The organism is Flavobacterium sp. Arc2 (assembly GCF_041431385.1).
Classification (GTDB): domain Bacteria; phylum Bacteroidota; class Bacteroidia; order Flavobacteriales; family Flavobacteriaceae; genus Flavobacterium.
Genome location: NZ_JASMRH010000033.1, coordinates 1 through 43,051 on the forward strand (window position 1 = coordinate 1; position 43,051 = coordinate 43,051).

The window sequence follows — 43,051 nt, forward strand, 5'->3', positions numbered from 1 at the left end:
CGAGAAAAAGATTTAATTTTGAAACACCAAATTATATGTTTAACCAAAAAGTTGCATTAGTAACTTGAATCCAGCTTATAAAATGTGACTGAGAATAATTTCTCTGTTCATTTACCCGGGTAAGCAGAACCTTTATTTAGCACGATGCTAAATTTTTCGCTTTTGAATTCGAAGCAAATCTATATGCTCTAAAGTACCCGCACAACACTATAGTGGTGGGTTTTCACGATAATAACTATGGATTTTCACGAAATCCATACAGTTTTTTTGAACCAATAAGACACTATTTATCAGTAGATTATAGTATTTTTGAAATACCCTTTGTGGAAAAGATTCCAGTACCTATATCTTGATACACAAGGAGTGTTTCGCAACTACCCCAAATTTAATTGATGTGTTTATGAAGCCATTTTTTATACTAATGTTATTTGTGCCACTGTGGATACAATCTCAGAATACCTCGTTCAAAGTTCCAGACTCAATTCAAAATAAAGATTTTGGTTATTTGGAAGACCGAATAGATCAGTTTAAAAATGACAGTACAAGAGCTGCCATATACTTATTTACTTATATCAAAAAAGCGAAAAGGGAACACAACTGGCAGGAACTTAAAAACGGTTATCAAAACTTAATGCACCTATCCCCTTCTTCGATGCGGATAATTTACGCTGACAGCATGGTATATGCAGCAAAAAAGACGAAAGATAATGCTGCAATAGGTAGTGCGTTCTTAACCAAAGGAATAGTTTTGTTTTCCAATAAGAAACACGAAGAGGCATTAGATGACTATCTTATTGCTAACGCATATATATCCAAGACAAATGATCAATACCTCATTTATAAAGTTAAATACAACATTGCACAGCTGAAGAACAACATGGGATTTTATGACGAAGCCATTTCTTTATTGAGAGAATGTATAAACTACTATAAAAAAAATCATGACAGACCTTATCTCAATTCACTCCATTCTCTGGGGCTGTCTTATAATAAAGTGGGCAACTACGGCTTGTGTAGCCAAACTAACGAGGAAGGAATCAAAGAAAGCGCAAAGCGCGCTTGTCCAGAAATGACCGCTTATTTTCAGCACTCGGAAGGTGTGAATCAATATTTTCTTAATAATTACCAAAAGGCTATTGATATTTTAAAAAGTACAATGTCTGAAATAGAAAGAAACAGCGATTTTGCCAATGAGGCTGTAGGGAATTTTTACATTGGGAAAAGCTATTGGGAACTTAAAAAACATGAAACTGCCATCCCTTATTTTAAAAAAGTGGACCAGATTCTAAACAGTAAACAATTTATAAGACGGGATTTGTTACAAACTTATGTATTATTAATCAACTACTACAAAACAAAAAAAGAGGATAAGCTACATTTGTATTATGTAGACCAATTACTTAAAGCAGACCAATTGCTGCGTGAAACTAACAGTTATCTAGTCGCCAAAGTAAATAAGGAGTATGATAATAAAAACATTATTATTGAAAACCAAAAATTAGAGCAACAAGTAAATGGACGAAATTCCAACAAATTGATCTTCATAACTCTGGGGACACTAATATTCTTAACTCTTCTTTTCGTTAGCTATCGCAACTTTAAAATGAAAAGTACATACAAAAAAAATTATGAAGCACTGATGAATAAAATCGTGCAGCCTATTAAAGAAATTACCGCAATACAACATGCTGGAATCGATGATATTAATACCGCAGCAGTTACTGAATTAATTAAGCAATTAGAAAAGTGGGAACAGGGTAAGAAATTCCTAGAAAAAGAAATCACCTTGGTAAAACTAGCCGCTACTTTTAACTCCAATACTAAGTATCTTTCTCTTATTATTTACCATCACCGCCATAAGAAGTTTGTTACCTACGTTAATGACCTAAAAATAGATTACCTTATAACCGCAATTAAAGAAAGCAAAATTCTGCAACAGTACAAAAATGAAGCACTGGCTGAAGAAGTTGGCTTTAGTTCTACCCAACGATTTGCGAATGCTTTTAAAGCAAGAGCCAATATGCCCGTAGCTTTTTATATAGCACAACTTAATAAAGAAAAAAAGAAAGTAGTAACGTAAACAAGAGAACAACTCAAATTTTACACTCTAAGTATTCTAACGACAGCATAAATTACTATTTTTACCTCTTAAATTTATAAAAAAGACATCATGAAAGATTTAATCGAAAAAATCAACGCAGAATTTGAAACATTTAAAACCGAATCTGAATCACTAACTAAAAAAGGTGTTAAAGCAGCTGGAGCAAGAGCTCGTAAAGCAACACTAGAGCTAGAGAAACTATTAAAAGAGTTTAGAAAAGTCACTGTACAAGAATCAAAAAAATAATATTTCCCTAAAAAAACCTCGTTTAAATCTTTTTAATCGAGGTTTTTAGGTTTATCATGCCAATTAAATTTTTAAAGTCCTAGTTCAAAAACTACCAGCAGCACTTTTTTATATTTTTGTGGTACATAATACTATATAGAAAGCTTATCCTTTCATCAATTGTTTTAAACGTCCTTGGTAAGACTGCCAATAATTTCTTTTCGTAGCATCGTTAAGGAAAGAAGCAGCTACCATTTTTTCTACCAGTTCTGACTGTGATAACATTAACGCCATGATATCATTAAAGTTTTTTTCACTGATCCCTATCTGCTCAGCAAGGACAAAGAATTGTTGCCTTATCTTTCCTTGAGCTAAATTTTTAGGCAATAGTCCATCATCCAACGCAAATTCTTTATCTTCAATGTGAATACGGCTATTCAACAGGTCATAAGCTGGACTTAGCCTATAATCTCCCATAGCGGTTTCCAGTAAAGAAAAGTTTTTAAAATGAGCATCTCCATTTGAAAACAGGTAATTGAATACCAATATTTTTAATAGCTTTGGTGCTTCCAGTTTATATGCAGGTAAATATTGCTTCATTAATTGAAATAACTCTAAATAGCTTCCTAAATACTTATAATGGGCTCCGTAGGTTTGTGGTGTCCTACCTGCCAAAGAGGCAAAATCATCTTGAGCCAGTTTAGTACCGTCCTCTTTAACATCAAACCGTTTGGTTATGTAAGCAGGAGAACCATTCTTAAAAAATATTAATGCATTTTCGGCTGTTTCTATTCCATAGACCTGACGGGCAATTTGCATAGTTAAATGCTCATTAGCGGGCATTTGGTCTAGTTTTTTACCCGCACCGGGAATGGGTTTCAGAATATAAGTACCCGGTTCTCCTTCATTAATAAGCCTTATCTTGTTCTTTTCAAGCACTACAGAAAATTTTTCCTGCACTCCTGAAATTGACATACGCTTGCGGTTTTCTTCAAAAAGCGCAGCTGCTTCAGGATTTGATGCCGGAGAATCGTAAGGCAATACGTGATTTACCTTTTTACCATGAAACACTCTGTTCAAACAGGTTCTACTATATGTATCAAAACCTTCAGCTAATGTACCCGGACAATATTTTATTTCAGGTAGACTCATAACTCTTCTATTTTAATAACACGAACAGCACCGATGCTGTCGTTTTTTGCAGTAATCATCAGTAGTCCAAAATAATCGTCTCGGTCAATTCGATTGTATTTACACACAACTTGTTTGTTAGGCCCCTCTGGTAACATATTATAAAAAAATGGAAATAAGAATTCTGAATTAAACTCTTGTTCCTTTTTAGGCAAAGTAAGACTGATTCCTCGCTTACTAGGGTCTGCTATCCAAGAATCATTATAGCGGAATGTAAATGATCGATTACCGTGTTGTGTCAATACACCCGCTTCTTCGTCCTTAAATAGTATTTTTGCTTTTCTCATTCGTTACGGAATAGATTTTTAACTTGAAGACGAACCTCCATACCTAGGACATCTGCTAACTTTGATAAAGTAAGTAGTGTAGGATTTCCTTTCCCACTTTCAAACTGTTTTAGCGTTCTTAAGCCAACACCAGATAGTTCTGCCAGGGTTTCCTGAGTGACCTGGAGTTCCTCCCTCCGTTCTTTTATAGACTTTATAATTTTCTCGAAGTGCATTATACGGCTCTTTTTTATACAAATATATAACAAATAACACTAATTGCACAAAAAAGAGCATTATAAAGCACTAATTTGTGTTTTTTATAATTTTTAGCATTAAAATTCATCGTATAGTGCATTTAAAAGCACTATTTAACTAACTGCATTTTAAAATTGTTTTTGTTTTGTACCTTATTCCTACCTTATTGTATCAATCCTAAAAACTGCTAAGCTCTTCCTTTCACCCCTATCTAACATATAACAGTGTTTTAAATCCTGATTTTTCATGTCCTTTTGTATTTCATGCCATCTAAATACCTTGCAAACAGTAGAAAGTTTCATATCACAGCATACTAACTGAAAAATTATTTCATTGCGACTCAACTTTTTAATGAATCATCAGTATAACCATAAAGCAAATAGTTATGATAACAATTACAACACAAATTTTTATTTTTATTCCAGCGATGATTATCCTATTTTGGATCATGCTTGATAAAAAAATCAAAGTAAACTTTGGAGAAATTAGAAAAACACTTCAGATATTACCCATCTCTAAGATAGCTCAAGCCATAATCAGTTGGTCAAAAAAGAAAAGTGATCCTTAAAATACAATATTCCCTGAAGCAGCAGCATATAAATCCATCAACATAAAAGAAGTAATTAATCCTGTAAATAAATTGAGAACTTAATTTACACATGTGAAGCTGGGAAGCTACTTATAACTAAAGTATTTTCATCGTTTTTTTTGAACAACTATATTTTTTACATATTGCATATTGCGATCTGCGATATACATAGGTAATTATTTGTATATTAAATTAATAATATCTAATATTGCATATCGCAATATGCGTTTTACCGATCAATATGACACAATTAAAATATACTTTAAAGCCACAAGATATCGTTATACTTCTCAAAATAATAGCTTTGGGAGATACCTCCTGGTATCATCATACTATAGCGCAAGATTTAAATATGAGCCAATCTGAAGTAAGCCAATCACTTAATCGTTCAAAATATGCAGGACTAATAGACAGTACAAAGAAAAAAGTCAACAAACTAGCCTTTACAGAGCTGTTGCTTAATGGTATTTCTTACGTATTTCCACAGCAACCTGGTCCAATAGTAAGAGGGCTTCTAACTGCGCATTCGGCCCAACCATTAAATAAAATAATAAATTCCAACGAAAATTATGTCTGGCCCTATGCCAAAGGACTTGATAGAGGACAGGCAATAGAGCCACTATACAGCACTGCCGTCCAAGCCTCTTTAAAAGATCAGAACCTTTATGAGCTATTGACTTTGGTCGATGCAATACGAGTGGGTAGAACACGTGAAAAAGAGTTGGCAAAAACAGAACTTAAAAAAAGACTCCTTCATGTATAATAAAATAATAAATCTAGACTTAGTGGCACAAGTAGCAGAAGGACTACAGGAACTACGTGAGAGAATGGTTTTTATTGGGGGTGCTGTAATAAGCTTATATACCGATGATCCAGCCGCCGAAGAAATACGACCAACCAAGGATATCGATATGACAATTAACTTGGGTGACAACTATGCCGAATTTGCGAAAATGCAAGAAAGGTTGGCTGAACTGCATTTTTACCCAGATCCTCAAGGACAGTCCATTTGTAGTTATAAATACAAAGATATTGCTATCGATATTATGCCTGCAGAAGATACAGCAATTGGCATCTCTAACACTTGGTACAAACCAGGGTTTGATCATTTACAGCAAATAACACTGGATAACAACCTAGAAATAAACATACTACCCGCCCCCTACTTCCTTGCTACTAAAATTGAAGCATTTAAAGACCGGGGAAATAATGATTTTTATGGAAGTCATGATTATGAAGATATAATATACGTTTTAGACAATAGGACAACTATAGTCGAAGAAATTTTGGCATCAAACGCTGAAGTAAAAAATTATCTAAAACAGGAATTATCTTTAATTGCAGGACATCCGCAAGCAAATGAAATTTTAGCAATGCACATACATCCGTTAGTTGTAGAAGAACGATTTCCTATATTACTGGAAAAGATAAAATTGATTATACAATAGAATAATTAGTCGTTTACCGACCTCTACTGAGACTGGAATTAATATACGAGACCAACTATCAACGACTGAAAAAAAGACAACCTGATCATGCAAGAGCAAATGATATGTGGAAATAGCCTAAAGATTGAAGAGTTCTTATAAATTATCACTCCATTCTGCCGGGTAAGTTTATAGAATAACCCAAATATGATAGTACAACTGGTTATTGAGGTTAAAAAGGATTGCTATAATCGTAGTTTTAGGGTGGCTGTTTATAAATGACATGTACCACACGAAAGGATTCGTGCGGTAGCGGGGGATAATTATATCGTGGCTTGCAGGAATATTAGAACATTTTTTTATTGATTTGCGATCACATAATAGCACTCCAATTATCAGGATCGTAAACGCCCGATTCTTTTTCTGCCTTTATTGTTTGATGGACTAAAATCCATATGCTTTCATTATTATCATCGTTTGTAAGTATACTATTAATTAAGGCTTTTCTAGTGAAAGTTAAAAACTCCTCTACTTTTGTAGTATCACTCAAAACTCTTTGTATTTCAGTAATAAATAGGTTTTCGGCAAGTTTATCATCAAGAATAGAATCTTCAAATTCTTCGATAAAACCGTCGAAGTTGTCATTTATTTCGTAGCTATAATTAGTGTCTGTTTGTGTGTTTTTTTCTTTAAAAATAGTTTTAAGTTCTCTAAAAATATCTGGTTGATCAAGAACGGGTTGTTTTTCAACCCAATCCCATATGATATCAGGTTCTTCCTCATTTTCTAAAAAGCACAATAGTTGTTCTCTATATTTAGCGATTTTATTCATGATTTTTCTCGTTTAAAACTTTTTTAAAAGTTAAATTTAAACATTTATTCTGAATTTAAGCAGGAAGGATTATATAAATGTAATTACTTCTTCTGCATTTCCGTTAAAATGAATGTAAGGATTTATTTGTGCCATATTTTTATTTTGAAATGCTATTTATACTTAGGAATACCACGTGAAGAAATAGATTTGCCAGTAATGGTCTAATTACTCCTCCTTCTAGCGTGCCTGATAGTGTGGTGCACCAGCTTGATATCTTGGTGGTAGCCAAAACTCTCCCGATATCGGAACAGTGATAGTTAATTTTATGGCTAAGGCAACTTATGTTTTATTGTGATGGAAAACACATTAAAACCACCCGAAAAACTACTCCAAAAAAAAGAGGCGTAATGGCCTCTTGAAATTCTTTTTACACATTTATCGAAAAACCCATAGTTCCTGCTAGTGACCGGCTCCGTTCAACCGGAGTTTCATTACTTCATCCGTTCGCTACGCTCGGGTGTTCGTGCTACGCACGCAACGAAACTATAGCTGTTGGTTGCTGGTGTTTATTAAGTGTTTCGTAAAATTAACAAAGTTTTGTTAGGCTATATTTATAAAATGTATTAATATTGCACTTAACTAATAGGTTAAGTTTGGATTGTTTTATACAAATATATAAATGCGATATCGAAAAATACAGGGTTTATTTGAACTCGAGTAATGCGGAGGTGTTTAAAAAATTTAATGAAATTAGTAGAAGCCAAAAAACTGTAAATAAGTTTGTCCTTGTAATTGAAGCTGTTAAATTACGAATAGACAATAAAACTCAATTTAATTGGGAAGGGAAGTGTGATTATGGAGATATTTATGCTATTAAAGTTGATAATCATAGATTTTACACAATCATATATAATCACGATGGATGCCGTAATTTATATATATGTAGATACGGAAGAAAACAATCAAACTCAAATGATAAGACACTAACAGGTACAATCGATTCAATCTCAAAAATTGAAATCCAAATTTTTTTTAGCAATGAATAAATTACAGATTAATTTAAAAAATCAATTATCAAGTTATGTCGATAATAATAGAGAAAAACTTGATGTCGCATTATTAAGTCTAAGAATTATAAAGCAAATAGATACTTTTTTAGATAGTAAAAAGCTTAATCAGAAAGATTTGGCTACTAATTTAGAGGTTTCTGAAGCTTTTATTAGTCAATTAATGTCAGGTTCCAAAAAAATAAACGTTCAATTTATTAATAAGTTCGAAAAAAAATTCGACGTTGAATTTGACTTTAAATTAAGAGATAAAAAATCAATGGCTACTTTTTTTGAAATAACAAATAGTTCAATTGAATTAAAATCCAATAAAGCAGAATTTACTACAATTAAAGCGTTCTCATTTAAAAACAACTCTAATTCGAATTATTTGCTTGAAGAAGAATATGTATAAATGGTAATAAATAAATGATATGAATAAAATAGAAGAAATAATTTTCAATTTAAAGATCTTAGAAATAAAAGTTATTAGATACTCTCAATTTGAACTTTTAGAGAGTTTTGATAAAAGTAAATTCCCTTTGGTAGAGTTTCAAACAAGTTTTGATTTTAAAGTAATTGAAGAAGAAGATAAGATAAATTCTATTATTACAATTAAAATAAAAGTAATAGAAACGAATGAATATTTTGCTGAATTAATTGTGCAAACTTCATTTTTTGTATCTCCAATTAAATCAATTGTTACAAAAGCACAAAATGGTAATTATGATGTGAAAGGTGTTGTTTTATATAACATTGCTACTGTTTCTTTATCTACAATTAGAGGTATTTTGTTTGAAAGACTAAAAGGTTCGGACATACAAAAAGAAGTTTACCCTTTAGCTGATTTATCAAAAATATTTTTGCATTAAGAAAATACAACTTTTTATTTTTAAATTATAGTTTTTAGTTAAATTCTTGTATTTTCCCATTCTGCTGTACACTTGCCATCAACTAGCATATAACATCAAGAAGTAACACTTTTTTAAAGTTTTACCATATAGTTCAAGCAATATTTCTATGGCTGTAAATAAAAGCTTTTAAAATTATTAATACTATACCCACTTTTAGTGATATTTGGGTTGAATTATATAGCTTTCTCCAGATTTTTTATGTCCTTAAACAAAAAAAAGAAACCTCATCAGTATTTTTTTCAACCTCTCCCCTATCCTTTTTATGATAAATCTTCCCTCTCGAGTAAAAACCTAAAAACCAAGCCACAATAAACCCTATGATTTCATACTATTCCATTTATCAAAAATAGAACAGAACTATTAGAGTGTTCGTGTTCCTAAACCATTTGCTCTCATTTGGATAAGTACTAATCCCGAATAGACAAGTATAAAAAAAGAGGCACAATAGCCTCTTGAAATTCTTCTTCCACACTTATCGAAAAACCCATAAGGGATGTATGTAGAGCGGTTCCGTTCAACCGGAGTTTCAATGTTCGTGCTACGCACGCAAACAAAACTTCCCTGTTGGTGGTAGTTTTTATTCTTCTTTTTTCTGTTTTTTTATTTTCTGTTCTTTTAAAAATTCCGATCGAAATTGAGAAAACTTAACTGTATCAATTATAGAAAACCAAGTTGCAATCATACCATATAAGAAGCAAAATTGTAGTAATAAAAGTAGCCTATAATCTTGAAGCCAAGTTTCATTATGATTTGTTTCAATCCAATACGAAGTTCCCGAATATAAAAGTATAGACAAGATTAAACTTAAAAATAAAACGAATAATGTGAACTTGAATGACCAAAGTAGCTCTGTAAATGTATTTTTTTCTTCTAAAAATTCAATGAAATCATTGTCAGAAGATGACATTATTATAGCCATAGCTGTAAAAAACAAAGAGAAAATTATTGAAAGAACTGTCATTGCTACATTATAAAATGAAAGAGCAAAATTCATATTGATATATTCAGGTAATACTAAATATGTTGTGAAAACACTTAAAAGCGTAATCCCAAAATCCCAACTAAGAATTATTGCTTTAAATCTTCTCATTCTTGATGATTTGTTCGACTTTTAATTCTTTCAAAAGTACGACTAAGATAATTAATTATTTCTTGAAAACTTCCTCGTTCAATATTTTCTGGTAAAACCTGTGTTATTTCCTGTCTTTTTGATGTTGTTGTAATAGTCATTGGATTTCCTTCTTCGTCTTTTCCTTGGGCTGTTGCAACACCATAACCGTCCTCAGACATAGCCATTTTTGCAATAGTTTCTTCATCAATAATAATTCCTTCATTAGTTGAAGATTCTTGGACTTCTTTATATTTGGTGATTCTGTTTTCTTGCATTCTTTCATCAGTATCTCTCCATAAATCAGCATTATTCGGATTAGATGGTACTAACATTATTGAAACACGATTAATGTTGTGTAAATTTCTAACTTTCTCAATGAAAGAATATTTTTCACTAATTGTACTAATAAAAAATTCAAATGCTTTGCCTTGATGATTAATTTTAAATAGGTTTATGAACATTCTTTCAAACATTGTTTTTGAAATTAGATTTTTAATCTCTTCAAAAGCAATAATCATTTCAGCGGTGTTAATTATGAAAAATGCTTTTCCTACAATATTATTAACCGTACCACCTCGTTTAACTGTTCCTGTAATTTCGTCAAGTACTTCGCCACGTCCATATGGGTCATACTTAATCAAATACCCTTTTATGTAATTTTCATATGTAGTTACATCGACTATTTTATAAGAATAGTCATTAAATCCTGCTGATGCTTCACTTCGAATTCCATCTATTATAAAAACATCTTTACGTTGATTTTCGGTAACATTTAGATGCAACCTATTGAAATGCATTTTTGGCATAAGTATTTAATTTGTATGCTTTTATATTTTTATATTCTCATTTTTATGGTAAAATTGCCCCCAACTTGTATATAACATCCACAAGTAACGTTTTTTTTTTTAAGTTATAACCTGCTTTACACCATTTCTCTTCGTTTGTAAATAAAAGCTTAATAAGTTGCATTCACAATACCCATTTTTAGTGATATTACTAAAATTGCAGGACGTAAAAGTATTCTGTAAATTTTTTAATTCGTAATGGGTTTTCACGGAAACAAAACTCATAAAAAAAACACCTCATCAGCATTTTCTAACCCTTCCTCCTACTCTTCCAACTATCATTTTTATCATAATCCCTCCTAAACTCATATATTCTCCCTCTCAGGTAAATTCCTAAAAATGAAAACACTATTAGCCCAATAATTTCATATTTTGAATCCTTATATTATGATCAAAATACACTCTTAAATTTTAAATGTAATATGGAATTATAATTTGCAATATCGGTGTATTTCTAGTAAATAAAAAAAGATGCCTTAGCATCTTTTTTTATATTATATATCAACTTACTCAAATAACATTCTAATATCTACTTTTAAAGCTGTAGCAATTTTCATAAGAGTTTTAACTGTTGGATTACTTTCTCCTCTCTCTATTCTACCAACTTGATTCTCTGACAAACCAATTTCTATAGCTAACTTGCTTTGAGAAAAATCTGTTGTTTCTTCTCTAATCCTTCTTATGGTAGCACCAAGGGCAACCAGCACCTTATATTGTTCATCTTTTATCACTGCATAAAATTCCGTCATAAAAAAATATTAATCCCACACATATATGTGTGTTTGTTATATTTTTTTATTATATTTGCTAATGAATACATAGATTTGCGTTTCTTCAATTAAAATATTTGAAGCATTCGCTTTGAATTTCGTCTTAGAAAACTGGTAATTTTAAAAGGAACGAAATGATAAGTAAGATGCTCACGTCCCATGGCGTGGGCTCACTTATTGTTCCCGGGTATACCAGTACCTCTAAGGCAGTAAGCTGAGTTCCATGCCATTTTTTATGCCTAATATTTAGGCACTACTCAACTTCCATTCTTAGCACTGCCTCATCCTTTAACAGTCTCGCATTGATCCTTACTGTTTAACCGTATAAACTTTCGCTTGCCTATGATTTAAAAAAAGAATTCTATTAAATGTCTGTGCTGTATTCTTCATTATTTTGAATTAGTAAAAATCCAGTACTGGCTATTAAAGCAAAAAAATGGCCCTCTAACTCTTCTTGGCGGCTGACTAGAGGACCATTGCTAACAAAACTAACGTTTCTATTAACTAACCCAATATTATGAAAAATAATTCATTTTACAAGGGGAGATTGGCTTTTTGGTACCTGATTGTTTTCGGGTTCCTAATCTCCTACACCCCTGCTTTATCAAAAACGGCACTGCCGTCCATGCCCTCTTTACCACAACAAAACCAAATAAGCGGCAGCATCACTGATGGTAAAGGACCTTTAGCTGGTGTGACCATAACTATAAAAGGGCAACAAAAAGTAGCTATCTCTGACTTTGATGGGGAATTTACTATCACTGCATCGCCCAACGATATGCTTATTTTTAGTTTTATGGGTTACAAAACCCTAACTATTCCTGTGGCTGGACGTTCTGTCTTAACTATTCGTATGCAAGAAGATGCGACTTCACTACAGGAGGTCAAAATTAATGCGGGCTACTATTCCGTCAAAGAAAGCGAACGCACGGGAAGTATTGCAAAAATCACGGCAAAGGATATCGAAAAACAACCCGTGACTAATCCGTTAGCCGCCATGCAAGGACGTATGTCTGGCGTGAACATTACCCAAGCCACAGGTGTGCCGGGTGGGGGATTTGATATTCAAATTAGGGGAATTAATAGCATCCGTACCGAGGGAAATTCACCCCTATACATCGTGGATGGTGTACCTTACAGCTCGCAATCGCTGGGTTTCAGCTCCGCTTCTTCAGGTATACTTGCGGGTACTACTAGTCCATTAAACGGTATTAATCCAACTGACTTAGAAAGTATAGAAGTACTCAAAGATGCAGATGCAACCGCAATTTATGGATCTCGTGGGGCTAATGGTGTGGTCCTGATCACTACCAAAAAAGGCAAAGCAGGAAAAACAAAGTTTAACTTAAATGCTTACAGTAGCTTTGGAACACTAACCCGTACCCTAGACTTAATGCATACGGACCAATACTTGTCTATGCGCCGTGAAGCTTTCTCAAATGATGGGATCACAACTTATCCAAGTTATGCCTATGATGTCAATGGAAAATGGGATCAAACAAGGTATACCAATTGGCAAAAAGAACTAATTGGGAGGACTGCTACAACCAATAATCTACAGGCTAGCTTATCTGGAGGCAGTTCTGGAACCCAATACTTAATAAGCGGTACTATGCACAAGGAAACCACCGTTTTTCCAGGAGATGCCAAGTACGGTAAAGGGGCGGTACATACCAGCCTGACTCACAGTACTGAAGACGGTCGTTTCAAAATAAACTTTTCAGCAAATTATACTGCTGATAAAAACATACTTCCCCCATCTGACTTTACCTACAAGGCAGCGGTTCTGGCTCCTAATGCACCCGCTTTGTATGATGCAAACGGAAATCTCAACTGGGAAAAGAATTCCTGGACCAACCCTCTAGCTACCTTAAATGGAAGATATACTGCTACTACCGCTGCGCTGATTGCCAATACATTGCTGTCCTATCAAATTTTAGAGGGTTTAGAATTAAAAACGAGCCTGAGTTACACGGATAACCGAGTAGAGGAAAGTCGCATCAATCCTTCCACAATGTATAACCCTGCGTTTGGAATTGGTAGTGAACGTTCTACTTTATACCTCAACAATGCATCAAGCCATTCATGGACAATGGAACCACAACTAAATTGGCTTAAAAAAATAGGTAAAAGCGAGATCAATATCCTTGCAGGAGCTACTTTTCAGGATCAAAAATCCAGTCAGTTAGCACAAACAGGCTCGGGGTTTCCCAGTAACGGTTTGATTTATAATCTTGCAGCTGCATCGCGCTTAAACATTTCAAGCAACTCCTTTTCTGAATACAAGTACCAAGCTTTTTTTGGTCGAATTAATTTCAATTATAAAAGCAAATACATCCTAAATGCAACGGGCAGACGCGATGGTTCCAGCCGATTTGGACCTGGTAATCGCTTTGCTAATTTTGCCGCTGTTGGTGCCGCTTGGGTATTCTCAAAAGAATCCTTCCTTGATACTAGTCCCTTTCTTAGCTTTGGAAAACTTAGAGCTAGCTATGGAACCTCTGGAAACGATCAAATTGGCGATTACCAGTTCTTAGACACCTATGATGTTACAGGAAACAATTACAATGGTGTCATCGGACTCCAGCCTTCAAGACTATACAATTCTGATTTTGCTTGGGAAACGAATAAAAAATTAGAAATTGCTATAGAATTAGGTTTTGTCAACGATCGTGTTTTTTTAAGTACAGCGTATTATCGCAACCGATCTTCTAACCAATTAGTAGGAATCCCATTAGCGGGTACTACAGGGTTTTCTTCTTTACAAGCCAATCTAAATGCAACAGTTCAAAATTCGGGATTAGAACTGGAATTACGAGTCGAACCATTCCGATCTAAAAAATTTAATTGGACTTCGAATTTCAATCTGAGTCTTCCCAAAAACAAGTTGTTAGAATTTCCTAATCTAGAAAGTTCCCCCTATGCTAATAGATACCTCATTGGGCAATCTATAAGTATTCAAAAAGTATATCACTATACAGGAATCAATCCACAAACCGGACTGTATTCTTTCGAAGATTATAATAGTGATGCACAAATTAGTAGCCCCAACGACCAGCAATGGATTGAAGACACTGCTCCCAAATGGTTTGGAGGTTTTGCAAATCAATTAAGCTATAAAAATTGGTCCATGGATTTCTTATTCCAATTTGTAAAACAAAAAGCAAGAAATTATTTTTACAACACTTCTTGGGCTGGAGATATGGTCAATCAACCTACAGCTATAGGAAACCATTGGCCAGTAAATGCGGAGAACGCTCAAACGCAATTGTATACTACTGGCGAAAACGGAGAAGCGCTCGATGCTTGGTCTTCTTATAGCAATAGTAGTGCAACAATCAGTGATGCCTCTTACATCCGTTTAAAAAGTGTTAGTCTATCGTACACAATCCCTACCAAAGGATCGGCTATCAGTACGGCTAGAGTCTATTTACAGGCACAAAATCTACTGACTTTTACGAACTACAAAGGAGCAGATCCTGAAAATCAATCTTCTTTTTTCATAGCGCCCTTGCGTCAGATCTCATTGGGTGTACAACTGGGTTTATAACATAAAAATTAACAAGATGAAATATTACAGACAAATACAAGTTGCATTAATGGCTGCTTTAATAGTTATTACATGCCTTTGGCTTTTTAGTTGCGATAGTTTTACTGAAACGGATCTCCCGAAGACGCAACTAATCAAAACTGCCGTTTTTCAAGATGTAAAAACGGCTACAGCAGCTCTTTCCGACTGCTATGCTCAAATGCGAGATTACAGCATGATAACGGGAAATTCTGATGGACTTTCCAGTCTGTTAGGAAATTATGCAGATGAATTAACCTACTATGGAGTTAGTGACTCTCCCTTGCAAAACTTTTATAATCATACACTGCTACCTTCCAATAGTGGGGTTTCCGTTTTATGGAATTCTAGCTACAATCAAATTTACGCTGCAAACGCTATAGTAGAAGGTGTAGATAATTCAACAGCCATTACAGGAGATGATCGAAACCGCTTGAAGGGAGAAGCGCTGTTTATCCGTGCTTTTATACACTTTAATTTGGTGAACTTGTTTGGAGATATTCCCTATATCACCAATACCGATTATAAAACAAACACTATGATTTCAAAGCAGACCCAAGCAGACGTCTACAAGCAAATTATAGCAGACTTACTAGAAGCAAAAGAGCTATTACCCGAAACGTATACTTCCGCTCAACGAATCCGCCCCAATAAATACACCGTTTCGGCCTTACTTGCAAGGGTGTATTTATATACGGAAAACTGGCAGTTAGCTGAAAATGAATCGAGTGTTATTATCAATAAAACAGCCCTTTACCAATGGCAGGATAATTTGGATTTAGTTTTCTTGAAAGACAGCCCTTCCACAATTTGGCAATTGCATCCTGGTGTTGCAGGCTTAAATACAATAGAAGGTCGAACTTTTATTTTTACTAGTGCGCCCCCAAATATTGAAGCTATAAGTCCAGAATTACTCCATGCCTTTGAAACTGGAGATCAAAGAAAAAATCAGTGGTTGGGTAGTGTGAATGATGGAACGGACACGTATTATTTCCCTTTTAAATACAAGCTTGATACGAATTCAGGAACATCTCAGGAGTACTCCATCATTTTTAGATTAGACGAGCAATACTTAATTCGAGCTGAAGCTAGAATACATCTAGGAAAACTAGCTGAAGCAAAAAATGATATCAATAAGATAAGACAAAGAGCAACTTTGCCAAATACGGCTGCTGGTACTTCAGAGGAACTATCACAAGCTGTCTTACAAGAACGAAGAATAGAATTGTTTACTGAATTCGGGCACCGTTGGCTCGACTTAAAACGTACTGGAAAAACAGGTACTGTTTTGAGTGTAATTAAACCAGCATGGAAAGATAGAGATAATTTACTTCCACTTCCTGCGTCTGAACTGCTAGCAAATAGTCATTTATTACCTCAAAATCAAGGATACTAAATTATGAAAGACACTATCTTATTAATAAAAAAACATACAATCTTACTTCTTTTTTTATTGGGATCCGTAACTATATGGGGACAGATATCAGTAAAAAGAAACGTTTCTCCTGCTGATTACAGCCAATGGAGTACGCTGTCCGGAGAGAAATTGACCGCTGATGGCAAATGGGTAAGCTATAAGTTGGCCTATGATTCAGGCAAGGATACTGTTTTTGTACAGCAAACAATGGGCAGTAAAAAACACATTTTTCCTTCAGCAACAGATGAAAATTTCAGTCGAGATGGAAAATGGTGGGCCGCAATAGTACCCGAAAAAGGACTTGGTATATTGAGTTTAAAAACCGGGAAATGTCAATGGACGGAGGATGTGATTTCCTATGAATTTCTGGGAAATGGTGCATATGTGGCTTTTCTTAAAAAAACAGGACTGGAACAAGAACTCTGTATTTTGAATTTGGTAAACGGACAAAAATATAGTGTAAAAGATATTGCGGAATATAGTTTTAATGCCAGTGGTAAAATCGCGGCATTTATAACAAAGCAAGAAAACGCCGTAAAATTAATTTGGCTTGATGATCACTTCCGCACTTCGGAAATCATGCAACCTTCCGACAATCGGTTTAAAAACCTGATTTGGAATAAAGATGCAAATTCACTGGTTTTTTTACAGGAAATCCAGCAGGATGAGTACCAAGGAACCAATCACAAACTGTATTTTGTGAATCATATGGATACCACTCCCAAACTGCATATACTAGATCCTTTACTTGCTGAAGATATCCTTAAGGGGCTACGAATTGTAACGCCACCGGCCAGAAAGTCCATTGAAATGGCAACGGATGGCAAAAAGGTTTTCTTTTATACAACCACTCCAAAATTACAGACCAAGGAGAAGGAAATCGTACAGGTATGGGACGGTGCAACACCATGGACCTACCCTAGCCAAAAGGATTCAGAAAGCTGGCAATACAATTCCAAAATGATAGTGTGGTGGCCCGAGGAAAACAAGTTGTTTAAGATAGGAACCGATGAGTTTCCAAAAACGCAGCTATTAGCAGATGGAAATTATGCTTTAAACCATAATCCGCTGCAATATGAACCACAGTATGAATTTGCCAGCCCTGTTGATTACATACTAACAGATGTGCGTACTGGGGAAAGTAAAAAAATACTGGAAAAACAGATTCGAAAATATGATTTTATCAAGGGATCTGGTTCCGGAAATTTTATCAACTATTTTAAAGAAAAGCATTGGTGGGTTTACAATAGTAAGGAGGATGGCCATATCAACCTGACATTGCCTTTGGGAATCCCCATAGATGAGGTGGATTATGATTGTGGAGGCACTGCCCCGCCTTACGGAAGTCCGGGATGGTCAGTGGATGAAAAATACCTGATTGTTTATGATCAATATGATATTTGGTTATTGTCTGCCGATGGAAAATCACAAAAAAGAATAACACACGGTCGTGAAAAACACATTCGATACCGGATTGCTGAGGACAGCTATACGGATTCACAACTGTTTGGAAATGCAGAATTGCCAGGTAATAAATTTGATCTCTCTAAAGGAGTATTGATCGAAGCATTTGGCGATGACAAATCTTCAGGCTATTATTATTGGCATCCAGAAAGAAACATAAAAAAAATGGTGTATAAAGACCGAATGATAGATCACTTGATAAAGGCAGAACAATCCTCAAGCTATATATACAGAGAACAGTCTTTTAAACTATCCCCAAGATTGATGTTTAAGACTGAGAAAGAGAAACAGCCAAAAATTTTGATACAAACCAACCTACAGCAGAACCATTTTGATTGGGGGCATAACGAACTGATTTCTTATACCGATTCCAGAGGGACTCCACTGCAGGGAGTATTGTACTATCCGTCCAATTTTCAAAAAGGAAAAAAGTATCCCATGATTGTACATATTTACGAAAAGCAATCACACATACTACATCATTATTTCAATCCAGCAGAAAATGCAACGGATGCTTTTCCTCGGACGAATTACACTTTGGATGGTTATCTCGTCTTATATCCTGATATAGCGTATGAAGTAGGTGAACCTGGTAAATCAGCAACGGATTGTGTGATAGCAGCAGTAAAAGTAGTGACAGCAAAAGGAATCGTAGAAGAGCAACACATCGGATTGACGGGGGCTTCATTTGGTGGTTATGAAACAGGCTATATTGTGTCGCAAACCAATATTTTTGCGGCAGCGGTAGCAGGTTGCCCACTTACCGACTTTGTAAGCCAATACCTTAGTCTGGATGATAACTGGGGACTTCCAAGGATGTGGAGATACGAATCGCAGCAACAACGCATGGGAGTATCCCTTTTTGAAGATTATCAGGGATACATTGAGAACTCAACTGTAGCACAAGCTGTAAAAATTAACACCCCTTTATTAATATGGTCTGGCCTGGAGGATACAATGGTAAGTTGGACGCAAGGACTCGAACTGCATTTAGCCTTGCGTAGGCTGCAAAAGCCAAACCAATTTTTAGTATACCCAGGAGAAAACCACTCCTTTTTAAAACGGGAGACAAAAAATGACTTGACACAGCGTACCAAAGAATGGTTCGATCATTATCTTAAGGAGAAACCTTTTAGAGATAATTTGAGTAGTAATTAAAAACAACAATGCTGGATTTTAAAAAAATCCAGCATTGTATTACCAATAAATATTGGCTTAAGAACGGTTACTAAATTTTTTTAAATAGCACATCCGGACAATCAGTTCCAGCAGCATTCAGACGATAAAGCTGCTGACCACTAGAGGTACACATTTGCGGATTTTGAACTGTGGAACACTTTACATTTGTTGCCTCGCAGGAAACAGGGAGATGTCCATTCACCTCAATAGCACTGTTCAAATTAGAACTTGAAACATTGTTAGCGAAAGCTCCCGCAATCGCAAAAACAACTACTGCAATGGGAAATCCCATTTTTGAAAAATTTGTTTTCATGATACTAAAATTAAAAGTTAATGATCTACTCTTTTTTACAGGTTTTCGATCGAGATCCTGATACTGCGCAGTATATTTTAATTCCTTTTTAATAAAGATCAAGGTGTATGTAAAATCTTAAATTCCCTTGGTTCATAGGCATTAGTCCGTATCTTATATGTAACGATAGAATGATCGTATAGGGCTACAAAAACATCCTCAACTATCCTAAAATCAGTCATTTTTTGATCCAAAAGATTAGGAACATAAAAACTAAATAAATAGGTGTTTTTCATAAAATCATAGACATCAATTATAGATGATTTATCCCACATCTCTTTCGTTTCATAACGCCCCATTAGACCTGCATGTACAAAAAGGTAATTACCAAAAGTTGCTGTTCTTTTATTTACTATGATTGGTGGAGCACTTAGCTTACTTTGATTTTTTGATTGGATATGTGCTACCTTAATTTGCGCTCGACTAATTGTATCAATGGTATGACCTCGAAGTACTAAATTTAAGCTATCATCACATACGAGATACTCATTACGATAATAGTAAGTATACAGAACCTTTTTTAATTGCTCATTATAAATTAAATTACCATCGGTATCAAAAATACCCTCAATTTGCTTTTCCAATAGCCGCGATGCTAATCTTACTTTAATCGTATCCGTAATTGTTATAGTTCCTAAAATATTTTCATGATTTTTACTGCTTATAGCGCGCATAACGAAGGTCTTTGAATCTAATGGTTCTGCTTTAGTAAAATAGACTTTACCATACATCCATAAATTGGCTTTCCAATCGGTAAGATTACCTCTAAAGATGCAAGGAACGGTACCGTCCATCAAATAAAAATACGGTGGTTGGACACGTACTTGTACAGAACGAAAAGGAAGGTTAGATTTGGAAAGTCTTATAACATAACTTTTTTGCGTTTGTAACCCAATGTCGATTACTATGACATGAAGAGGTGCCTCATAATTGCATAGATAAACTTTGTTCTTCTCGATGCCGGCAATATAGAAGGACGGATGTTTTAAATCTAATTCATTAATTTTTGTAATTGGATGATGCGGAAAACGACGAATAAAGTTGTTGCGATGATGAGTAATGTCTTCCGACAATAAAAAAATTATTACGACAACAGCAATACTGCTCAATAAGGCGATAGAGACCATTCTAAAAGTTCTATTATACTGATTCTTAGAAGCAAAATTTTTCGGATTAAATAGTAACAGCATTATACCCGTAAATGCCAGTAGCACGAATAAAATATTAAACACCAAATGCTCAGTCCAATCTAAATTTTCAAGTATTCCTCCACAAGAGCAAGGAATAGAAGAACTATAATTCAAGATAATGATAATGTATGTAGTAAACATAATCATTAGACTAAAAGCTGCAAATAGTCCTACTAACCGATATCTTGGAATTAGCAGTGTCAAGGCTATCAAAATTTCTATAATTGGGACACCCCATGAAACCCAACTCGCAAAAGCACTTAGTAATGGCGACTGTCCCAGTTGCACTTGAAAGTTCTCAAAATCCAATATTTTACTCACTGCAGCATAAACAAAAAGCAGTATGCACAACAGACAAATTACCTCTAATATTCCCTTCTTTATTGCTGCACTTATTTTCATATCTGCTCTTTTATTGGATTAAACCGAATGAATTCTAAATGTTCACAACTTTGAAGTTTCTCTGGATTTGGATTTAAAAGATTCAAAGTATTTCCGATTATTTAAAACAATCATTCTTAAATACTTACCAAAATTACAGCCGTTTTTTTGGAAACATGGTTTAAAAATCAAGCCAAAATATTTGAAAATAAAGCCATTTTTCGAATGATGAATGGAAACAACAATTACTCTTAGAACCAAAGATGATTAAAACCAAAGAATGCCAAATAAACAAGATTAGTTTACTTGGCATTCTTTTAGTTTCTATTTAATAATCCATTCTACTTCGTGGTTCCACTCAACGCATTTAGTTTTTCACTTAGTTCTATCAGCCCAGCTTTTAAGAGACACTCCCCTCCTAACGACCTCAACTCTTCCAAATTTTCTTCTGGAACACTTGTCAATAAGTTTGATGCTTTATCATCTACTTTTTCCAATAAACCTCGTTCAATAACATGGTTTAATAACAATACATTTTTACGGGAGATTTTCAAATCAATCTTCACCAGCTCATTCATACCAGGGATACTAAGGATCGTATCAAAAACCTGGGCTACATCATTTGTTGTCAGCATAATCTTCTCGTTTTAAATTAGTAATTCATTACTCCAAAAATAAGAAGCTTGCTTCAATTTATCCTAGTCAAAATATGATGAGGATTGGACAAAGGATTTAGCTTTTTTACTTTAGTAAGCGGAATCTGAATTATGAACCTGATAAAATGTATGTTATGAATTTCAGCAACAATAGCTTTTCGATAGAGCAAGCCAAAGCAATAGATTTAGTTAATTACTTAAAGTCGATGGGTTTTGAACCTGAAAAAATTAGGCGCGATGACTACTGGTACCGGTCTCCGTTAAGAGATGAAAAAGAAGCTTCCTTTAAAATCAATCGCAGATTAAATCGTTGGTATGACCACGGCCTTGGCAAAGGCGGAAACTTGGTTGATTTTGGTATCGAATTTTACAAGTGTAGCATTCCTGAATTACTAAACAACTTAAGTGGGAATCTTTCTCTTCAGCAGCCAATATTTTATCCTTCAGAAAGTACTATCCAACAAGAACCTAAAATTAAAATTATAGAAGAGACTACGCTTACTTCTTATCCGCTTTTACGCTATATCGAACAGCGTACTATTCCAGTTGCAATTGCACAACAGTTTTGCAAGGAAGTTCACTACAAATTAAATGATAATACTTACTACGGAATTGGTTTCCAAAATGATTTGGGAGGCTATGAAATTCGCAATCCTTATTTCAAAACAACAGCTTCACCTAAGGGAATAACCACCTGTGAAAATGGTAGTAATGAGGTAGTTGTTTTTGAAGGCTTTTTTGACTATTTATCCTTTAAAGCGATGACCAAAAACCTTCCTGAAAACAGTCAGAATTTTGTCATTTTAAACTCTGTTTCTTTTTTCGAAAGAGCACGTCCTTTTATGGAAAGACATGAATCCATTCGGCTTTATCTTGACCGGGATGAAACGGGACAAAGCTATACGAAGCGTGCACTTTCTCTGAGTACAAAATACAAAGATGAAAGTAACCTCTATAAAAACTATAAAGACCTCAACGACTGGGCAATGAATTTTGGAAAATCAAAGAAAATTAATTTACGGCAAAAAAACAGCTAGCTATTATTTCGATTTCCCCTATAAATTATTGCTGTACAATATACTGTTCGAAAAACGACTACAATAACCAATGCAATTATAATTAGCTAAAAAGATTGCCACGTTCCTGCAATCGGCAAGATGTCCGGTTGTTAAACAACCGAATCTTGCTGCCCCTTCACTCGGAACTCGTGGGCAGTGAGACTGAAAGGATAAAAAGAGTTCAGTAATGAATAAAATGAGAGATGATGGAAAGAGAAAATTCAAAAAGAACACGTATTGTCGGTTTACGATTTACGCCAGAAGAGTATGCAAAAATTGAACGCAAATGGAAAACAAGTACCTGCAGGAAGCTGAGTGACTACATTCGCAAACACCTATTCAACAAACCGATTACTACTAATTACCGTAACCAATCCCTAGACGATTTTATGGCAGAAATGATGCGTCTAAGAGGAGAACTGAACGCTATTGGAAACAACTTTAATCAGGCTGTAAAAAAGTTGCATACACTGAATCAGATTTCCGATTTTAAGCACTGGCTCATCAGTTATGAGTTGGAGAAAAAAATACTTTTTAATAAGGTGGATGAAATAAAGAAACAGATTCAAAAAATAGCAGAATCATGGTTGCAATAATCAAAACGGGACATTCCATCCATCGAATTTTAAACTACAATGAAAACAAAGTTCAGCAAGGGGTTGCAGAATTTATTGGGGCTGGAAATTACCCTGTCGATATCGACAAAATGAGCTTTACCATGAAACTAAACCGCTTGTTAAAACAGGTTGATTTAAATGAAAATGTGAAAAGAAACAGTGTCCATATTTCGCTCAATTTTGATGTGACGGAAAAGGGAATTTCAAAAGAGAAACTAATGGAAATAGCAGATACCTATATGGAGAAAATTGGTTTTAGCGAACAACCCTATTTGGTCTATCAGCACCATGATGCAGGACATCCACATATTCATATTATTTCTATAAAAGTGAGAGCTGATGGAAGCAGGATTGATATGCAGAATATTGGTCGAAACCAATCTGAAAAAGCTAGAAAAGAAATTGAAATATCGTATGGATTAGTTCCGGCTGAAAAACATAAAAGAGAAAAAGAATTAGTCGCAAAACCAGTTAATGCCAGCAAAGTAGAATACGGTCGCACAGAAACAAAACGAGCCATAACCAACGTACTGGACAAAGTACTTAAAAATTATAAATACACGAGCTTGCCCGAATTAAATGCGGTGCTCCAACAGTATAATGTTATTGCGGATCGAGGAAGCGAAAATTCAAGGATTTTTCAAAATAGAGGTTTAGTGTATCGCATACTAAATGAAAGTGGTGAAAAGGTAGGCGTTCCAATTAAAGCTAGTGATTTTTATAGCCGTCCAACACTGGAATTTTTAGAAGAACGATTTATTGTAAATGAAAAAGCACGAACACCCCATAAGTCCAGAATAAAAAACACAATTGATATGGCATTACTCAATCCACAAAAAATATCGATTCAGGATCTAAAAAAAATTGCAGCATTATCTGGAATCAATATGGTTTTTCGACAAAATGGAGAGGGTTTACTGTATGGCATTACGTATGTAGATCACCAAACGCAATGTGTATTTAATGGTAGTGCTTTAGGAAAACAATATAGTGCAAAAGCTATTCAAGATCGATGCGGTTTTAATAATGGAGCGCAGCAAAAAGCAAGCGTTTTTAAAATTAAAAAATCGGATAGAACTACCGCACAAGCAAACTCAAAAGAAGTTTTCCTTGCATCAAGCGCTACTGAATCACTAAAGAATTCAGCTGCTAAACCCGCTATTGAAATTGGCAAATTAGTAAACACATTTACGCAGTCGGAACATGATTCCTCGTATCTGCCAAATCAATTGAAAGCCAAGAAGAAAAAGAAGAAACGAAAAGGACAATCAGATAACCAATAAAGGAAATTATTATGGCTATGCAAACCGGAGAAAACGAACAGGCATTGCGTAAAATACTCGATATGACTCGACTGATCAGTATCGTAATTTTACTGCTACATTTTTATTATTACTGCTATACCGCTTTCAAAGAATGGGGTTTTGTTAGCACCTTCAGCGATACAATTTTGGGCAATATACACCGTACTGGAATGTTCAGTAATTTTCATAAATCCAAGGTTTTTGCTTTACTTTTTTTATTGATTTCCTTGCTTGGAGCCAAAGGACGTAAAGAGGAAAAATTGAATCACAAAACGGCCTTTGCCTACATCATTACGGGTGTATTGATTTACTTTTTAAGTTATCTATCGCTTTACCTAAAAGCAAAAACTACTGAAGTAGCGATTGCTTATATCAGTATTAGCTGCATCGGATTTCTGTTGATGCTTTCAGGAGGTACATTACTCTCACGTATTATAAAAAACAGCTTGAACAACAAAGATATTTTTAACAAAGAAAATGAAACTTTCCCCCAAGAAGAAAGACTCTTGGAAAATGAATACTCCATCAATCTTCCAGCGCGTTATCATTTGAAAGACAAAGTTCGAAACAGTTGGATCAACATTATCAATCCCTTTCGAGCCTTAATGGTTTTAGGTACACCTGGCTCTGGTAAATCTTATTTTGTAATTCGGCATGTGATTACCCAGCACATTCGCAAAGGGTTTACGATGTTCATTTATGATTTTAAATTTGATGACCTTTCTAAAATCACCTATAATACTTGGTTGAAATACAAGCACCTCTATCCTATTCCACCACAGTTTTATGTGATCAATTTTGATGATTTGAGTCGCACACATCGATGTAACCCACTTGAACCTTCTGCGATGACCGACATCACGGATGCAGCAGAATCCGCACGAACGATTCTATTGGGACTCAACAAAGAATGGATCAAAAGACAGGGCGACTTTTTTGTCGAATCCCCTATCAATTTTCTGACAGCAATTATATGGTATCTAAGGAAGTACAAGGAAGGGGAATTCTGTACGCTGCCACATGTTATTGAACTCATGCAACTCGACTATGATAGTTTGTTTACGATATTGCGGACGGAGAAAGAAATTGAAGTACTCATCAATCCGTTTATCAATGCCTATCTCAATGATGCCATGGAACAATTGGAAGGACAAATTGCTTCAGCCAAGATTGCCATGGCCAGACTCTCCTCTCCACAATTGTATTATGTCTTATCTGGAAATGACTTTACATTAGACATTAATAATCCAGCCGAACCCAAAATTGTATGTATGGGAAATAACCCTCAAAAAATACAAATTTATGGCGCTGTCTTATCTTTGTACGTCTCCCGTTTGATAAAACTAGTCAATCAAAAAGGCAAACTAAAAAGCAGTCTCATCTTCGATGAATTCCCAACTATCTATCTCAATAATATGGATAGCTTGATTGCTACAGCCAGAAGCAATAAAGTGGCCACTTGTTTAGGAGTTCAAGACTTCAGTCAGCTTCGTAAAGATTACGGCCGAGAACAGGCTGACGTGATTCTAAACATCACTGGAAACTTAGTTAGCGGTCAGGTTACTGGTGACACGGCCAAGCAACTGTCAGAACGATTTGGTAAAATTATGCAGGACAGAGAATCACTATCCATAAATAGCGGAGACACCTCTATCAGCCGTTCCAAACAATTAGAGTCGGCTGTTCCTCCTTCTAAGATATCGTCATTGAGTTCCGGTGAATTTGTAGGTATGGTTGCCGATGATCCTGATTGCAAAATTGAACTAAAAACGTTTCATTGTGAAATCGTAAATGATCATGAAGCGCTAAAAAAAGAAGAAGCAAAATATAAAGATATTGCGGTAATCAGGAAGATTGATACTACAATAGTACAGCGAAATTATCTGCAAGTAAAACAAGATGTTCAAGAGATCATGCAATCTGAAATTGAGCAACTGTTACAGGATCCAAGCCGGGCTTATTTGGTGTTGAAGAAGTAGTAGGAAGACTCAAACCTAAAAAAGATACAGCTGCGGAAGGACAATATTTATAATCTAATATAAATTATTTGATTCAATCCTTGCAGCAAAACTGCTCGTCAAAAAACAGTTACTATTAAATCTCTTTTATATCAATTTGTTAAACTAAAAAATTCAATACGTTATGGCTTTCCTCAATTTTATGTATGGAATTTTAAATACCTTAGCAAAAATTCATAATCTAACCCTTTTTTAAAAACGTGCTATGAAGTTTAAAAAGTATATTTGAAGAAAAAAAAACGAGCTATGCACATTGTCTGCACTCTAACACCTTAGGTTTGTCGTCTAATACTACAATCAAGTGACTGGTTCCAAATTTATTAATGAATAACAACAACCCAAAATAATGATCACAGGCGATTTAAAATCTCAAATAGATAAAATCTGGAATGACTTCTGGACAGGCGGAATTTCAAACCCACTAACGGTAATTGAACAATTTACCTACCTTATTTTCTTGAAACAACTAGACGACAAACAAATCTTGATTGAGAAAAGAGCCAATATGCTCGGTGTTACTACTGACAAACCTATTTATACTCCAGAGCAAAAAGACTTGCGCTGGAGCAGTTTCAAAGACAAAGACCCGGAAGTGATGTTTGAATTATTCACACGTCCGCAACGTCATTTAAATGATGTAACCGTGTTTGACTTTATGAAAACTCTAGGTAAAGATGGTGGCGCGTTCACTGAATACATCAAAGGAGCAACCTTTATGATCCCAACGGCGAAACTATTAGACCGTGTGGTACAACAAATTGACAAACTGCCATTAGACAACCGCGACACCAAAGGAGATTTATACGAATACATGTTGGGCAAAATTGCCGAAGCAGGAACCAACGGACAATTCCGTACCCCGCGCCACATTATCCGTATGATGGTCGAAATGACCCAACCTAAAAAAGACGATACGATTTGTGATCCGTCATGTGGGACAGCAGGTTTCCTAGTGGCCGCATCCCAATACGTACATGAGAAACACGAAGACTGGTTTATGGATCAGGATTTTCGTGAACATTACAACCGAAACATGTTCAACGGTATAGAAATTGACCCATCGATGATGCGCATTTCAGCCATGAACTTGCAATTGCACGGCATGGAAAACCCTACACTTATTGGAAATTCGGCTTTGAGTGAAAGCAATGACATCAGCAGTCAGTACTCCTTAATCTTGGCCAATCCACCGTTTAAAGGGGCATTGGATTATGATGAGGTAGAAAGCAGTTTACTGAACGTAACCAAAACTAAAAAAACCGAATTACTATTCTTAGCCTTGATTTTGAGAATGCTAAAACTAGGTGGACGCGCTGCCGTGATTGTGCCTGATGGTGTACTGTTTGGTAGCAGTGGCGCACACAAAAGCATTCGTAAAGAATTGGTGGAAAACCAACAATTACAAGCCGTAATCTCGATGCCAAGCGGGGTTTTTAAACCCTATGCTGGAGTGAGTACTGCTATTTTATTCTTTACTAAAACCAATTCAGGTGGGACAGATAACGTTTGGTTCTATGACATGCAAGCCGATGGTTTTAGCCTGGACGACAAACGCAATGCGCAACTATCGGAAGAGGTATTCGAACAGTGTTTTACTGACCCGGAAAGAGTTTTAGAAGAGTTTAAAGGCAAATGCGATATTCCAAACATTTTGTTGGATTGGAAAGCGATCGGCACGGCTCCCTCCCCTTCGGGGAGGGATGGGGTGGGGACTGACAGAACCCAAAAATCCTTCCTAATCCCAAAAGCCGATATTGTAGCCAATGATTACGACTTGAGCATTAACCGCTACAAGGAAATTGTTTATGATGAAGTAATCTATGAAAAACCACAAACCTTGATTGCCGATATCAAAGCAATTGACAAAAAACGTTTGAATGCCATGAATGAATTAGAAAAAATGTTAGGATAGTGACGCGGAGATGGAGGGATTCTAGCCCCTGGAAAATAAAATAGCAAATAGCAGAGAGGAAGTTTCATCCTGAGCGAAGTCGAAGGACGAAGCCAGTAATGACCTCAGGGTTATGAATCCTGCGCCCATTGAAAAAGTACGGCTCGTGACCGCGACAGGGTTCGAACCAGAAACCCTAAAGTTATAACTTGACCTTGACTGGATTCCAACCTATAACCTTAACAGTAGTTATATTGTAATCGCAGAAGGATTCGAACCTTCGACCGACTGCTTAGAAGGCAGATGCTCAAAATACAATCATTAAAAGAACTTTTGAAAGCATAATTAGCATAAAGATATGAAATTAGCAGTAAATGAACGAATTACCAATAATATTGAAGTAATGCAGAAAGTTAAATTAATTGAATTAATTGAAAAACCAATAACTGGAGAATGGGGTTCCGAAGGGAATTCTATACCTGTGTTAAGGACGACAAATTTTTCAAATGAAGGTAGATTAAATTTGAAGGATATTATTTATCGAAATATTGATTTAAAAAAAGTTGAAAGTAAAAAACTTGAAAACGGTGATATTATTATTGAAAAATCTGGAGGAAGTCCAACTCAACCAGTAGGAAGAGTTGTTTATTTTGATTTAGAAGGCACCTTTTTATGTAATAATTTCACTTCGATCTTAAGACCTAAAAAGGATATCATTCAACCAAAGTATTTACTATATCAGTTATTTGCAAGCCATAAATTTGGGTTTACTAATAATTATCAAAACAAGACAACAGGAATAATAAATCTTAAATTAGAAAGATATATTAAAGAACTAGAAATCCCCCTCCCCTCATTACCAACCCAACAAAAAATAGCAGAAATCCTTGACACCGCTGACCAATTGCGCCAATACAACAAGCAACTTATTGAAAAATATGATGCCTTGACGCAGAATTTATTTTTGGAGATGTTTGGGGATTTAGTTAATAATCAAAAAAAATGGGAATTTATTTCTTTTGGGTCCGTATTTAATTCATTAAGATATGGAACAAGTTCACCTCCGATTTATCAAGAAAGTGGAATACCTTTTATACGAGCTACAAATGTAAAAAACGGTAATGTTGCAATAAAAGGAATGGTTTATATTTCAGAGGATGAAGCATCTAAAATTAAAAAATGCAAACTAAATGAAGGCGATTTAATTATAGTCAGAAGTGGTGCAAATACAGGAGATTGTTGTAGAATTCCAAAAGAACATCAAGATTCATATGGTGGTTTTGACATCATTATTGAAATAAATGAACCACATAGTACATTTTATAATTTTTTACTAAATACAAAATCTGGAAAAGCTGTTATAGAACCTTTTACAAGAAGAGCTGGGCAACCTCATTTAAACTCTAAGCAAATAACAGAATTGCAACTAATTAATCCTCCAATCATACTTCAAACTCAATTTGCAGAGCGCTTACAAATGATAGAAACCCAAAAACAACAAGTGCAAGAAGCTTTAGCAAAAAGCGAGGATTTGTTTCAGAGTTTGCTGCAACGGGCGTTTAAGGGGGAATTGAATTAAAAAAAGAATTATAAATATGGAAACACAATCAGTACTTAGAATCAAAACTTCACGTGACCAAATTAAAGAGTCATTAAATTCTTTTGACACATCCCAATTCAATAGTACCAAATTTGGAAACGAAAATGAATACAATGGCAAAGGAATTTATTTAGGTCTAAATGCCTTACTCATTGATGTCTCCTATTTTATAAAATCACACAACATATTTATTCAAGTTTCTACCCTAGAAGAAAGAAATGAAATAGCTCAAGACCTAGATTATATTCTAAGTTACATTCAAAAACCTCAATCGCTATATCCACATATAGATAGTTTAAAAGTTAAATTAAGAAAGTATAATGTTCGTAATAGTATCGAAAGATGGGAACTGTTTCAAGATACCAACAAACTACTTTTGGAACAAGGAAATGAGTTTAAAGAAGCTTTGAAATTTATCAATGAAATAAAAGAAGAAGCAACTAATTCAAACAGTTCAGTTTCTGAAAAATTAGAAGCCATTACTAAAAAGTTCGAAGAACTTGAAGAAAAAATAGAAGAAGTAGAGGAAGTGAAAACAGAAATTGTATTGAATTCTGATAAACTGGAATCAATCAATGAAAACTTAATTAAAGTTAATGGATCGGCAGAAACTTATCTTGAAGAAATTAAAGAAAGTCTATCAGAAGTTAAAAATAATGAAAAACTAATTAGTGCATTTGCCCAAAAAATTCAGGAAAGAGACAATCGTTTAGGAGAATTACAGCAATTAACCGAAGAGAACAAACAGAAACTTAAAGAATATAATGTTGAAAGATTAAAAATATTGGAAGAAGCAGATAATTTAATTGAAAGTGCTAAAACTGCTTTAAATTACAAAACTGCAGAAGGTATAAGTGCTTCTTTTCAAATTCAGCATACAGATGCTAAAAAATGGCAATATTCGAGAACTTGGATTATAGGGGCTTCTTTATTTATTTTAGTTGCAATAGGACTCGGTGTTTGGATTACTTTAGATACAACGAATAAACTTCATTTAATAATAGGCCGAATAGCTTTAATCCCTTTACCTATAATTGCAGCAATTTTTTGTGCAAATCAGTACGTGAAACAAAAAAACCTTATTGAAGATTACGCCTATAAAATGGTGTTGGCAAAATCAATAGTTGGTTTTTCAGAACAACTCAAAAAAGATGCATCTGTGGATAAAGGGGAATACATTCACTACATGAAAGTCGCACTAGAAGAAATCCACAAAGACCCTTTGAGAAAAAGAGATCAAAAATCGGTAGAGAATAAAATTGAAAATTTTTCAATAAAGGAGATTCTGGAAGTTGCAGAAAGAATGGTGAAAATTGGAAAGTCTTGATAGATAATCCAACTGCTTTTGAAATTAAAATTCTAAATTTGAAAATCGAATAACAAATACGTTTTCAGAAGTTTAAATAAAATATGGCATTACCAATAAACATAGACGATTTAGTCAACGGACAAGCTATAGAATGGGAACGTCTTGAATTCAAACAAGGCTGGAACCCTGAAGAAATTGTACATACCCTATGTGCGTTTGCCAACGACATCAACAATTGGGGTGGTGGCTACATCATTGTAGGCATTGCAGAAAAGGATGGAAGACCTATCCTGCCTCCTGCGGGTCTAGCTCCCGAAAGTTTAGATAGAATTCAAGGGGCAGTTTTAACCCTTGCCTATCAATTGCTTCCCAATTATTTTCCTTTAATACAACCTTACACACTACAAGGACAACACATTTTAATACTATGGTGTCCTGCCGGTGATAACCGCCCTTATACCGCCCCAATCACACAAGGAAAAGCAGCACAACGCTATCCCTACATTCGTTTTGGTTCCCGTAGCATCATTGCAAAAGAGGATAATTTAAGACGATTACAAGAACTAACGGCACGCATTCCTTTTGATGACAGGATAAACGGCAAAGCAACCATTGATGATTTAGATTTAGGTTTAATTCAGGCCTTTCTTCAAGAAGTAAAAAGCGATTTATACGAAGAAAGCAAGCAGATTCCTTTTGCGGATTTATGTCTCAATATGAAAATTGTAAATGGCCCTAAAGAAGCATTACGCCCCTTAAATGTTGGCCTATTATTTTTTTCCCGTAATCCCGAAAAATTCCTCGAACGTTCTTGGATTGAATTGGTAATTCACAAAGACAAAACCGGTAAAAATTTTTCCGAAAAGTATTTCAAAGGTCCTTTACACCATCAGCTAAGAGCTATATTAGACTATTTCAAAAATAATGTTATTGAAGAAGTTGTCGAAAAAGTAGCCCATAAAGCAGAAGCCAACCGCCATTTTAATTTTCCTTACGAAGCCATAGAAGAGGCTTTGTCTAATGCGGTTTATCATAAAAGCTATGAAATGGACAAACCTATTGAAGTGCAATTATGGCCCGACAGAATAGAAATCCTAAGTTTCCCTGGTCCGGTTCCACCAGTAGATGCACAGATACTAAAACAAAATAAACGCATCGTGGCACGGGATTATCGCAACCGACGTATTGGTGATTTACTCAAAGAGTTACACTTGACAGAAGGACGCGGTACTGGTTTCCCTACCATCAGAAATGCCATGAAGGAAAATAATTCGCCCGAACCTGTTTTTGAAACAGACGAACAAAGCACGTATTTCCTATCGGTTTTACTGGCAAAAGAACAAATAATTACAGCCATTGAGAATATTCCTTTCAATAACTTGGAGGAGCTTAGTCACTTTTTAAACACACTTAATGACCAAGCTAGTGACCAAGCTAAAACCAGTGATAGCAAGGAAAAAGAGATTTTAGAGAACCTATTAGCAAAACTTAGTGACCAAGCTAGTAACCAAGCTGTTCAAATTATAGAAAATGATCTTAATGATAGAGCACTGACTATTCTGAATATTTTAGACGAACCAAAAAAGAGAGTCGAAATTTTGGAAAACTTAGGCCTTTCTAACCACTCTCGTAACCGAGAAAGGTATTTAGACCCATTGATAAACCTAGGTTGGATAGAAATGACTATTCCAGACAAACCAACACATCAAGACCAAAAATACAAACGCACCATTCAAGGAGCATTACTTCACAGATTGGTAATGGGTTTAAACGGGGATAAAGAATAATTCTTCTTAAAAAAAGAAACAGGCGGTTCCACTCAACCCTAGAGAAATAATAACTTTTCGGAAAAAATCAAAATAATGTAGTATTTTAGTGGCATCAACCTAAGAAAATGAAAAGCAACTTTACCTTTCTTCAACACGAATTTCCAGAAATCTACCGAGAGATTGCCGATGCCGAAAAACATACCTTTACGGCGCCACGGTATGCTGCCTTATTGTGTCGCAGCACGTTGGAGAAAACAATGTTCTGGTTGTATAAAAATGATGAAGATTTAGAGTTACCTTATGACACCAAATTAGGTGCCCTACTCCACAATGAAAGTTTCAAAAATATACTCAAACCAAGTATGTTAATGGAATTGGATATTGTACGATTGAATGGGAACAATGCAGCGCATGGTAAAACGGTTCGAGCTTTAGAAGCTTTACAATCTCTGAAAAATAGCTTTCGTTTTTTGACTTTTTTAAGCAAGTATTACAGCGAAAATAATCCTAACATTCCCGAATTTGAAGAAAAAGTAATTCCTTATGGAGATACTAATGATAAAAATACCAAGCAACTCCAGGCTCTTGCCGAAAAACTGGAGCAAGAACGTGCCGAAGCTCAAAAAGGGTTAAAAGAACAGGAAAAACTTGCAGAAGAAAATGGTTTACTGCGCAAACAATTAGAAGCACAATTGCAACTCATTGCCGAACGCAAAGAAGAACGTTTCCAGGAAATAGCAGTTGAAAAAGCTATTCCTGAACTCACATCCGAACATCAAACACGCCTAATTCTAATTGATTTACTATTGCGAGAAGCAGGTTGGGATAAGCTAAGAGAAGGGCGAGAAATAGAATTCGAAGTTACAGGAATGCCATTAACCACAAATCCATCAGGAAAAGGTTTTGTAGATTATGTGTTATGGGGCGATAACGGTTTACCATTAGCGGTAGTAGAAGCCAAAAGTACCATCCACTCTGCCACCAAAGGAAAACATCAAGCCAGCCTTTATGCAAAATGTTTGGAAGAGAGCACAGGACAACGTCCAATAATTTTTTACAGCAATGGTTTTGAAACTCACATTTGGGACGATACTTTTTATCCAGATAGAAAAGTACAAGGTTTTTATACCAAAGAAGAATTACAGCTACTTATTGAAAGACGTTTTGCCCGTAAGGATTTAAGAGAATTTGGTGTAAATACAGCTATTGCTGGAAGGTATTATCAACTGGAAGCCATCAAACGAGTAGCAGAACATTTGGTAACCACCAACCAAAACAAACTCAAAGGAACGAGTAGAAAAGCTTTGTTGGTCATGGCAACCGGAAGCGGAAAAACAAGAACAGCTGCAGCAATGGTAGATATGTTTACCAAATGTAATTGGGCGAAAAGAATATTGTTCCTTGCTGATAGGAATGCCTTGGTAACACAAGCCAAAAATGCTTTCAAGGAACATTTGCCACACTTGTCAGCCATTGATTTAACAAAAGAGAAGGAAGACAATGGTACTAGAGTCGTTTTCTCGACCTACCCCACTATTTTAAATAAAATTGACAACCTTAAAAACGAAGACGAACGCTTTTATGGCGTGGGTCATTTTGATGTGATTATTATTGACGAAGCACACCGTTCCGTATATCAAAAATACCAATCTATTTTTAATTATTTCGATTGCATTTTAATAGGATTGACTGCCACGCCTAAAACAGAAGTCGATAAAAACACTTATAGATTGTTCGAAATTGAAGATGGTAATCCAACATACGCTTACGAATTAAATAAAGCGGTTGCGGATAATTATCTAAAGCCACCCAAAGCATTTAAAATTCCGCTTAAATTTCCAAGGGAAGGGATTAAATATGAAGACCTTTCAGAGGAAGATAAAATACGTTTCAAAGAATTGTTTGGTGTCCAATTTGGAGATGAAAACCAAGTTTGCGATGTGGATAAAAGCAAGATCAATACCTGGTTGTACAACACCGATACAATCGATAAAGTATTAGACTATTTGATGACTAATGGCCAGAAAATTGCCGGAGGTGATAAACTCGGCAAGACCATCCTTTTTGCAAAAAACCACAAACATGCCGTTTTTATAGAGGAACGCTTCAATAAAAACTATCCTCAATATGGAGGCAGTTTCCTTCGGGTAATTGACAATTACGAAGACAAAGCCCAAGATCTTCTGGAGAAATTTTGTTTTGATAAAGGCGACGAAAAAGAGCCTCAAATTGCCGTTTCCGTAGATATGATGGATACTGGTGTGGATGCGCCTAGAGTATTAAACTTAGTGTTTTTTAAAGAAGTAAAATCGTCTTCAAAATACTGGCAAATGATTGGTCGAGGCACGCGTTTGTGTCCGGATATTTTTGCGCCGGGAATAGACAAGGAATATTTCTTAATCTTTGATTTCTGTGGCAATTTTGAATATTTTGGAGACAATCCGGATGGTCAAACTCAAAAAACTGCCCTTTCTTTAGCCCAACAAACCTTCAATACAAAACTGGAAATTGTGATGACAGTGCGTCAGTTGCAAGACCCAACCGAAGAACAAGAACACATTCAAGTACAATTTACGGATGATTTGCACCAATTGGTAGATCATTTAAATGATGCCCGTTTTGAGGTACGCAAACACTGGCGTTATGTTTTAGAATATAAAAACAGAGCCAGATGGAATAATTTATTACAAGGTGATGTACTCAATATACAAAGCAATTTATCTCATTTAATAGATTACAACCAAGACAAAGACGAATTTGCTAAACGATTTGATTTATTGGTTTATAAATTACAACTGGCATTGATTACTGCAAATAAAGCGCAAGTAAGACACATTGATAATATGTACGACATTGTGAATATGCTATTTACGAAACGTAATATTCCTGCCGTTCAAGCTAAAATAGCGACAATCAAACAACTACAAAACGAACAATTTTGGAGTACGGTTAATGTACAGCAATTGGAAAAAATCCGTCAAGAACTTCGAGATTTAATCCAGTTTCTAAAAGACGAAAAGAAACTAGACCCTGTTTATACTTCCTTTACTGATGAGCTTTCAAAAGATGGCGTTGAAGAAGTAGATCTTTTGGCTACATATACTTCATTACAAAGTTATAAAGACCGTGTAGAAGCCTTTATTAGAAAAAACAAATCCCATTTGGTGATTGATAAATTGTATAAAAATTTACCCATTACTAGCAATGAATTGGAGCTATTGGAACAATTCCTGTTGAAAGAAGCTTTGGAAAGCAAAGACCGTTTTATAAAAGAATACGGAGAACAACCATTAGGTAAGTTTGTTCGAAATATAGTTGGTTTAGATATTGAAATTGCCAATCAATTATTCTCGGATTTTATCTCCAAAGGAAATTTGAATGCCAACCAAATTACGTTCATCCAAAAAATAATCCAGTACCTCAACCAAAAAGGAGTAATAGAAAAACAATTACTGACACAAGCCCCATTTAATGAACATCACGACCAAGGCGTTTTTGGTATATTCCCGGAAGAAGACAAGGCCATGAAAGTGATTCAAGTAATCAATCAGGTCAATGAAAATGCTATGTTTGCCTAATAATTGGCCAAACTGCGTACTAACCGTTCCTTTATGGCGTTTTTAAAAAAGTCGGGCTCTATCACTTTCAATCCGGCTCCAAAGGATAAAATCAGTTTTTCCAATTCATGATTGGGAATTACTTCTATAGAAAAAGTAAAACCGGTTTCATCAATACTGATTTTCTTTTGTGAACCGTGTAAGGGTTTGGTTATTATATAAGGTGCTAAATCGGGTGTTGCAAACAAAGTGATTTTCGAAACTGTAGATTCAGGAGAAATAGAAACCCCAATAACATCATCAAAATACTCATTAAAATCAATTGGGGAAACTTCATACTTTTTGTTTGTTTCCGAAAAAGAAACAATCCTATCCAAAGCCAAATTGGTAAAATTCTCAAATTCCGGATTGTTTCCAATCAAAAACCAGCGATTATTATATTGTTTCAAATAATGTGGATGAATTTCCAATGTAGTTATCACATCGCTTTTGAAAGATTGATAATCCACACATAATACTTTTTTGTACAAAATAGCATTGAACAAATCACCTAGAAAATGAATGTTTTTCAGGTATTCATTGGCGTCAAAACTAATGATTTCCCTTTTGTGCGATTGCAATTTGAAAGCTTCTTGCAACTTAAAAATCAATTCATTGACCCATTCAAATTGTGGCATTCCCTTAAAACGGGACAAAACCAATAAAGCTGATTTCAATTTTTCGGCTTCCAGTTCGTTCATAGGTTGCTTATTGATTGAAAAATCAGAAGTTTCATAGCGATAATATACTTTCCGCCCTTCTTTAATTCGATCTAGTGGCACAGACCAACCCTGACTACTTTCCATAAACTTAATATCTTCAAAAAGTTGACGTTTTTTTATACCATCCCCATCAGAATTGAGTTCATACAAAGCTTCATTACAATTTTCCAGCAAATCCTCTAAATAAAATTTCTTGTTGAAATTACTAAACATTTGTCTAAAGCGTGAAAACGGATAAGGGCATTTTTGTTGATAGCCATAGTTGAAAAGTTTGATAGGGTAAATTTAAAACTAAACGATGCGAATAGACTGCACTAATAGCAAATAGTTTTGTAATCTAATTTAAAAAGAAAATAGTATGTTCAAGAAAATTATGATTATCGCAGGGATTGTGACTTTTATGTTTAGTGGAAATGTATTGGGTCAGGAAAAAATTGCCACCTACAACTCGACTTATTTGTCAAAAAACTTTGAAATTCAAGCAGGGAAACCAAATGAGAAAGGCGATTTTGATTATTACATTGATTGCTTCTCTTCAGACAGTTCGAGTCGTAAAGCATCGTTAATGCTAAAAAACAAAGAAGTTCCGGAATTCATTGAATTTCTTACAAGTATAAAAGATACTTTTTTAAAATGGAAACAAACCGCCATTGAAAATAAAGTAACGGAATTGGACAAGAAAATTGAATACAAGAATTTGAATTACAGAGGTGCATTCCTTTACGGCAAATGGAATTTTGATTATTCAGTTAACCTTTCAACCCGTTTTAGAATAATAAACGATAAATACTTGTTGATTATAGATAGCGATGCCTTGCAATCCAGTTCAAACCAATTTATTAAAAGTGATGGATTTCGGTTTGTTTTTAGTTCAGCGCAAGAAGTTGACGAATTAATAAACGGCTTAGACATCGAAAAAGTAAAAGAGTTCTATTCTGATAAAAATGGCAAGGAAGATTTATTTAAGAATTAAATTGTAAAAAAACACTGACTTACAAAACATCCAATAAATTTTGAATTGTTGGATGTCTTGCAAGTTTTTTTATATACTTTAGTAAAGTAGATAATCATGAAAGCTGTAAATTTATTACAGCTTTAGGATTTATAGAAATTCATTTAAAATAATATTTGAATAATCTTAAATTCAAAAAACAAGTATGAAAAAAACACAGTACAGTTCATGAATCAAAATATTGACAAAATAACAGATTTGATACACTATACCTTTGAGAACAGAAAAGGTAAATATAAATTTTCCGAAATACTGGATCATGTCGTCCTTTTAAAACAAGGAGTATTAAAAATTGTAGAGAAGGATCTCCAATACCTTGAAATTAATTTAGATTCCTTTTTATTTAACGAGCTACTATTAAATATTGCCGAAACGGAATTAAAAAGAAAACTACCTGACAATATTATTGACACGTTTCTTTTCATAGATGATTTTGAAAAGTACCTGAAAAACAAATATTCTATAGACGATTCAAGTAAGGAAATTACTAACTCAATTAATGCGTTAAAAGCATTTGTCCTCACCATTCTAAATAATCAACTTTCCGTTTATGATTTCTATGTTGAATTCATAAAGGACAAAAAACAAAAAAGAAGGGATAGCTCTGATTTTATAGACCCATATTTTCAGTTTTTAATAATTACAAATGCTTGCGAAGAAGTAATTCTAAGCTCATGCATAGAATACAATAACTCCGAGAAACACCCTTCAAATTACATCTATAATTTTCTAAGAGGGTTAGGAAAAAATCATAGTACACTTGCCAAACAGTTAGCTGAATTTGGTATTAAAAATGATTTTCAGAAGTATTCTGTTTTAATTCCAAATTTATTTATTGGCTTATATAATGAAGGTCATAATGATACTTTTGATGATTCTATTTTAATATTTGAAAAAGATCCAATTACTGCATTGAAAGCATTCAGTGGTTACAATCTTTCGAACGGGTCAGATATAAAACAATTATTTGAGTTACTAAATAAGATTGAACCGATAACCGTTGAATTAGTAAATCTAAAAAGTGTTTTATTTTGTAATTTCATTGAAAATGATAATGCATCAGCTGAAATTAAAGAAAATTCCATCAAAGAGCTTGTTAAGCTTTTGAAATCAGAAGATCATAAAAAGGCGGACAGTGCTTTTCAAAATATCCAATATAATTTAGAAAAATATTATCTGTTAAATGTCTATCTGAACAATACACAGAATTTCAATGTATTCAACTATTTTTTCCATAATTTCAAAAACCCACAATACCTTTTTGACATTCTAATAAAAAGATATGATGCATCTGGATTTAGGGGTTCAATAGATTTGTTTAAGAATTCACTAAATCATTTTTTAGACACAAACAAAGAAGAAACAGAAGAACAAATTTTAGACTTATTTAACTTTAGGAAGTATAGTTTATTGGCTGTCAAAATAATTCTTTCTACTCATGGGGGAGTACATCAAGTCAATTTATTAAAGTTGTCAGAAAAACAGGCTCAATTGTTTGCAATCGACAGTATTTGCAATTATCCTAATTCCATTGATGATTTACTTCCTCTCTTATTGAAATTAAAAGAGTCTAATTTAAAAGAAGTAAAAGATTATTTGCAGACTATGTTAGCTGAATTAATCTTTGAGGTTTATCAAGAATCACTACTTGATCTCATCAAAAAGAATTTAACCAACTCGAAAAAAGACAAAGATTTTCTAATTCCTTTACAAAAGGCTTTCGATGAATATTCTAAAATGCGTGAGTTTAAGGCAAAAATTAAAGACTTAGATCCTAAAGAAAACGAAAGAAATCTAATGGATTTATACTATCGTTTAGAGCATGAAAATCAGGCCAAAATGATGAAGAACATAGATAAGGATAAAAACTCATTCTTGTCCATGATGAAAAACATGGTAATTGTCAGAGGAAGAGCGTGGAAAAATGATGATTCAGAAGACATTCTACCATTAGGTTATTTTGAATCAAGTATGATGATCGATACTAGAGCCTATAAAAACCCTCCTGTTTATGAACAAAATCTTGAAAATTTCTAAGTAATGGATATAAAAAATATAATTGTCAAAGAGTACTTAGAATCATTAACTGAAAAAAATGAGTTAAATAGAATTTTTCCTATTTTATTAGAATCCATGGGGTTTACTATTTTATCCAAACCAACAGAGTATCTAGGATTACCCGAATATGGAAAAGATATAGTAGCCATAGGTATTGATGAAGATAATATCAAAAAAAGGTTTTATTTTGAATTAAAAGGTGGAAAAGATAGAGACATCACTGATGGCAACTTTTATGGAAAAGACGGTATTCAAGATTCTTTAACTCAAGCTAGCTATAATAAATTTGTTTCTGCTTTTCCTGAGTTCGACCAATTACCATTAAAAATTGTAATTGTACATAATGGTGTGATCAAGGGAAGTGTACAAGCTACTTTTGAATCGTTTGTAGTAGCAACACAAAATAATTTAGTCAACACTTCTTTTGATCGTTGGGATATTTCACGCCTGACACTTCTGTTTTCCGGAAAACTTTTTGGTGAATATTTACTGGTAGATCCAAAAACCACTAAATTATTCAATCGAGTTTTAGTGAATTCAGATACAAATGATGGGATAACATCAGATTTCGTAGATTTATTGGAAGTAATACTTTCCAAAGAAGAATGGAAAAAATCTAAAAAACTTTCACGAAGATGGCAACTACTATTCGAAACTTTTAAGCTTATCGGGTTTATCATATATACAGAATCGAAAGAATACAACAATCTTGAAATAGCAAAGAGATATTTAACCCATTTAGTGATAAAATTCTGGCATTGGATTTTAAAGAACAATTTAGAAAACGACAAAGCTGTAACTAAATATTTTGATCAGGTTTTTAATTTCTATTATAAAGTATTATTAGAATACTTTCAAAGAACAATTCCTATTGCTAATCTAAAAGATGGTCTGTCTTCTGAACATTCGGGAAGATATGAGCAAATTGGATATACAAAAAGAACTTTTGATTATTTGGACTATTTTTGTTTTTTGCTGAATGTAGAAAGATTTTACAATAAAAAAATCAATGACGAAAGTATGCATCTACAACTAGTAAATATTATTAATCAAAATAGTGTCTCTTCTAGACCACTTATTGACATTCATTCATCAACTATAATCAGTATTCTTAATTTATTTATTGATTTTGGAGAATTACAGAATGCTAAAAATTATGTAAAATTAGTTCTGCGACAAATTAAGTATGCAAAAGAAAACTTAGACTTTATTCCTGATGCAAATAACAGTATTGAAAATGTGATTAGATTCACTGTTACAGGTGTTAAACCGGTCTATTTTTCGGATAGTACTTCTCCTATTCTTACGGTTTTAATGGAATATCTCGCTTTATTAGATATGGAAGAAGAATACAATATCATGAAAGAATTTATTCTTGAACGTAAAATTGATTTAGGATTATTTGTGCCTCACCATGGAATAAATTCAACTTCTACACATTTAGTCAAAGACAAAGAAAATGATTTGGAAGAACAATTGTTTTCAAAATCCTTTAGGGATGGTTATCAATCAGAAACAAGATTGACAAAAAACTTTAATAAAGATTTAAATTTTGAAGAATTTAAAAAAAAGATAGAAAACAAGAAAACTGAATTTAAGTATAATTATCGTACCAATCAAGCAGGATACCCTTTTTTAAAAGATCTGGCTCATAATTATTTCCAAACTCCTTTCTTTCCTGATAAATGGAGAAATTTAATTATATCATAAAGTATGACGGGCAATGAAACAGTCTCTCTTCGGTAATTCTCTTTGTTCCGTTCGGCTGCTCCAGTCGGTCAACCCTACATTTTCATAAGCGCCCTTTTTGTAAATAAGCGATTTATCACTTCGATTTAATAGTTTGATTTCCCTCCATTCCAATGGCACTTCACAACATTAAATAAACAGCAGCTTGAAAAACAGCAGCTGTTTTTTTTGCACTGTTTCGTTCTTAATCTTTACACATTCATTTCTTCTATTCGGCAGGTCTAAACCAGCCATAATACCGCTTCATTCCGTTTCACTTCATTCCAGCAGTATTCCGTCTCTCACCCCCTAGTATTTTCTGCAGTTGCATCATCCCTCAGCCATCGGATTTGGAGCCGTTTCTATTTCTCCCAATTCAATAGTAGATACCTTATTCCATATTCTAGTAAAAATTACCCCCAGCTGATAATAAAATTGCAGAGGTTTTTTCGTAGAAAAAACAAGAAGTTGTAAGGAAGTTTCCACTCGAAACGGACTAAAAGGCAGCTAAGATAGTGTCTTAAGAACGTATTTTAGCCCCTTATAAGTTCGGAGTGATATTTTAAATTTCAAATAGTACATTTGAGATATGAAATACAAGAAAT

General features: G+C 34.4%; 33 protein-coding genes and 1 tRNA gene. 22 read left to right on the forward strand and 12 right to left on the reverse strand.

Going from position 1 to position 43,051, the window contains the following annotated elements; translation table 11 throughout:
* The first annotated feature begins 400 nt into the window (after nt 1-400).
* Together QO182_RS17430 and QO182_RS17435 are read left to right on the forward strand one after the other, a co-directional pair.
* Nucleotides 401-2,080, forward strand: a complete 1,680-nt coding sequence (locus QO182_RS17430) for an AraC family transcriptional regulator (protein ID WP_371563038.1) — start codon at nt 401-403, stop codon at nt 2,078-2,080.
* Nucleotides 2,081-2,170: 90 nt separating this feature from the next.
* Nucleotides 2,171-2,347 (forward strand): histone H1, encoded by a 177-nt coding sequence (locus QO182_RS17435; RefSeq protein WP_371563040.1) that lies wholly within the window; start codon nt 2,171-2,173, stop codon nt 2,345-2,347.
* 144 nt (nt 2,348-2,491) lie between these two features.
* On the opposite strand, the gene QO182_RS17440 is transcribed toward QO182_RS17435, so the two are convergent.
* From QO182_RS17440 to QO182_RS17450, 3 genes are read right to left on the reverse strand one after another with little or no spacing between them, the layout of a single operon-like run.
* The gene (locus tag QO182_RS17440) at nt 2,492-3,478 is read right to left on the reverse strand and encodes a HipA domain-containing protein (RefSeq protein WP_371563043.1); all 987 of its coding nucleotides are present in this window, start codon (nt 3,476-3,478) and stop codon (nt 2,492-2,494) included.
* Nucleotides 3,475-3,804 carry a HipA N-terminal domain-containing protein gene (locus tag QO182_RS17445; protein WP_371563045.1) on the reverse strand — a complete coding sequence of 110 codons (330 nt, stop codon included), beginning with the start codon at nt 3,802-3,804 and terminating at the stop codon, nt 3,475-3,477. The genes QO182_RS17440 and QO182_RS17445 overlap by 4 nt, the downstream gene beginning before the upstream one ends.
* Nucleotides 3,801-4,019 (reverse strand): helix-turn-helix transcriptional regulator, encoded by a 219-nt coding sequence (locus QO182_RS17450; protein ID WP_371563048.1) that lies wholly within the window; start codon nt 4,017-4,019, stop codon nt 3,801-3,803. Before QO182_RS17450 ends, QO182_RS17445 begins: the two co-directional genes overlap by 4 nt.
* 407 nt (nt 4,020-4,426) lie before the next feature.
* Here QO182_RS17450 and QO182_RS17455 point away from each other — a divergent pair, with 407 nt between their 5' ends.
* The 3 genes from QO182_RS17455 (at nt 4,427) to QO182_RS17465 (ending at nt 6,078) form a co-directional block, all read left to right on the forward strand.
* Nucleotides 4,427-4,609 (forward strand): hypothetical protein, encoded by a 183-nt coding sequence (locus QO182_RS17455; RefSeq protein WP_371563051.1) that lies wholly within the window; start codon nt 4,427-4,429, stop codon nt 4,607-4,609.
* A gap of 325 nt (nt 4,610-4,934) precedes the next feature.
* Entirely contained in the window at nt 4,935-5,393 is a 459-nt protein-coding gene (locus QO182_RS17460) for a hypothetical protein (protein ID WP_371563053.1), read from the forward strand.
* Complete coding sequence (locus tag QO182_RS17465) at nt 5,386-6,078, forward strand: nucleotidyl transferase AbiEii/AbiGii toxin family protein (RefSeq protein ID WP_371563056.1); 693 nt, start codon at nt 5,386-5,388, stop codon at nt 6,076-6,078. Before QO182_RS17460 ends, QO182_RS17465 begins: the two co-directional genes overlap by 8 nt.
* Nucleotides 6,079-6,430: 352 nt before the next feature.
* Here the strand turns inward: QO182_RS17465 and QO182_RS17470 are convergent, their stop codons facing one another.
* The gene (locus tag QO182_RS17470; RefSeq protein ID WP_371563059.1) at nt 6,431-6,889 is read right to left on the reverse strand and encodes a hypothetical protein; all 459 of its coding nucleotides are present in this window, start codon (nt 6,887-6,889) and stop codon (nt 6,431-6,433) included.
* A 1,020-nt stretch (nt 6,890-7,909) separates the two neighbouring features.
* Between QO182_RS17470 and QO182_RS17475 the strand changes: the two genes are divergently transcribed.
* Nucleotides 7,910-8,332, forward strand: coding sequence for a helix-turn-helix domain-containing protein (locus QO182_RS17475; protein ID WP_371563061.1), 423 nt, complete (start codon nt 7,910-7,912; stop codon nt 8,330-8,332).
* Nucleotides 8,333-8,351: 19 nt separating this feature from the next.
* The gene (locus QO182_RS17480) at nt 8,352-8,789 is read left to right on the forward strand and encodes a hypothetical protein (protein WP_371563064.1); all 438 of its coding nucleotides are present in this window, start codon (nt 8,352-8,354) and stop codon (nt 8,787-8,789) included.
* 619 nt (nt 8,790-9,408) lie between these two features.
* Here the strand turns inward: QO182_RS17480 and QO182_RS17485 are convergent.
* The 3 genes from QO182_RS17485 to QO182_RS17495 form a co-directional block, all read right to left on the reverse strand.
* Entirely contained in the window at nt 9,409-9,921 is a 513-nt protein-coding gene (locus QO182_RS17485) for a hypothetical protein (protein ID WP_369764939.1), read from the reverse strand.
* Nucleotides 9,918-10,748 (reverse strand): DUF4747 family protein, encoded by an 831-nt coding sequence (locus tag QO182_RS17490; protein WP_371563068.1) that lies wholly within the window; start codon nt 10,746-10,748, stop codon nt 9,918-9,920. The genes QO182_RS17485 and QO182_RS17490 overlap by 4 nt, the downstream gene beginning before the upstream one ends.
* A gap of 545 nt (nt 10,749-11,293) precedes the next feature.
* A complete protein-coding gene (locus tag QO182_RS17495) occupies nt 11,294-11,536 on the reverse strand; it encodes a helix-turn-helix domain-containing protein (RefSeq protein WP_369764937.1) in 243 nt (80 codons plus the stop codon).
* Nucleotides 11,537-12,074: 538 nt separating this feature from the next.
* On the opposite strand from QO182_RS17495, the gene QO182_RS17500 reads away from it, so the two are divergent.
* From QO182_RS17500 to QO182_RS17510, 3 genes are read left to right on the forward strand one after another with little or no spacing between them, the layout of a single operon-like run.
* Complete coding sequence (locus QO182_RS17500; RefSeq protein WP_371563071.1) at nt 12,075-15,107, forward strand: SusC/RagA family TonB-linked outer membrane protein; 3,033 nt, start codon at nt 12,075-12,077, stop codon at nt 15,105-15,107.
* Between the two features lie 16 nt (nt 15,108-15,123).
* Complete coding sequence (locus QO182_RS17505; protein ID WP_371563073.1) at nt 15,124-16,521, forward strand: RagB/SusD family nutrient uptake outer membrane protein; 1,398 nt, start codon at nt 15,124-15,126, stop codon at nt 16,519-16,521.
* 3 nt (nt 16,522-16,524) lie between these two features.
* On the forward strand, nt 16,525-19,164 hold the full coding sequence (locus QO182_RS17510; protein WP_371563075.1) for an alpha/beta hydrolase family protein: 2,640 nt from the start codon (nt 16,525-16,527) through the stop codon (nt 19,162-19,164).
* Between the two features lie 70 nt (nt 19,165-19,234).
* Here QO182_RS17510 and QO182_RS17515 read toward each other — a convergent pair whose 3' ends face one another.
* The 3 genes from QO182_RS17515 to QO182_RS17525 form a co-directional block, all read right to left on the reverse strand.
* On the reverse strand, nt 19,235-19,498 hold the full coding sequence (locus QO182_RS17515) for a DUF6520 family protein (protein WP_369764933.1): 264 nt from the start codon (nt 19,496-19,498) through the stop codon (nt 19,235-19,237).
* 98 nt (nt 19,499-19,596) lie between these two features.
* On the reverse strand, nt 19,597-21,129 hold the full coding sequence (locus tag QO182_RS17520; RefSeq protein WP_371563078.1) for a MauE/DoxX family redox-associated membrane protein: 1,533 nt from the start codon (nt 21,127-21,129) through the stop codon (nt 19,597-19,599).
* 320 nt (nt 21,130-21,449) lie between these two features.
* Entirely contained in the window at nt 21,450-21,743 is a 294-nt protein-coding gene (locus tag QO182_RS17525) for a hypothetical protein (RefSeq protein WP_371563081.1), read from the reverse strand.
* 155 nt (nt 21,744-21,898) lie between these two features.
* Between QO182_RS17525 and QO182_RS17530 the strand changes: the two genes are divergently transcribed.
* The 5 genes from QO182_RS17530 to QO182_RS17550 all read left to right on the forward strand — a co-directional run bounded on the left by QO182_RS17530 (nt 21,899) and on the right by QO182_RS17550 (nt 28,673).
* The gene (locus QO182_RS17530; RefSeq protein WP_371563083.1) at nt 21,899-22,801 is read left to right on the forward strand and encodes a toprim domain-containing protein; all 903 of its coding nucleotides are present in this window, start codon (nt 21,899-21,901) and stop codon (nt 22,799-22,801) included.
* A gap of 224 nt (nt 22,802-23,025) precedes the next feature.
* Nucleotides 23,026-23,418, forward strand: a complete 393-nt coding sequence (locus QO182_RS17535) for a plasmid mobilization relaxosome protein MobC (protein WP_371563086.1) — start codon at nt 23,026-23,028, stop codon at nt 23,416-23,418.
* On the forward strand, nt 23,406-24,722 hold the full coding sequence (locus QO182_RS17540; RefSeq protein ID WP_371563088.1) for a relaxase/mobilization nuclease domain-containing protein: 1,317 nt from the start codon (nt 23,406-23,408) through the stop codon (nt 24,720-24,722). The genes QO182_RS17535 and QO182_RS17540 overlap by 13 nt, the downstream gene beginning before the upstream one ends.
* A gap of 17 nt (nt 24,723-24,739) precedes the next feature.
* Nucleotides 24,740-26,722, forward strand: coding sequence for a conjugal transfer protein MobC (gene mobC / locus QO182_RS17545; RefSeq protein ID WP_371563106.1), 1,983 nt, complete (start codon nt 24,740-24,742; stop codon nt 26,720-26,722).
* 385 nt (nt 26,723-27,107) lie between these two features.
* The gene (locus tag QO182_RS17550) at nt 27,108-28,673 is read left to right on the forward strand and encodes an N-6 DNA methylase (RefSeq protein WP_371563091.1); all 1,566 of its coding nucleotides are present in this window, start codon (nt 27,108-27,110) and stop codon (nt 28,671-28,673) included.
* Between the two features lie 236 nt (nt 28,674-28,909).
* Here the strand turns inward: QO182_RS17550 and QO182_RS17555 are convergent.
* Nucleotides 28,910-28,972, reverse strand: a tRNA-OTHER gene (locus tag QO182_RS17555).
* 38 nt (nt 28,973-29,010) lie between these two features.
* Here QO182_RS17555 and QO182_RS17560 point away from each other — a divergent pair.
* The 4 genes from QO182_RS17560 (at nt 29,011) to QO182_RS17575 (ending at nt 36,908) form a co-directional block, all read left to right on the forward strand.
* On the forward strand, nt 29,011-30,231 hold the full coding sequence (locus QO182_RS17560) for a restriction endonuclease subunit S (protein ID WP_371563094.1): 1,221 nt from the start codon (nt 29,011-29,013) through the stop codon (nt 30,229-30,231).
* A gap of 16 nt (nt 30,232-30,247) precedes the next feature.
* Nucleotides 30,248-31,579 (forward strand): hypothetical protein, encoded by a 1,332-nt coding sequence (locus QO182_RS17565; protein ID WP_371563096.1) that lies wholly within the window; start codon nt 30,248-30,250, stop codon nt 31,577-31,579.
* Nucleotides 31,580-31,662: 83 nt separating this feature from the next.
* Nucleotides 31,663-33,348 carry an ATP-binding protein gene (locus QO182_RS17570; RefSeq protein ID WP_371563099.1) on the forward strand — a complete coding sequence of 562 codons (1,686 nt, stop codon included), beginning with the start codon at nt 31,663-31,665 and terminating at the stop codon, nt 33,346-33,348.
* Between the two features lie 107 nt (nt 33,349-33,455).
* On the forward strand, nt 33,456-36,908 hold the full coding sequence (locus QO182_RS17575; protein WP_371543493.1) for a DEAD/DEAH box helicase family protein: 3,453 nt from the start codon (nt 33,456-33,458) through the stop codon (nt 36,906-36,908).
* Here QO182_RS17575 and QO182_RS17580 read toward each other — a convergent pair.
* On the reverse strand, nt 36,905-37,861 hold the full coding sequence (locus QO182_RS17580; protein ID WP_371563101.1) for a helix-turn-helix transcriptional regulator: 957 nt from the start codon (nt 37,859-37,861) through the stop codon (nt 36,905-36,907). The two genes, QO182_RS17575 and QO182_RS17580, sit on opposite strands and share 4 nt — an antisense overlap.
* Nucleotides 37,862-38,006: 145 nt before the next feature.
* Between QO182_RS17580 and QO182_RS17585 the strand changes: the two genes are divergently transcribed.
* The 3 genes from QO182_RS17585 (at nt 38,007) to QO182_RS17595 (ending at nt 42,428) form a co-directional block, all read left to right on the forward strand.
* On the forward strand, nt 38,007-38,621 hold the full coding sequence (locus tag QO182_RS17585; protein WP_371543498.1) for a hypothetical protein: 615 nt from the start codon (nt 38,007-38,009) through the stop codon (nt 38,619-38,621).
* Nucleotides 38,622-38,828: 207 nt separating this feature from the next.
* A complete protein-coding gene (locus QO182_RS17590; RefSeq protein WP_371563103.1) occupies nt 38,829-40,697 on the forward strand; it encodes a hypothetical protein in 1,869 nt (622 codons plus the stop codon).
* A 3-nt stretch (nt 40,698-40,700) separates the two neighbouring features.
* On the forward strand, nt 40,701-42,428 hold the full coding sequence (locus QO182_RS17595) for a hypothetical protein (RefSeq protein ID WP_371563104.1): 1,728 nt from the start codon (nt 40,701-40,703) through the stop codon (nt 42,426-42,428).
* Nucleotides 42,429-43,051 lie beyond the last annotated feature (623 nt).

Coding starts and splice junctions, on each gene's coding strand:
- QO182_RS17560 (WP_371563094.1), top strand. CDS start 29,011: ATGAAATTAGCAGTAAATGAACGAATTACCAATAATATTGAAGTAATG.
- QO182_RS17480 (WP_371563064.1), top strand. CDS start 8,352: ATGAATAAAATAGAAGAAATAATTTTCAATTTAAAGATCTTAGAAATA.
- QO182_RS17495 (WP_369764937.1), bottom strand. CDS start 11,536: ATGACGGAATTTTATGCAGTGATAAAAGATGAACAATATAAGGTGCTG.
- QO182_RS17470 (WP_371563059.1), bottom strand. CDS start 6,889: ATGAATAAAATCGCTAAATATAGAGAACAACTATTGTGCTTTTTAGAA.
- QO182_RS17505 (WP_371563073.1), top strand. CDS start 15,124: ATGAAATATTACAGACAAATACAAGTTGCATTAATGGCTGCTTTAATA.
- QO182_RS17475 (WP_371563061.1), top strand. CDS start 7,910: ATGAATAAATTACAGATTAATTTAAAAAATCAATTATCAAGTTATGTC.
- QO182_RS17455 (WP_371563051.1), top strand. CDS start 4,427: ATGATAACAATTACAACACAAATTTTTATTTTTATTCCAGCGATGATT.
- QO182_RS17565 (WP_371563096.1), top strand. CDS start 30,248: ATGGAAACACAATCAGTACTTAGAATCAAAACTTCACGTGACCAAATT.
- QO182_RS17440 (WP_371563043.1), bottom strand. CDS start 3,478: ATGAGTCTACCTGAAATAAAATATTGTCCGGGTACATTAGCTGAAGGT.
- QO182_RS17510 (WP_371563075.1), top strand. CDS start 16,525: ATGAAAGACACTATCTTATTAATAAAAAAACATACAATCTTACTTCTT.
- QO182_RS17465 (WP_371563056.1), top strand. CDS start 5,386: ATGTATAATAAAATAATAAATCTAGACTTAGTGGCACAAGTAGCAGAA.
- QO182_RS17530 (WP_371563083.1), top strand. CDS start 21,899: ATGAATTTCAGCAACAATAGCTTTTCGATAGAGCAAGCCAAAGCAATA.
- QO182_RS17430 (WP_371563038.1), top strand. CDS start 401: ATGAAGCCATTTTTTATACTAATGTTATTTGTGCCACTGTGGATACAA.
- QO182_RS17595 (WP_371563104.1), top strand. CDS start 40,701: ATGGATATAAAAAATATAATTGTCAAAGAGTACTTAGAATCATTAACT.
- QO182_RS17445 (WP_371563045.1), bottom strand. CDS start 3,804: ATGAGAAAAGCAAAAATACTATTTAAGGACGAAGAAGCGGGTGTATTG.
- QO182_RS17590 (WP_371563103.1), top strand. CDS start 38,829: ATGAATCAAAATATTGACAAAATAACAGATTTGATACACTATACCTTT.
- QO182_RS17485 (WP_369764939.1), bottom strand. CDS start 9,921: ATGAGAAGATTTAAAGCAATAATTCTTAGTTGGGATTTTGGGATTACG.
- QO182_RS17515 (WP_369764933.1), bottom strand. CDS start 19,498: ATGAAAACAAATTTTTCAAAAATGGGATTTCCCATTGCAGTAGTTGTT.
- mobC (WP_371563106.1), top strand. CDS start 24,740: ATGCAAACCGGAGAAAACGAACAGGCATTGCGTAAAATACTCGATATG.
- QO182_RS17550 (WP_371563091.1), top strand. CDS start 27,108: ATGATCACAGGCGATTTAAAATCTCAAATAGATAAAATCTGGAATGAC.
- QO182_RS17525 (WP_371563081.1), bottom strand. CDS start 21,743: ATGCTGACAACAAATGATGTAGCCCAGGTTTTTGATACGATCCTTAGT.
- QO182_RS17435 (WP_371563040.1), top strand. CDS start 2,171: ATGAAAGATTTAATCGAAAAAATCAACGCAGAATTTGAAACATTTAAA.
- QO182_RS17575 (WP_371543493.1), top strand. CDS start 33,456: ATGAAAAGCAACTTTACCTTTCTTCAACACGAATTTCCAGAAATCTAC.
- QO182_RS17585 (WP_371543498.1), top strand. CDS start 38,007: ATGTTCAAGAAAATTATGATTATCGCAGGGATTGTGACTTTTATGTTT.
- QO182_RS17540 (WP_371563088.1), top strand. CDS start 23,406: ATGGTTGCAATAATCAAAACGGGACATTCCATCCATCGAATTTTAAAC.
- QO182_RS17450 (WP_371563048.1), bottom strand. CDS start 4,019: ATGCACTTCGAGAAAATTATAAAGTCTATAAAAGAACGGAGGGAGGAA.
- QO182_RS17490 (WP_371563068.1), bottom strand. CDS start 10,748: ATGCCAAAAATGCATTTCAATAGGTTGCATCTAAATGTTACCGAAAAT.
- QO182_RS17580 (WP_371563101.1), bottom strand. CDS start 37,861: ATGTTTAGTAATTTCAACAAGAAATTTTATTTAGAGGATTTGCTGGAA.
- QO182_RS17500 (WP_371563071.1), top strand. CDS start 12,075: ATGAAAAATAATTCATTTTACAAGGGGAGATTGGCTTTTTGGTACCTG.
- QO182_RS17570 (WP_371563099.1), top strand. CDS start 31,663: ATGGCATTACCAATAAACATAGACGATTTAGTCAACGGACAAGCTATA.
- QO182_RS17520 (WP_371563078.1), bottom strand. CDS start 21,129: ATGAAAATAAGTGCAGCAATAAAGAAGGGAATATTAGAGGTAATTTGT.
- QO182_RS17535 (WP_371563086.1), top strand. CDS start 23,026: ATGATGGAAAGAGAAAATTCAAAAAGAACACGTATTGTCGGTTTACGA.